The sequence below is a fragment of the Sessilibacter sp. MAH3 genome (assembly GCF_054658275.1).
Genome location: NZ_BAAGIE010000018.1, coordinates 57672 through 106020, shown reverse-complemented (window position 1 = coordinate 106020; position 48349 = coordinate 57672). Strand labels below are relative to the sequence as shown.

39 protein-coding genes (1 of these 39 running past the window's edge) are annotated in these 48349 nt (G+C 45.0%); 32 read left to right on the top strand and 7 right to left on the bottom strand.

Annotated elements, in window-relative coordinates; translation table 11 throughout:
* Window positions 1–931: 931 nt before the first annotated feature.
* From rpmH to mnmE, 5 genes are all read left to right on the top strand, one after another.
* Entirely contained in the window at window positions 932–1066 is a 135-nt protein-coding gene (gene rpmH, locus ACYQ2C_RS12375; RefSeq protein WP_460049260.1) for a 50S ribosomal protein L34, read from the top strand.
* A gap of 30 nt (window positions 1067–1096) precedes the next feature.
* Window positions 1097–1492: a ribonuclease P protein component gene (gene rnpA / locus ACYQ2C_RS12370; protein WP_460049258.1), complete on the top strand. Its 396-nt coding sequence runs from the start codon at window positions 1097–1099 to the stop codon at window positions 1490–1492.
* Entirely contained in the window at window positions 1489–1701 is a 213-nt protein-coding gene (yidD, locus tag ACYQ2C_RS12365; protein WP_460049257.1) for a membrane protein insertion efficiency factor YidD, read from the top strand. The genes rnpA and yidD overlap by 4 nt, the downstream gene beginning before the upstream one ends.
* A 43-nt stretch (window positions 1702–1744) precedes the next feature.
* Window positions 1745–3436, top strand: coding sequence for a membrane protein insertase YidC (gene yidC / locus ACYQ2C_RS12360; RefSeq protein WP_460102968.1), 1692 nt, complete (start codon window positions 1745–1747; stop codon window positions 3434–3436).
* Between the two features lie 80 nt (window positions 3437–3516).
* Entirely contained in the window at window positions 3517–4908 is a 1392-nt protein-coding gene (gene mnmE, locus ACYQ2C_RS12355) for a tRNA uridine-5-carboxymethylaminomethyl(34) synthesis GTPase MnmE (RefSeq protein ID WP_460102966.1), read from the top strand.
* A 62-nt stretch (window positions 4909–4970) separates the two neighbouring features.
* Here mnmE and ACYQ2C_RS12350 read toward each other — a convergent pair whose 3' ends face one another.
* The gene (locus tag ACYQ2C_RS12350) at window positions 4971–5165 is read right to left on the bottom strand and encodes a hypothetical protein (protein WP_460102964.1); all 195 of its coding nucleotides are present in this window, start codon (window positions 5163–5165) and stop codon (window positions 4971–4973) included.
* Window positions 5166–5801: 636 nt separating this feature from the next.
* Here ACYQ2C_RS12350 and mnmG point away from each other — a divergent pair.
* The 15 genes from mnmG to glmS all read left to right on the top strand — a co-directional run bounded on the left by mnmG (window position 5802) and on the right by glmS (window position 21985).
* Window positions 5802–7712, top strand: a complete 1911-nt coding sequence (mnmG, locus tag ACYQ2C_RS12345; RefSeq protein ID WP_460102960.1) for a tRNA uridine-5-carboxymethylaminomethyl(34) synthesis enzyme MnmG — start codon at window positions 5802–5804, stop codon at window positions 7710–7712.
* Window positions 7713–7722: 10 nt separating this feature from the next.
* Complete coding sequence (gene rsmG / locus ACYQ2C_RS12340; protein ID WP_460102958.1) at window positions 7723–8367, top strand: 16S rRNA (guanine(527)-N(7))-methyltransferase RsmG; 645 nt, start codon at window positions 7723–7725, stop codon at window positions 8365–8367.
* 238 nt (window positions 8368–8605) lie between these two features.
* Window positions 8606–9394, top strand: a complete 789-nt coding sequence (locus tag ACYQ2C_RS12335) for a ParA family protein (protein WP_460049249.1) — start codon at window positions 8606–8608, stop codon at window positions 9392–9394.
* Between the two features lie 50 nt (window positions 9395–9444).
* Window positions 9445–10368, top strand: coding sequence for a ParB/RepB/Spo0J family partition protein (locus tag ACYQ2C_RS12330; RefSeq protein ID WP_460049248.1), 924 nt, complete (start codon window positions 9445–9447; stop codon window positions 10366–10368).
* Window positions 10369–11157: 789 nt separating this feature from the next.
* A complete protein-coding gene (locus tag ACYQ2C_RS12325) occupies window positions 11158–11547 on the top strand; it encodes an ATP synthase subunit I (protein ID WP_460049247.1) in 390 nt (129 codons plus the stop codon).
* A 129-nt stretch (window positions 11548–11676) separates the two neighbouring features.
* A complete protein-coding gene (gene atpB, locus ACYQ2C_RS12320; RefSeq protein ID WP_460102955.1) occupies window positions 11677–12603 on the top strand; it encodes a F0F1 ATP synthase subunit A in 927 nt (308 codons plus the stop codon).
* A 121-nt stretch (window positions 12604–12724) separates the two neighbouring features.
* Complete coding sequence (gene atpE, locus ACYQ2C_RS12315) at window positions 12725–12973, top strand: F0F1 ATP synthase subunit C (protein ID WP_345427073.1); 249 nt, start codon at window positions 12725–12727, stop codon at window positions 12971–12973.
* A 50-nt stretch (window positions 12974–13023) separates the two neighbouring features.
* Window positions 13024–13494, top strand: a complete 471-nt coding sequence (locus tag ACYQ2C_RS12310; protein ID WP_460049245.1) for a F0F1 ATP synthase subunit B — start codon at window positions 13024–13026, stop codon at window positions 13492–13494.
* An 11-nt stretch (window positions 13495–13505) separates the two neighbouring features.
* Window positions 13506–14042: a F0F1 ATP synthase subunit delta gene (locus ACYQ2C_RS12305; RefSeq protein ID WP_460049243.1), complete on the top strand. Its 537-nt coding sequence runs from the start codon at window positions 13506–13508 to the stop codon at window positions 14040–14042.
* A gap of 21 nt (window positions 14043–14063) precedes the next feature.
* Window positions 14064–15608 carry a F0F1 ATP synthase subunit alpha gene (gene atpA / locus ACYQ2C_RS12300; RefSeq protein WP_460049241.1) on the top strand — a complete coding sequence of 515 codons (1545 nt, stop codon included), beginning with the start codon at window positions 14064–14066 and terminating at the stop codon, window positions 15606–15608.
* 76 nt (window positions 15609–15684) lie between these two features.
* Window positions 15685–16545 (top strand): F0F1 ATP synthase subunit gamma, encoded by an 861-nt coding sequence (gene atpG / locus ACYQ2C_RS12295; RefSeq protein ID WP_460102950.1) that lies wholly within the window; start codon window positions 15685–15687, stop codon window positions 16543–16545.
* A 56-nt stretch (window positions 16546–16601) separates the two neighbouring features.
* Window positions 16602–17981 carry a F0F1 ATP synthase subunit beta gene (gene atpD, locus ACYQ2C_RS12290; RefSeq protein ID WP_460049238.1) on the top strand — a complete coding sequence of 460 codons (1380 nt, stop codon included), beginning with the start codon at window positions 16602–16604 and terminating at the stop codon, window positions 17979–17981.
* Window positions 17982–18065: 84 nt separating this feature from the next.
* Window positions 18066–18491 carry a F0F1 ATP synthase subunit epsilon gene (locus ACYQ2C_RS12285; protein WP_460049237.1) on the top strand — a complete coding sequence of 142 codons (426 nt, stop codon included), beginning with the start codon at window positions 18066–18068 and terminating at the stop codon, window positions 18489–18491.
* 248 nt (window positions 18492–18739) lie between these two features.
* Window positions 18740–20104, top strand: coding sequence for a bifunctional UDP-N-acetylglucosamine diphosphorylase/glucosamine-1-phosphate N-acetyltransferase GlmU (gene glmU, locus ACYQ2C_RS12280; RefSeq protein WP_460102947.1), 1365 nt, complete (start codon window positions 18740–18742; stop codon window positions 20102–20104).
* Window positions 20105–20152: 48 nt separating this feature from the next.
* On the top strand, window positions 20153–21985 hold the full coding sequence (gene glmS, locus ACYQ2C_RS12275; protein WP_460102945.1) for a glutamine--fructose-6-phosphate transaminase (isomerizing): 1833 nt from the start codon (window positions 20153–20155) through the stop codon (window positions 21983–21985).
* Between the two features lie 120 nt (window positions 21986–22105).
* On the opposite strand, the gene ACYQ2C_RS12270 is transcribed toward glmS, so the two are convergent.
* From ACYQ2C_RS12270 to ACYQ2C_RS12255, 4 genes are all read right to left on the bottom strand, one after another.
* Window positions 22106–23881: an ankyrin repeat domain-containing protein gene (locus tag ACYQ2C_RS12270; protein ID WP_460115689.1), complete on the bottom strand. Its 1776-nt coding sequence runs from the start codon at window positions 23879–23881 to the stop codon at window positions 22106–22108.
* On the bottom strand, window positions 23830–24837 hold the full coding sequence (locus ACYQ2C_RS12265) for an nSTAND1 domain-containing NTPase (protein ID WP_460102977.1): 1008 nt from the start codon (window positions 24835–24837) through the stop codon (window positions 23830–23832). The genes ACYQ2C_RS12270 and ACYQ2C_RS12265 overlap by 52 nt, the downstream gene beginning before the upstream one ends.
* Window positions 24838–24873: 36 nt before the next feature.
* Entirely contained in the window at window positions 24874–25848 is a 975-nt protein-coding gene (locus ACYQ2C_RS12260) for an nSTAND1 domain-containing NTPase (protein ID WP_460102975.1), read from the bottom strand.
* Between the two features lie 61 nt (window positions 25849–25909).
* Complete coding sequence (locus ACYQ2C_RS12255) at window positions 25910–27247, bottom strand: glycosyltransferase family protein (RefSeq protein ID WP_460102940.1); 1338 nt, start codon at window positions 27245–27247, stop codon at window positions 25910–25912.
* Window positions 27248–27764: 517 nt separating this feature from the next.
* Here ACYQ2C_RS12255 and ACYQ2C_RS12250 point away from each other — a divergent pair.
* On the top strand, window positions 27765–28385 hold the full coding sequence (locus ACYQ2C_RS12250; RefSeq protein WP_460102938.1) for a LysE family translocator: 621 nt from the start codon (window positions 27765–27767) through the stop codon (window positions 28383–28385).
* A 274-nt stretch (window positions 28386–28659) separates the two neighbouring features.
* Here ACYQ2C_RS12250 and ACYQ2C_RS12245 read toward each other — a convergent pair whose 3' ends face one another.
* Window positions 28660–28899, bottom strand: a complete 240-nt coding sequence (locus ACYQ2C_RS12245) for a hypothetical protein (protein WP_460102936.1) — start codon at window positions 28897–28899, stop codon at window positions 28660–28662.
* A 372-nt stretch (window positions 28900–29271) separates the two neighbouring features.
* Here ACYQ2C_RS12245 and ACYQ2C_RS12240 point away from each other — a divergent pair, with 372 nt between their 5' ends.
* The 3 genes from ACYQ2C_RS12240 (at window position 29272) to ACYQ2C_RS12230 (ending at window position 31831) form a co-directional block, all read left to right on the top strand.
* Complete coding sequence (locus ACYQ2C_RS12240; protein ID WP_460102934.1) at window positions 29272–30273, top strand: molybdopterin-dependent oxidoreductase; 1002 nt, start codon at window positions 29272–29274, stop codon at window positions 30271–30273.
* A gap of 209 nt (window positions 30274–30482) precedes the next feature.
* The gene (locus ACYQ2C_RS12235) at window positions 30483–31364 is read left to right on the top strand and encodes a lysozyme family protein (protein WP_460102932.1); all 882 of its coding nucleotides are present in this window, start codon (window positions 30483–30485) and stop codon (window positions 31362–31364) included.
* Complete coding sequence (locus tag ACYQ2C_RS12230) at window positions 31361–31831, top strand: hypothetical protein (protein WP_460102930.1); 471 nt, start codon at window positions 31361–31363, stop codon at window positions 31829–31831. Before ACYQ2C_RS12235 ends, ACYQ2C_RS12230 begins: the two co-directional genes overlap by 4 nt.
* Window positions 31832–31951: 120 nt before the next feature.
* Here ACYQ2C_RS12230 and ACYQ2C_RS12225 read toward each other — a convergent pair whose 3' ends face one another.
* The gene (locus ACYQ2C_RS12225; RefSeq protein WP_460102927.1) at window positions 31952–33199 is read right to left on the bottom strand and encodes a sensor domain-containing phosphodiesterase; all 1248 of its coding nucleotides are present in this window, start codon (window positions 33197–33199) and stop codon (window positions 31952–31954) included.
* 719 nt (window positions 33200–33918) lie between these two features.
* On the opposite strand from ACYQ2C_RS12225, the gene ACYQ2C_RS12220 reads away from it, so the two are divergent.
* From ACYQ2C_RS12220 to glnT, 8 genes are all read left to right on the top strand, one after another.
* On the top strand, window positions 33919–35352 hold the full coding sequence (locus tag ACYQ2C_RS12220; protein ID WP_460102925.1) for a M28 family peptidase: 1434 nt from the start codon (window positions 33919–33921) through the stop codon (window positions 35350–35352).
* A 126-nt stretch (window positions 35353–35478) separates the two neighbouring features.
* Window positions 35479–35718: a hypothetical protein gene (locus ACYQ2C_RS12215; protein ID WP_460102923.1), complete on the top strand. Its 240-nt coding sequence runs from the start codon at window positions 35479–35481 to the stop codon at window positions 35716–35718.
* A 31-nt stretch (window positions 35719–35749) separates the two neighbouring features.
* Entirely contained in the window at window positions 35750–36052 is a 303-nt protein-coding gene (locus ACYQ2C_RS12210) for a hypothetical protein (protein ID WP_460102921.1), read from the top strand.
* Window positions 36052–38910, top strand: a complete 2859-nt coding sequence (locus ACYQ2C_RS12205; RefSeq protein WP_460102919.1) for a prolyl oligopeptidase family serine peptidase — start codon at window positions 36052–36054, stop codon at window positions 38908–38910. Before ACYQ2C_RS12210 ends, ACYQ2C_RS12205 begins: the two co-directional genes overlap by 1 nt.
* A 1008-nt stretch (window positions 38911–39918) precedes the next feature.
* On the top strand, window positions 39919–45636 hold the full coding sequence (locus ACYQ2C_RS12200) for a beta strand repeat-containing protein (RefSeq protein ID WP_460102917.1): 5718 nt from the start codon (window positions 39919–39921) through the stop codon (window positions 45634–45636).
* The gene (locus ACYQ2C_RS12195) at window positions 45636–46115 is read left to right on the top strand and encodes a cohesin domain-containing protein (protein WP_460102915.1); all 480 of its coding nucleotides are present in this window, start codon (window positions 45636–45638) and stop codon (window positions 46113–46115) included. The genes ACYQ2C_RS12200 and ACYQ2C_RS12195 overlap by 1 nt, the downstream gene beginning before the upstream one ends.
* A 268-nt stretch (window positions 46116–46383) precedes the next feature.
* Window positions 46384–47418, top strand: a complete 1035-nt coding sequence (gene qhpR, locus ACYQ2C_RS12190) for an AraC-like transcriptional regulator QhpR (protein WP_460102913.1) — start codon at window positions 46384–46386, stop codon at window positions 47416–47418.
* A gap of 120 nt (window positions 47419–47538) precedes the next feature.
* A protein-coding gene (glnT, locus tag ACYQ2C_RS12185; RefSeq protein WP_460102912.1) for a type III glutamate--ammonia ligase crosses the window boundary here: on the top strand, window positions 47539–48349 show its 5' portion. 569 nt of this gene lie beyond the right edge of the window; only the first 811 of its 1380 coding nucleotides appear in the window; the start codon lies at window positions 47539–47541; its stop codon lies beyond the right edge, outside the window.

Below are 48349 nucleotides of genomic sequence, written 5' to 3'. Positions count from 1 at the left end.
GTATCTATTGAAAAACACTGAATAAACCAAGCAGCAACGGTAAGCTTAACGAATTATGGTTATTGAACGCTTCTTAACCAGATCGATAAGAAGCAAGGCAATTAAGCCTAGTAACGATTCACTCACAATCCATTTTATGCATACTTGGTTATTAACAAACCCTCAGCCAGAAAAACATCCGAAAAACCTAACAACCATCGTCGATTTCTTTCTTTTTAAAACGTAAGAAATAAAGACCTGAAAACGCCAAGCCGGACACAACTGCCAAAACGAGCTATATCGACATAAAAACCGCTCGGCAACAAAAGCCAAGACAGTGCCCTTCGGAAGGTATTTATCAACAGATTTAGCGAATTACGGGTAATTTTATCTACAAAACTGAGTAAGTCTGGATAACTTATGAATTATTCACATAATAAGAAAACTTAGGCACAGCCGACGCCTAAAATCTTAATAAAGTGCAAATATTAGATCAAATAAAATACAGTTATAAATCATTTATGGGAGAATTGTACCGTGAAAGAAAACACTTATCCACACTATTTTACGCGTTTTAAAACAACAATAACAACGAAAATCTTTATAAATCAGCGTATTAGCAATTAAAAAATAATATTCACAGATGTGCGGTCGAGAAAAACCAAACTTATACACAGAAGGCTGAATAAAACCTGTTGATAAGTTATGATCAAATTGTACGTAAACCCTAAAATGAAAAAAAAGCTATTTTTTGCGCTTTTATTATTGCCTTAATGCTTCAGTTTCCTTAAAATCCCGCCTCCTCGAAATTGAGCAAAAACAAATCAATGAAAGATCGCGTTGGTAAAAGCCAAAAGTGGTCTTTTTGTCTTTATATGATTTGTAAACGACCTATTCGTAGTGCTCAAAAAACTGCAACTTCTTATTAAGCTTTATTAATAGGTACTAACAAATGAAACGCACTTTTCAACCAAGCATTTTGAAACGCAAAAGAACCCACGGTTTCCGTGCACGTATGGCAACTAAAGGCGGTAGAAAAGTACTAGCGCGTCGCCGTTTGAAAGGCCGTAAGCAACTTGCTGCTTAATAAGTCTTAAGTATTCGCGGGTAAACTTGTTTGCCAGATTTCTCCAAGCAAGATAGGCTCCTAAGCGCCCGCGAATATCAACCGGTTTTTGATAAGCCGGACTTTCGAGTTTCACATCCTAATTTTCTTTTTCTGTGTCGTAGCAACGATGTAGAAAATGCCCGCCTAGGCTTAGTCATCGCGAAAAAAAACCTGCGATTAGCAAGCCAACGAAATCGTATAAAACGTCTTATTCGCGAATCTTTTCGACATCAAAAGCACCAATTAGGCAATTTGGATGTTATAGTGCTCGCCCGACGAAATCTGGAGACTCTCGACAATCCAGAAGTCGCAAAAATTTTGAATAAACTTTGGCGAAAAACCCAAACTAAGGCTTCTCCCAAAGCGCAGCAATCGGAACAATCCCCAGCGAGAGCTTGGTCATGAAACACTGCTTGATTTTCTTGGTAAAAATTTATCGATTTTTATTGAGCCCATGGCTCGGAAATCAGTGCCGTTTTGAACCAACCTGCTCGGTATACTGCATCGAATCTCTCGAAAAGCACGGCAGTTTAAAAGGTAGCTGGTTAACCGCCAAGCGCCTCGTAAAATGCAATCCTTACCACCCAGGCGGTATCGATCGGGTTCCAGATTAAACACACCTTTATTATCAGTAATTTCACTGCACGGCTTATATAGATGGACTGGCAAAGAGCAACGATTTTAGCCGCAATACTGGCGGTCTCTCTCCTACTGATCAGAGAATGGGTTGATTTTAACAACCGTCCACAATTGGTAGAGGCAACTTCTGAACAAAGCTTCGATTCAACCACGACGACGGACTTCAATATCGAATCCGCGTCATCGGAAAGCGGCTTCCCTCAAGTAGAAGACCAAGAAAGCTCTATTCCGCAAATACCGAGCGATAACGAAACCAAGCCTGCGCTTAGTACCGAAAATGAATTGCGTTTTATTACCGTAAAAACCGATACCTTAAACGTCACCATCAATCCACACGGTGGCGATATCATCGCGTTGAGCCTGGCAGATCATTTACGAGATCTGGATTCGGACGAGCCGCTGGTTTTACTGGAACAAAACAAGAAGGCTTTATACATCGCCCAAAGTGGTTTGATCGGCAAAAATGGCACCGATTTTAGCGATACTAACCGCCCCATATTTAGCGTCGCGCAGACCGAATATCAACTGGCCGATGATAACGATACCCTAAACGTTGATCTTAACTATCAACAAGGTGACGTTGCCATCACCAAACGGTTTTCGTTCCAACGCGGCGAACACCTCATTGGTGTTGAATACATCATTAACAACCAATCTTCCGAAAATTGGTCGGGCATATTTTTCGGTCAGATAAAACGTGATGGCCAAAAGCCGGAAGTAAAAGGCGGCGCAGGATTTGGTGTGCAACCTTACTGGGGCGCAGCGATCACCACTCCCGATGACAAATATAAGAAACTCGATTTCGGTGATATCGCTGAAGACGAATTCGAAGTTGAACAAACCGGTGGCTGGGTGGCTATGGTTCAGCACTACTTCATCAGTGCTTGGATTCCACCGCAAGAAAGCAAAAACGTCTTTAATCTTAAAGAAGTTAAAGATGCCTACCTGCTGACGTTCAGAACATCCAAATTTTTCGTACCGGCCGGTGAAAAGCACGCCGTTAAGGCACAGTTTTATGCCGGTCCAAAAGATATTGACCGTCTTGAGAAAATTTCGCCTTATCTCGATCTAACCGTGGATTACGGCTGGTTGTGGTGGATTGCTAAGCCGCTGTTCCACATTCTCCAGTTCATTCATTCTGTGGTAGCAAGCTGGGGCTGGTCGATCATCCTATTGACCGTGTTGATCAAAGCCATTTTCTACGTACCCAGTGCAATTGGTTTTAGATCCATGGCTAAAATGCGCAAGCTCGGTCCGAAAATGGCCGAACTTAAAGAGCGCTATGGTGAAGATCGACAAAAAATGTCTGCGGAGTTGATGAAAATCTACCGCAAAGAAGGCGTAAACCCAATGACCGGGTGCTTACCGATTCTTATCCAGATGCCGGTGTTCTTGTCTCTTTATTGGGTACTGCTCGAAAGCGTGCAGTTACGTCATACTCCGTTTTTAGGTTATATCGATGACCTATCGGTCATGGACCCGTACTTTATCTTGCCGATCATCATGGGCGTTACCATGTTGATCCAACAGAAATTGCAACCGGCACCTGCCGATCCAATGCAAGCGCGAGTCATGCAGTTTTTACCGATCATGTTCACGGTGATGTTTATTTTCTTCCCAGCTGGCTTGGTTCTTTACTGGGTTGTAAACAACAGTTTATCAATTTTGCAGCAATGGATTATCACCCGTAAAATTGATGCAGAAGGCTAAACAGCAATCTAAGATAAGTTTGAAGAAAGGCGCCTTAAGGGCGCCTTTTTATTATATCACTCGAGTCAGTGCGAATACCCATGGCTAAACTACCCCATTCCGATCAAGACACCATTGCCGCCATTGCCACAGCCCCAGGACGAGCTGGCATTAGCGTCATTCGCATCTCTGGAAATCAAGCCCTGACCATCGCCCAAACGCTCACCGCCAAGCCACTAAAACCGCGTTACGCAACCCTAGCAGAGCTTCGCAACCAAAACGGAAAACTACTCGATGAAGCCATAGTTATCTACTACCCCGCACCACATTCATTTACCGGAGAACACGTCGTAGAACTTCAAGGCCACGGTGGACATGTGCTTATCAACCGATTGTTGCAAGAGGTTGTACGACTTGGAGCAAGAATTGCGGCACCGGGTGAGTTTTCTCAACGAGCGTTTTTAAACGATAAAATCGACCTCACCCAAGCCGAAGCCATAGCAGATCTAATCGATGCAGGCTCGGAAGCCGCCGCAGACAATGCCTTGATGTCCCTGCAAGGTGGGTTTAAGAAACACATCGAGCAACTATTACAACAAATTATAGAAATTCGGGTATACGTAGAAGCCGCTATCGACTTTCCAGAAGAAGAAATCGATTTCTTAAGCGACGGCAAGGTAGAACGGGCCCTTGAAGCAATCATTGAGCAGCTGATCAGTACTGAAAACAAAGCTCAGCAAGGAGCTCTTCTGAAAGAAGGAATTCGCGTGGTAATCGCCGGACGTCCAAACGCGGGCAAATCCAGCTTACTGAATGCGTTATCCGAGCGGGAATCAGCAATTGTTACCGACATAGCCGGCACCACCAGAGACGTCTTACACGAAACCATTCAGATCGATGGCCTTCCCATCCAAATAACCGACACCGCAGGCATTCGCGATACGGAAGATCCTGTGGAAAAAATTGGCGTGGCCCGCGCTAAACAAGAGCTAGAAAAAGCCCAAGTAATATTGGTATTGCTGGACTCGAAACTATTATCGATTAGCGAAGGTAATCTAGAGCAAGTCTGCGATCAAGAGCTGCAACATCTGGGTTTGACCGAGTTAGCATCCGATAAACTCTGCTTTATTGTTAACAAAATCGATCTAACCACGCTCCCCGAAGGCAGATTGTCTAAGCAAAGACACGTATTTGCTTTATCGGCGAAAACAGAAACCGGCCTATCGACCCTAAAAACCTTCCTAAAGGAGAAAGCCGGTTATCAACAGGCCCAAGAAGGTTTGTTTACCGCCCGAGCCAGACATTTAAACGCCCTTGCCAGGGCTAAAGAATCTGTGCTGCAAGCACTGCAACAACTGCGACTCTATAACGCCGGAGAACTGGTCGCCGAAGACCTGCGCAGTGCCCAAGAACAATTGGGAGAAATTACCGGTGAATTCAGTAATGACGACCTCCTCGGAGAAATTTTTTCAAGCTTTTGCATCGGCAAATAACATCACTTCCCATTCAAAAAACCCTTCAGCAAGAAATCTTGGTTACTTATTATTACTTACGTCTAAGCAAAAGTAACCGAGCTCACCCTCGCCAAGTCATGCGCCTTGATACCCACTCGCGCTTTCAACCGAATATCCTCTAGATTACTTAGCAACGAGATCACTTCGTAAAATCTAACGCTCAATAAACCGCCAAAGACTCGATCAAATACGGTAAAAACACCTACCGAATATCGAGAAAGCGATACTGTTTTCAAAACAATCCAGAAAACTTTTCAAAACAACCTAAAAAACTCAATCGAAAACCTTACTTTCATCTCCACAATCTATACATATGCACTAAAAAAGCACATTAGATTCACTCAATAAACTCAAGTTATTCACAGATTATAGATAATGTTATGCCTTGCGAAATTGTTATCAACAATTACACACAGACTTATCAACAAAAGTATTCGCAAAAACGGTAAGCGATATCGATACATTAAGTAGAACAGGCTTAACAGGCGTAAAACTTCAGGATAATCCTCAAAAGCATCCCCAATTTAAGGGTATAAATCCCATCGAGACCAGAATCAGGAGAATTCTCTGACAGCTAATTAGCACTTAAAACCGCTGTAAAACAACAACTTCTCTACAACCTTGAAATTTACCTAAGAAATTGATTTTATTAACTTTTATACCAGTTATACCCAGAAAACTGTACAGCTAATTACATAAACAAAAACAATCCTATATATCTCTATATATAAGTATAAATTATTCATAATTCATTTAATTTGAGAGTGAATTTATTTTTGGTGATGAATTGACCAACGCAAACATCTCTATATAATTGCGCCCCCTTTCCTTGAGTCTGCCCCTATCAGCGGGTGAAGATGTAGGTATTCCCAATGTCAGAACACAGTCAACACGCGCACAAGCGCTACCAAGTTATTGTTATCGGTGGTGGTCACGCCGGAACCGAAGCCTGCTTAGCAGCAGCGCGCATGGGTTGCTCAACTTTGTTGTTAACGCACAATATTGAAACCTTAGGGCAAATGTCCTGTAACCCGGCCATCGGCGGCATCGGCAAGAGTCATCTGGTAAAAGAAATTGATGCCCTAGGTGGCGCCATGGCCAAGGCAACCGATCTTGCCGGTATTCAATTTCGGGTACTCAACGCCCGCAAAGGTCCAGCAGTAAGAGCGACCCGTGCCCAAGCAGACCGCATACTGTACAAGGCCGCCATTCGCAATATTCTTGAGAACCAAGCCAATCTCGATATCTTTCAGCAGGCCGCTGAAGACCTGATTCTTGACGGCGACAAGGTTGTTGGTGTTGTTACGCAAATGGGCGTGAAGTTTTACGCCGATGCAGTTGTTCTGACCGCGGGTACCTTCCTCGGCGGTAAAATTCATATCGGTCTAGAAAATTACAGCGGTGGTCGTGCTGGAGATCCGCCATCCATCGGTTTAGCCAATCGTTTACGAGAATTGCCGATCAGCGTTGATCGATTAAAAACCGGTACACCGCCGCGAATTGATGCGAAAAGTGTTAACTTTGAAGGCTTGGAAGAACAGTGGGGCGATAATCCCGCACCGGTGATGTCGTTTATGGGTACTCAATCCCAGCATCCACAACAAATTTGCTGCTGGATCACACACACCAACGAGCGCACCCACGACATTATTCGCTCTGGCTTCGACCGATCGCCCATGTTCACAGGCGTGATCGAAGGTGTCGGACCTCGCTATTGCCCGTCGATTGAAGACAAAATCAATCGCTTCGCCGACAAAAATTCACACCAAATCTTTATCGAGCCCGAAGGCCTAACCACTCACGAGCTCTACCCCAACGGTATTTCCACGAGCCTGCCCTACGACATTCAGGAACGAGCCGTTCGTTCTATCAAAGGTTTTGAAAACGCACATATCATGCGTCCGGGTTATGCCATCGAATACGATTTTTTTGATCCGAGAGAGCTGAAATACAACCTCGAAAACCGCTACATTCACGGGTTGTTTTTCGCCGGACAAATCAACGGTACGACCGGTTACGAAGAAGCCGCCGCCCAAGGCTTGTTAGCCGGTGCAAACGCCGCCTTGGCTGTGACAGGCCGTGAGCCTTGGTGTCCAAGACGCGACGAAGCCTACATGGGCGTGATGATGGACGACCTAATCAGCCTTGGCACCCGTGAGCCTTACCGAATGTTCACCAGTCGCGCCGAATATCGCCTGTTATTGCGCGAAGACAACGCAGATATCCGTCTGACCGAAATTGGTCGTAAATTAGGTCTCGTTGATGATCATCGCTGGCAGGTATTCAGTGACAAACGCGAACAAGTTGAGCGCGAGCAACAGCGTATTAAAACCACATGGATTCAAGCGGGCAGCGACGAAGCGAAAGTGATAGAAACAAAGCTGCCGTCACCGTTAGTCCGAGAATACAGTTTGTTGGATCTGTTAAAGCGTCCCGAGCTGAGCTACGACGATATTGCCGATCTCAAAGGTCAAGGCGCCGTGGACGAGCAAGTACGTGAACAAGTAGAAATTGCGGCAAAGTATTCCGGTTATATCGAACGCCAAAGCCAAGATATCGAGCGTTTACGTCAACATGAAAACACCTTGATTCCGTCTGACTTCGATTATTCCATCGTGCAAGGGCTTTCTAACGAATTAAAACAAAAGCTCAGTGATGCAAAACCCGAAACCTTGGCAAGAGCATCGCGTCTACCGGGCATTACACCGGCGGCCATTTCGCTGATATTGATTTACTTGAAAAAACGTGGCGCCTTACAAAAAGCAAATTTGAGCGAAGCGTAAATTCGAACCTATGTCTGACTTAGCAAAAAAACTGAGTGTCCTGATCGATCGTCTAGCGCTGCCAATTACCGACGAGCAATTGGCAATGCTCGTGCAATACGTGGAGCTGTTTCACAAGTGGAACAAAGCCTATAACCTTTCTGCGATTCGCGATCTAGAAGGCATCGTTCATCGTCACATTATCGACAGCTTATCCATCTGCCCGCTTTTGCCTAAAACTGAGCAATACCACATCATTGATGTGGGTACAGGCGGCGGTTTACCGGGAATTCCTCTGGCGATTATGAACCCCGGCTGGCAAGTGAGTTTGCTCGATAGCAACGGTAAGAAAACCCGCTTTCTAACCCAGGTGAAAATCGAACTTGGACTTACCAATGTGTCGGTCTTTAACGAACGAGTCGAAAAACACCAACCCGCGCAGCCCTTAAATGCTGTCATCAGTCGCGCATTTGCCAGCCTTAAAGATATGATCGAAGGTTGCCGAACGCTTTTAGATGACAAGGGCGTTTTTTGGGCAATGAAAGGCGTTTATCCTGAGCAGGAAATCGCTGAAATGCCCGCGGGTTTTGTAGTTAAAGAAAGCTTCAGTATTCACCTCCCCGACGACGACGCGAGCCGCCATCTGCTGGTGATCACTAAAAACTCAACAGAATAAGTCGAGAGGAACGATCTAACGGCGAGGAATAGTCGCGCGAAATGCTGAGAATTTAGAGTAATTTTCAGCAAATTGGTGTTAATCTACGGCGCTTAAATATCTGTAAGTTGGTTGCTGAATCCATCACGCTAAAGCCTTCTCAGTCATGTACAATTTCCCAGATAACTTCGCCCGGAACTTTTGCGAGTTGTATAGGGCAACATTCTAATTCGAACCGAACCAGTCACAGGTGATCAATTTGAATCGCGTTTTCGCCATTACCAATCAAAAAGGCGGCGTAGGTAAAACCACTACTTGCGTAAATTTGGCGGCGTCGTTGGATGCCACCAAGAAACGAACACTTCTGGTCGATCTAGATCCCCAGGGCAACGCCACCATGGGTTCGGGCGTACAAAAAAATGAGCTGGAAGTATCGATCTACGACGTTATTACCGATCAGGCCAACATTAACGAAGCCATCGTCAAGAGCCAAGCTGGTTACGACGTTTTGCCAGCCAACGGTGATCTAACCGCCGCAGAAGTTGAACTGCTGAGCCTAGATAATCGCGAGCAAAAACTACGTAATGCCCTGAGCGTGGTGAAAAATCAGTACGAATATATTCTTATCGATTGTCCACCGTCACTGAACATGCTTACCGTCAATGCCCTAGCGGCCTGTGACGGTGTCATTATTCCAATGCAATGCGAGTACTACGCACTGGAAGGGCTTTCGGCGCTAATAAGCACAGTTAAGCAAATTCAAGAATTTATTAACCCTAAGCTGTATATCGAGGGGATCTTACGTACCATGTACGATCCGCGTAACAGTTTAACCAACGATGTTTCGTCGCAACTATCCGAGCACTTTGGTGAACGTCTATATCGTACCTGCATACCAAGAAATGTTCGTCTTGCCGAGGCCCCAAGTTATGGTCTGCCGGTATTGGCCTACGATCGACAATCAAAAGGCGCCATTGCATACCTAGCTCTCGCCGGCGAAATGCTCCGTCGGCACGCCTCTAGCGAAGCCTCAGCTCAGGCGTCTTAATAAATCAGTACACTCCGTTAACGCAATCTATTAGGCAACAATCAAGAACTATGGCAGCAAAACGAAAAGGTCTGGGCCGTGGGCTGGACGCATTATTGGGCGGAATGTCCACCAGCGAAAAATCAGCAGAAAGTGTCAGCGCTGCAATCGAGGCGGTAACCTCCTCCGATCCAGGTCCAGAAGGTAGATTCGTTGAGTTACCGGTAGAGTTTATTCAGCGCGGTAAGTATCAACCCCGACGCGATATGAATCCCGAAGCGTTGCAAGAACTAGCGGATTCGATAAAAGCTCAAGGTGTCATGCAACCGATCGTAGTGCGCCCGGTTGGTAACGATAAGTACGAAATCATCGCCGGTGAAAGACGCTGGCGCGCTACTCAGCTCGCACAAATTGCGAAAGTTCCGGCCATTATTCGTGATGTCGCCGATGATGCAGCCATCGCCATGGCATTGATTGAGAATATTCAACGCGAAGATCTCAATCCCATGGAAGAAGCTATGTCGTTAAAACGACTGCAAGATGAATTTGAGTTGACTCACCAAGAAGTTGCTCAGGCCGTGGGTAAATCCAGAACGACTGTCACCAATTTGTTACGACTTCTAGCATTGAGTGACGAAGTAAAGCGCATGCTCGAAAACGGCGACATAGAAATGGGTCATGCACGCTGTTTATTAACATTGAACTACGCTGAGCAAAAAGACGTTGCCAGCCAAGTTATTGGCCGCGGACTGTCGGTACGACAAACCGAAGCTTTGGTTAGAAAGCTTCAAGAAGAAACCGTAAAACCCAAGCCAAAAAACCAAATTACTCCAGATTTACACAAGCTTGAGGAAGGACTTTCCGAAAAAATAGGCGTGCCCGTAAACGTAGTGCATTCGGCAAAAGGCGCAGGAAAGCTTGTGCTCAAGTACAATAACCTCGATGAACTCGATGGAATTCTTGCTCACCTTGGCTTTAATCAAAACGACGACTGACACCATTTTTTTTGATTTTCACCGACCAATCTAACATTCCATTCGCGAATTTAATCGAATAATTCGCAGGTGTAAGAGTAACCGCTTTTACACCTCATGAGGTTTCGATTTATGCCCATTCAATGTTACCGATATTACCTGAGATGGTTAAAAAACTTCCAAATTGATCGAGTTGTGTAACCGATATCAAAGATTTTCGAGCAAAAGCTGTGCAGAGAATTCAGAAAAAATAGCCTTTTGGGTGACTGTTGCACGGCTATAAAGCAGAAAAAATGACATAAAATTGCCAAATTTTCGTCAAATTTGGGCATGTTTTTAATACAGATATGTCGTGTATTTCAACGTATAAAGTAAAACTTAATAATCGTTCAATATTTACTTGATTAATTTCAAAATAATAGATCACGTGTCATAAAAATTTAGAAACCCTTATATAAAAATCATTCTAAAGATAGTAACCACTTGCTATCAAAAAAAATCCGGGCCGAACTTAATCGCTGAGAAGACTTTTTTTATTACAATTATTAATAAAGGTTTGGAAAATTACCCTTTCTAATACTTTAATATATCTACCAACTTTGGTGGGATTATCCGGAAGCTTTGTTGAACCGCGCCCAATTTATCCCTATAATTCGCACCGCTCTTAACCCAGTGGTGAAAAGCACAAATTTAGGGCGTGTTTTAAGGGTTAAGCGGTAAAAAATTAACGTCAGATTTACGAATGCTGACCATCCGGTTCTTAAATAACTTGCGGTTTTATTGACAAAAACCCAACGCATTAGATGTTTTATGAATCGAGGCAGTATCCAAAGACCACCAGTTTTTAAAGCAAGCTTTATTCAGCTTATTTTACTGGTTGCAACCACCGTTTTAGCTTATTTGCTCAGTAGCAAAGTTATCGCATATTCGATATTGCTAGGTGGATTGCTCGTCGTTTTGCCGAATGTTTATTTCGCCTTCTACGCGTTTCGCTTTATGGGCTCGCGTCAGGTTGGTAGTGCCTTACACAGTATTTATAGAGGTGAGATGGGGAAATTTACTCTCACTCTCGTTGGGTTTGCGCTGGTGTTTTTGCTCGTCAAGCCATTACACAGCCAGGCTCTGTTCAGTGCCTTTGTTGTCACAACTGTTATTCATTGGATAACTACCTCCAAGTTGGTAGTCGCGCCACGATCGTGAGTCGCTTGATCATGAATAAAAGTAGCTGAGGCAACCCACTGAACCCCTGAATTTTCCATGGAACTCTTTCAAGGATAGAAAATTCTTCAGGGAAAACAGAATTTTTTACTTTTTAGGTGTGAGATTAACATGGCAAGCGAAGCTCAAGATTCGACTGGATATATCCAGCACCATCTTCAAAACCTTACCTACGGTAAGCTACCTGCCGGCTTTGAACGTCACGACGAACATGGCCAGGTTCACGTTTTAGAACACTCAGAATGGACTTTCGCACACAGTAGCGAAGAAGCCACCGCTATGGGTTTTAACGCAATTCACGTTGATACTCTTGGTTGGTCTATTGTTCTAGGTGCTCTATTTATCTTTATTTTTTCTCGTGTTGCTGCCAAAGCTACCATTGGTAAGCCAACGGGTTTACAGAGCTTTGTTGAGCTTGTTGTAAGCTTTGTAAATAACACCGTAGAAGACATTTTCCATTATAAAAATCGCATGATTGCCCCTATGGCTTTGACCATTTTCTCGTGGGTATTCATGATGAATTTAATGGACCTTATCCCTGTGGATTGGTTGCCTGTTGCCGCTGCAAAAGTCACTGGTAATGAGCATCTTTTCTTTAAAGTCGTTCCAACAACAGATCCAAACGCAACCCTAGGTATGGCGCTGACCGTATTTGCTTTGATGATTTTCTTTAGCATCAAAGAAAAAGGTTTGATGGGTTTTATCAAGGAATTGACGCTACACCCATTCCACTCTGGAAAAATCTATATCGATATTTTCTTAATCCCAATTAACCTGATTTTGGAAACCGTATCTCTAATCGCCAAACCAATTTCTCTGGGTCTGCGATTGTTCGGAAACCTATACGCCGGTGAAATGATTTTCATCCTAATCGCGCTAATGTTTGGTGCCGGTTTGGTATTGGGCATATTTGGTGGCGTGTTGCAGTGGGCATGGGCGGTATTCCATATCTTGGTTATCACTCTTCAAGCGTTCGTGTTCATGGTATTGACCACTGTATATATGGCAATGGCACACGATACCGGCGAAAACCACTAAGTTAAGACCATCAGATTTATATCATCTCGATGCCAAGCAGCGCTTGCAGCATCGAGATAGCAGCAATAACGATTTCAGTTTTACATTTTTCAATTTAAAAACTTAAAAGTAGGAGAAAACAATGGAAGCTTTAGGTTTAGTTTACGTAGCGGCAGCTCTATTGATCGGTTTAGGTGCTTTAGGTACTGCGATCGGTTTCGGTTCTTTAGGCGGTAAATTGCTTGAAGGTTCTGCTCGTCAACCAGAACAAGGCCCAGCACTTCAAGGTAAAATGTTCCTTATGGCAGGTCTATTGGATGCGGTTCCAATGATCGGTGTTGGTATCGGCATGTACCTTATCTTCGTAGTTGCACCTGGTTTGGCTGGTTAATGGCCAATTTTGCTTAAAACCTTTCATCCATTAAGCAAAGAGGTGTTGGTATGAATATCAACTTAACACTCATCGGTCAGTCGATTACTTTCCTCATTTTCATAGCATTTTGTTGGAAGTACGTTTGGCCGGCGTTGATCAAAGTTATGAAAGACCGCGAAGATAAAATCGCCGCCGGTCTTGAAGCTGCTGACCGTGCAGACAAAGATTTGGAGCTTGCTCAGAAAGAAGCTGCGAAGAAATTGCACGAAGCAAAAGAACAAGCTGCTTCGATTCTTGATCAAGCAAACAAGCGCGCTAATCAAATTGTTGATGAAGCTAAGCAACAAGCTACTGCCGAAGCTGGTCGTATTAAGACCGCCGCTGAAGCAGAAGTTGAGCAAATGGTTAACCGTGCGAAAGAAGAATTGCGCGGAAAAGTTGCTGCTCTGGCGATTGCCGGCGCTGAAAAAGTGTTGCAAGCAAACATCAACGAGGCCGCTAACACCGAATTGGTGAACAAGTTGGCCGCTGAACTATAAGCGAGGAGATTATGGCTGAACTTACGACTCTTGCCCGTCCCTACGCGAAAGCTGCTTTTGAATTTGCAAAAGAAGCTAAAGCGTTAGACAAGTGGGCAGAAATGTTGTCGGTTGCAGCTGCAGTATCGCAGTCCGATACCGTAGCCAAATTGCTGGCTTCTCCCACGCAAACAGCAGCGCAAAAAGGCGAAGCTTTTGTCGGTGTTTGTGGCGATGCCATCGACGACAAAGGTCAAAACTTTATCCGCAATCTGGCGGCGAACAAACGTCTTGGATTACTTCCGTTTATTTCGGAGCTGTTCGAAGCATTTAAAGCGCAATTAGAAAAGTCAGTTGATGTTGACGTTTCTAGCGCCTTCGAATTGCCACAAGCAACCCTAGATAAGTTGGCGCAAGCATTAAAAACCAACCTTGGTCGCGAAGTAAAAGTACAAGGTATGGTGGATCCGAGCCTGATTGGCGGTGTGTTAATTCGCGCCGGTGATACAGTTATCGATCAATCCATCAAAGGTCGGCTTGCCAAACTCGCCGAAGCAATGAACGCCTAATTCATTAGGGTAGGAACTAGCATGCAGCAACTGAACCCTTCAGAAATCAGTGAAATCATCAAGAGTCGTATCGAAACTCTTGATGTTAAAACCGAAGCCCAAAACGAAGGCACGGTAGTATCGGTAACCGACGGTATCATTCGTATTCACGGTCTTGCGGAAGCAATGTACGGTGAAATGATTGAGTTTGAAGGTGGTGTTTATGGTTTGGCACTTAACCTTGAGCGAGATTCCGTTGGTGCGGTAATTCTTGGTGACTACCAAGGCGTTGCCGAAGGACAAACGTGTAAATGTACCGGCCGTATTCTAGAAGTACCGGTTGGTAACGAAGTATTAGGTCGCGTTGTTGACGCATTGGGTAACCCAATCGACGGCAAAGGCCCACTAAATACTAAAATGACCGACGCGATTGAGAAAATCGCTCCGGGTGTAATCGCTCGTCAAAGTGTTGACCAACCTGTTCAATTGGGTTTGAAAGCCGTTGATGCGATGGTACCGGTAGGTCGTGGTCAGCGTGAGTTGATCATTGGTGACCGTCAAACAGGTAAAACCGCTATTGCTGTTGACGCCATCATCAACCAAAAAAATACTGGCATTAAATGTATTTACGTTGCTGTTGGTCAAAAAGCATCTTCTGTTGCCGCCGTTGTGCGTAAACTGGAAGAGCACGGCGCAATGGCTCACACCATTGTTGTTGCTGCTACCGCTTCAGATCCAGCATCTATGCAGTTCTTGGCGCCTTTCGCCGGCTGTACTATGGGTGAATACTTCCGCGATCGCGGTGAAGACGCATTGATCATTTATGATGACTTAACCAAGCAAGCTTGGGCTTATCGTCAAATTTCATTGCTACTTCGTCGTCCTCCAGGTCGTGAAGCTTACCCTGGTGACGTTTTCTATTTGCACTCACGCTTACTTGAGCGTGCGTCTCGTGTAAACGCCGACTACGTTGAGAAATTCACCAACGGTGAAGTGAAAGGTAAAACCGGTTCTTTAACCGCGTTACCAATCATCGAAACCCAAGCGGGTGACGTATCTGCGTTCGTACCAACCAACGTGATCTCAATTACCGATGGTCAGATCTTCTTAGAAACTGACTTGTTCAACTCAGGTGTTCGTCCTGCGATGAACGCTGGTATTTCGGTATCTCGTGTGGGTGGTGCTGCACAGACCAAAATTATCAAAAAGCTTTCTGGTGGTATCCGTACTGCTCTTGCGCAATATCGTGAATTGGCGGCGTTCTCTCAGTTCGCTTCTGACCTTGATGAAGCGACAAAAGCCCAGCTTGACCACGGTGAGCGCGTAACCGAGTTAATGAAGCAGAAGCAATTCCAACCTCTTTCTACTGCTGAAATGGGTGTGTTGTTGTACGCAGCTAACGAAGGTTACTTGAAGGATGTAGCTGTTGCGAAGATTGGTTCTTTCGAATCTGCTCTACTTGCTTATATGGCATCTGAGCACGGCGAATTGATGAGCCAAATCGTTGCGTCTGGTAATTACGACGACAATATCGCGGCGACCTTCAAAGCAGCTATCGAAAGCTTTAAAGCAACCCAAACCTGGTAATCATCAGGCCAGGAGCTGCTGCTTGAGTTCGCTTGAGCAGCAGTGGTAATTCATAAATACGATTCGAGGGCCAGTTATGGCAGTCGGAAAAGAGATACGCACACAAATTGCCAGTATTAAAGGCACGCAAAAAATTACTTCTGCAATGGAAATGGTTGCGGCGAGTAAAATGCGTAAAGCTCAAGATCGTATGGAAACTGGTAAACCCTACGCCCAGCGCATGCGAGCTGTAGTTGGTCACTTGGCAAATGCCAATCCCGAATACAAGCACATGTACATGGTAGAGCGTGAGGCGAAGCGAGTTGGTTACATTATTGTTTCCAGTGATCGAGGCCTTTGTGGTGGCTTAAATATTAACGTCTTTAAAAAAGCGATCCTGTCTAGCAAAGAATGGGCAGATAAAGGCGTAGCTGTTGATCTTGCATTGATTGGTGCAAAAGCAAGCGGCTTCTTCAAAAGTGTTGGCGGTAACGTGGTTGCGAGAATTCGCGATCTAGGTGAAGCGCCAAGCATCGCAGATCTAATTGGTAGCGTTAAAGTCATGTTGGATGCTTATTCCGACGGCAAGATTGACCGCCTATATTTGGTTAGCAACGAGTTTGTAAACACAATGGTACAAAAACCATTTGTAAGCCAACTACTACCGTTAGAACCCGAAGAAAACGAAGAGCTAAAACACCACTGGGATTACATCTACGAACCAGATGCTGAGGAGCTACTTGACGGACTTTTGACTCGTTATGTTGAGTCTCAGGTTTATCAGGCCGTTGTCGAAAACGCAGCTTGTGAGCAAGCGGCACGTATGATCGCAATGAAAAATGCGACCGACAACGCGGGTGATCTTATCGAAGGTTTACAGCTTGTGTACAACAAAGCGCGTCAAGCTGCGATCACTCAAGAGCTTTCAGAGATTGTTGGTGGTGCGGCTGCGGTTTAACCCAGCGAGCCCAAATAAACGCTTTTTTAATTTCAAATTTTTAAGAGGAATCGGAAATGAGTAGCGGACGCATTGTGCAGATCATCGGTGCCGTTATCGACGTTGAATTTCCACGCGATTCCGTACCTAAAGTATACGACGCATTAACTGTTGCAAATAAAGGTTTAACCTTAGAAGTACAGCAACAGCTAGGTGACGGTGTGGTACGTACAATCGCCATGGGTTCGTCCGAAGGTGTTAGCCGTGGTCTTGCAGTTGAGAACACGCACGCACCAGTTTCTGTACCAGTTGGTATCGAAACACTTGGTCGAATCATGGATGTTCTAGGCAACCCAATCGACGAAGCCGGTGAAATTGGCGAAAAAGAACGTATGCCAATTCACCGTAAAGCGCCAGCCTATGACGAGCTTGCAGCTTCAACGGAATTGCTAGAAACAGGTATCAAAGTTATCGACCTAGTTTGTCCATTCGCCAAGGGTGGTAAAGTAGGTTTGTTCGGTGGTGCTGGTGTTGGTAAAACCGTAAACATGATGGAATTGATCAACAACATCGCCAAAGAGCACAGCGGTTTGTCTGTATTCGCCGGTGTTGGTGAGCGTACTCGTGAAGGTAACGACTTCTACTACGAGATGAAAGAGTCCAACGTATTGGGCAAGGTTGCGATGGTTTACGGCCAGATGAATGAGCCTCCAGGCAACCGTCTTCGCGTAGCTTTGACCGGTCTTACCATGGCGGAAAAATTCCGTGACGAAGGTAAAGATGTACTGTTGTTCGTTGATAACATCTACCGTTACACCCTAGCGGGAACCGAAGTATCGGCTCTTCTAGGTCGTATGCCTTCTGCGGTAGGTTACCAGCCAACTCTTGCAGAAGAGATGGGTGTACTTCAAGAACGTATTACTTCTACCAAAACTGGATCAATTACCTCGGTTCAAGCCGTATACGTTCCTGCGGATGACTTGACTGACCCAAGCCCTGCAACCACGTTTGCTCACTTGGATTCAACCGTTGTATTGTCTCGTGACATCGCTGCTAAAGGTATCTACCCTGCGGTTGACCCACTAGATTCTACATCTCGTCAGTTAGATCCTTTGATCATCGGTAATGAGCACTATGAAACTGCCCGTGGTGTGCAAACTGTTCTTCAACGCTATAAAGAGTTGAAAGACATTATTGCCATCTTGGGTATGGATGAGCTTTCTGAAGAAGATAAGCAAATCGTTGTTCGTGCACGTAAAATCGAGCGTTTCTTGTCACAACCTTTCCACGTGGCAGAAGTGTTCACCGGTGCACCTGGTAAATACGTAACACTAAAAGAAACTATTCGTGGTTTTAAAGGCATTCTTGCGGGTGAATTCGATAACTTGCCGGAACAAGCTTTCTACATGGTAGGTTCTATCGACGAAGCAATCGAAAAAGCGAACAAAATGAAGTAATCCGCAAGGGTTACTTCTAGCTTTTAAGATAGTTTAACTCGGCGTCGAATTTTCGGCGCCCTGCTACCACCAAGAGGCGATACAATGGCTATGACCGTGCATTGCGACATAGTTAGTGCTGAAGACTCAATCTTTTCAGGTCTTGTAGAGATGATCGTTGCTGCTGGCAGCGAAGGTGATGTGGGAATTGGTTACGGCCACGCCCCATTACTTACTGCTCTCAAACCTGGACCTATTCGCGTCATCAAGCAAGGCGGTGAAGAAGAGATTTATTATATTTCCGGCGGCTACTTAGAAGTACAGCCCTCGGTAATGATTGTCTTAGCTGACACAGCCGTGCGAGCCGAAGATCTTGACGAAGCAAAAGCTTTGCAAGCCAAAAAAGATGCTGAAGCTGCGTTAAGCACTCAGTCTTCTGAGCTGGACTATTCTTTAGCCACCGCACAACTTGCAGAAGCGGCAGCGCAACTTCGCACACTTCAAGCAATTCGTAAAAATCTAGGTCATTAATAAGTACACACTTATTTTTGACTAAAAATACGAATTCTTTAAAAGGCAGTTTTTACTGCCTTTTTGTATTTCGGGTAAACAATACTTATTTAAAACCCAATCACTATAAGCACTTTTTCGATACAATCTCACCTAATCAAACCAATAACGATTCAATTTAGTATCTGCCAAAGCTTGATGATTTTACAGCCAACGTTCAAAACCAGGCATAATCACACCTTCTCACCTTCAAAGAAAAGACCCGCTTTATGATCGACGTTATCGTACTTGCTGCCGGTAAAGGCACCCGCATGAAATCTTCATTACCAAAGGTATTAAATACTATTGGTGGCAAATCCATGGTGGAGCATGTAATCGATAGCGCTTCTTTCATAAATAACGCCAGAGTTCATTTGGTGGTCGGCCATCAAGCTGACAAGCTTAAAGAAGCCTTGTCGCATCGAGAAATCAACTTTGTTGAACAGGCTCAGCAACTGGGTACCGGCCACGCCGTACAAATGGCATTGCCCGATATTCAACCTTGGGGTGTAAGCTTGATTTTATACGGTGACGTTCCGCTAATTTCCGCCTCCACGCTTCAACAACTTATCAAACTTGTCGATGAAACCAGCCTAGCTCTGCTAACTGTTCATATGGAAGACCCAACAGGTTATGGGCGCATTGTGCGTGATCGAGATGACAACGCCATCGCAATTGTTGAACACAAAGATGCCGACGCAGGCCAGCTTGCCATTCACGAAATCAACACCGGTATCATGGCGGTCAATAACGAAGACCTAGTCAAATATTTGCCTAAACTCGAAAACAATAATCGGCAAGGTGAATATTACCTCACCGACCTTATTGCCATGGCGGTTGCAGACGGTAAAAATATCCGCACAGTTGAGCCGGATTCACCAGAAGAAGTGCTCGGAGTGAATACTCGCTTACAACAAGCAGAGCTTGAGCGTTATTATCAATACAACCAAGCGCAAAAACTATTGGAATCAGGCACGCACCTACTCGACCCTAATCGCATTGATGTGCGTGGAGAACTGGTCTGCGACGATGGTGTAAGTATCGACGCGAATTGTATATTTGAAGGCAAGGTTACCTTAGGCGAAAACACGGTTATTGAATCAAACTGTATCATTAAAAATGCGGTTATCGGTAAAGGCGTAGTGATTAAGGCGTTTTCTCATCTCGAAGACGTTGTCATCAGCGATGGCTGTGACGTTGGCCCCTACGCACGTTTGCGCCCCGGCACCGAGTTGGCCAATGGCGCAAAAATTGGCAACTTTGTTGAGGTTAAGAAATCAAAAATCGGCATTGGCAGCAAGGTGAATCATCTAAGCTACATTGGCGATGCCGAAATCGGCGAAGGCACTAACATTGGCGCCGGAACCATCACCTGTAACTACGACGGTGTGAACAAGCATCTCACCAAAATCGGTGATGATGTCTTTGTGGGATCAAATACAGCTTTGGTGGCACCCGTTGAAATTGAAAGTGGCAGCACAATTGGCGCTGGATCAACCATCACCAAAAGCGTACCTAAAGACCAGCTCGCGTTAACACGCCCAGAACAGGTACACAAATCGTCTTGGGTACGACCGACGAAAAAAAAATCGTAACTTAATTCATAAAATGTCGATAAAAAAGACGAACTACTCGGAATAACTATGTGTGGAATTGTCGGCGCCATCGCCAACCGAACGATAAATGCTATTTTGATTGAAGGTCTACGTCGCCTTGAATATCGTGGTTATGATTCAGCCGGTGTTGGCTTAATCAATAAAGAAAGCCAAGCACTGGAATTGTGTAAATCGGTAGGCAAGGTCCAAGAGCTTGCCGACAAATTAGAAAATACTCGCCAGCAAGGTAATGTAGGTATTGCTCATACTCGTTGGGCGACCCACGGCAAACCTACAGAAGTAAACGCGCACCCACATAGAAGTCACGATATTGCCATAGTTCACAACGGCATCATTGAAAACTACCAAGAGCTCAGAAAAACCTTACGCGAAGAAGGTTATGAATTCATAAGTCAAACCGACTCAGAAGTTGTTGCACATCTTATTCACTATCACAAACAAACCAGCGCAAGCCTATTAGAAGCCATTCAAAAAACCATTAAAGAACTCAAAGGCGCCTATGGTCTTGCTTGTATCAGTGAACAAGATGTAGATAACCTGTACGTAGCTCGTAAAGACAGTCCATTAGTCATTGGCGTTGGTATTGATGAAAACTACGTGGCATCTGATCCGTTAGCGCTTCGTCAGGTGACCGATCGCTTTGTATATCTTGAAGATGGCGAAGTTGCGCGAGTATCCACAACCGGTTATGAAATCTTTAATAAAGAAGGTAAAGCCGTAGAACGCGACATTGAAATCAGTCGAGACACGGTTGAGTCTGTGGATAAAGGCACCTACCGTCACTACATGCTCAAAGAAATTTTTGAGCAGCCTAAAGCGTTAAAAAATACGTTGCTTGGCCGCGTTGGTAATCAAACCGTTTTTGAAGAAAGCTTTGGTTCTGAAGCCACCACCATCTTTGATCAAGTAAAACAGGTGCAAATAGTTGCCTGTGGTACCAGCTACCATGCCGGATTTGTCGCTAAATATTGGTTTGAAGACTGGGCGGGAATTCCCTGCAACGTCGAAGTTGCCAGCGAATTTAGATATCGAAACCCCGTCGTGCAAGATAACACCCTATTTGTGACCATCTCACAATCGGGTCAAACCGCAGATACCTTAGCAGCACTGAGTGAAGCTAAAGACGCCAACTACTTGGCGACTCTCGCCATTTGTAATGTCGCCGCTAGCCAACTGGTTCGTCAGTCCGATCTTGCTTTTATCACTCAGGCAGGCGTTGAAATCGGCGTTGCCTCCACAAAAGCTTTCACCACTCAGCTAATCGGTTTGCAGTTGTTGGTTATTGCCCTGGGCAGACGCGCGCGCTTAAGTGCAGAGCGCGAAAAACAATTGGTGTCTAACCTAACGGATATTCCGGTTTTCTGTGCGGCGGTGCTGCAACTCAACAACACCATCGCCACCATCAGTAAACATTTTACCGAAAAACATCACTGCTTATTTTTAGGTCGCGGCGTGCAATATCCCATTGCGCTAGAAGGCGCCCTTAAAATAAAAGAAATTTCTTACATTCACGCCGAGGCCTATCCATCCGGTGAATTAAAACACGGGCCGTTAGCATTGGTTGATAGCGACATGCCGGTGATCGCCGTAGCACCTAGCGGCGATTTGTTAGAAAAAATTAAATCCAATTTAGAAGAAGTTGCCGCTCGCGGCGGCAAGTTGTACGTATTCGCCGATGAAAATGCCGGATTCCGAAACGACGAGCAAACCACAGTAATTAACATTCCTCACTGCCCACAAAGCATTGCACCGATCATCTACACCCTGCCCTTACAGCTACTGGCTTATCATGTCGCCGTAAATAAAGGTACCGATGTAGACCAGCCACGTAATTTGGCTAAGTCTGTTACTGTGGAATAAAAGCTATTTGGATTAATCCGGTATGAGTTAATCCAAAATTAAGCTCGGTAATAGGATGAACGGAAACTTCAAATCTATTACCTATTGCCACACCTTGTGTCGGCCCGCCACACCGGCGGTTCATTGCCGAGTGCGAATTTCCAACGGTGCGTCGATGCGAGCCGGAAGATCATCGAGAAGAAGCGTATCGTCCAGCATATCTACCGTACCATCCTGATGCACTTCAAAATTTGCAGCGAACACGGCATCGCTATAGTAGACGAGAGCTGAAACGCGCCAATTGCCCTGCTTATCTTTACCCCAAATCCGCGGTGGTCGGAAGGCAGCTTCAAAATCGCCCTGCAATTGGCCGAGGTATGGCAGGAATTCATTCTCTTCACAATCCACGATAAAAAACGGCCCATCATCCCCTCGAACGAAGAAACAGAAGAACGCCAGATAATCAAGAACCGTCTTCTCATTAATGTGTGGTTGTTGGTTTCCATTTACTTCATGGATTGGTGGTGAGGTGCCGTTCAGCCGATAGAGCTTGTCGCCCTGAAGAAGAAAGCAGATACGGCCAGTTGCGGAGCTAGAATTGCGCCGTAATTCTAGCAGCGGCACATTGGGGTGGAACGTTAAATCGAAGACAGAAATATCGAGCGCGTCAATATCGCCCCATTCCTTCCGCCACTCTTTTCGCAGTACCGCCATTTCTGCATCTTTTGCGATGCGCGCCTCGTAAGCGCGTTCGAGACAAAGGAAGGGTGGTAGCCCCACAATTGATGATGAAAGCTCAGAAGATGCTGTGTTATTGGTCGGGTCTTTCATACCCTCTTCCAGTGCACGAAATTTCGCGAAATTTTGTTCGACAGCCAGATCAGAAGGTCGGCGCCCCCAATGATCGAGCGGTACGGTGAAAGAGCCGATGGCAAGGACCGACCGAAATCGTTCACTATCGCCAGTAATCGCGGCGCGATGAAGCACAGTGCTTCCCCGGCCATCACGACGAAGTGAAAGCGGCGCGCCCTGTTTAATAAGATCGGCTGCGGTTTGTAAATCTGCCGTATCAATACAAGTGCCCAATAACTCGCCTGCCTCCTGGGTGTTGATCGCGCCTCTGGTAAACCGGCGTTGCAGTGATGCGCGTAACCCTTCGGCGGCAGGAACAGCCGCCAGGGTGAGCAGTTTCTGGAATTCCTTTTTCAGTATTGGCCAGTGGCTCGGATCATCCGTAAGTGTGGCCAGCACTTTGTGGTTTTTTAAGCGAATCAGGATTTCCAGCCCGGTTTCGCCCCCAGAAGCTTGTTCATGGGTATCCGTTAACGCCTGTGGTGCTTCATTTATTAGGCGCAGAACCGTAGCCGGTCGGCGGCTTGAGAGGTCTTCAATCCGCATGGCGGGTGTCATTTTGGCGTAGTCATTGGGTACACGCTCGTCTTGGCGCAGCACACGGCGGGCTTCGGGGAAGTCTCCACCAAGATCAAACGGCGTCTCGCCCTTATTGTTTGGCTGGTTGGGGTGTAAACGGTAGTCTCGCAACAGTATTTCGACCAAGGTGCGGGCGCGAAAGCGATCCTCCTCCGTTGGCGCTTCGTTAGAACTGCCACGGAAGACACAGTGGAACAATGTATCACCGTCCTCGCTCTGGTGCACCGGCGAGGATGGGTCACCCAGTTTATTGAGATCTGGCTGTAGCAGCACCCGTAGCGTTTCCGCCTGGCGATTACGGGCAGCAATCATCAGCGGCGTGTCACCTTGGTTGTTTCGATGGCGCAGTATGGCGGTGAGCCTCTCTTCATTCACCTCTTCGGCTAGGTAGGTGGCAAGAACTTTGGATGAGCCATACGAGGATGCTCTGGATATTACAGTGTGCTCCCAATAGTCCGATTTCTGAATATCGATGTGCGGCAGCAAGTAACGAAAGGCGTTAACTTGATCACCTCTTGCCGCCCAATGCAGCGCTGTTTGTATTTGTCCAGTACGGATAGGTTGGCGTCTTGCTGGGTGAGACGTTCGATTACATACATATTGCCGTAACGCGCGGCCAAATGAATCATTCTTTGCTCGCAAGAGCTCTCAATTATGTTGTTCAGACCAACGTGGTTGATCATTGCATCGAAGTTGTCATTTAGATGCTCGATGATCGGAAACGCAATTGCGTGCCATGGGTACTTTTCAGTCTTCAGCGGTATGCCCTGGGCGATTAGAAAAGGCACTGCTGGCCCATTTGACCAAGCGGCGGAATGGATAAGGTTTTGGCCATCTCGATCTTCGACATTTATGCTTTCAGGTTTGAGTGCGAAGAACCGTTTAAGCAGTTTGACTCGATGGTAGATGGCGGCCAAGTGGGCGTAAGTTTTATCGCTTCTTGAGCCTTCAAGCACGGCCAAGGGATCTTTCGCTGTATCAAAGACGGCCAGGGCCTGGTCGCGAAGCATTACATTGTCTCGTTCTAAGGGCTCGTTCGATTGCGTCCAGTCCACTAGATGTTCTTGGAGTGTCAACGCCGCAGCGCGGAGGGTCGAACCATCGTCTTCCAAAGGTACGAGTTTGTCGCGTTGGTGCCAGTAGACGGCGTCTTCCCGGAAACGCTGCACGATCTGTAGTATCTCCTTGCGATAGGTGAGCCAGCGGTTGGCGGGGGACCAACGATCAAAAAGCGCCTGGTGCACCGGCCTCAATCGCGTTTGTTCTAGGCCCGGCATGGGCACCAACAACCTGCGCTTGCGAAATGCCTTGCGCAGCCTAAGTGTTGCCTCGTTTGCATCGGCTTCTATCACAGTACGCAGCTGTATCTGGCCATCATGATCGACCATTACTAGAGGTTTAAGAAAATTATCGAGGTATGAAAAGTTTTCGTCTGTCTCAATCGGGTCAGCAAAGTCTTTACCGTATCCGGCCTCACGTCAGGCGGCATCAGCCAGGTTTTGAATAATGTCCGCAAAGGCGATGGCGTCTTCGCCGCCAATTTCCTCTAGTGTTAGTGAATGATCTTTGTTGGCGTTCCCTGCTTTTAAAAATGCGTTTTCTAGGCGCTCATATGCTGTCGTCCCGGCTAAATCGGCATATCGTTCATAGAGCTTATGGAAAAAAAGGCAGGCCAGTGGCAGGGGCGAAGCGTGACTGTTGGATGTGTCGTGCTCGAAAGCTCGCCACTTAATTTTGATTGCCTCAACAACGGTCGAATCGAGGCGTAGACCGCCCTGGGAGAAGCCGCTTTGGGCGATTTCACCAACCGTGTCATCGGTGGCATCAACATTGAAGGTCTTCGGCATTAGACCAATCGCCTCGCCAATACACAGATCTATAAAACTCTGCTCGCGCGCGCTTTCGAGGGTGGCAATAAGGCGGATGTTTGGCGAGCGGCACAGTGCTTTCAAAAAGTGTATGACCAGCCACCAACCGTTTGGTGGCGCGCCGGTGCTTCGATCGCGTTCGAGCTTTAATACGTCAATGATCTCCTCAAACTGATCGAGGCCAATGACCAGTGTGACATGGTTATCCTCAATAGACGTGCGCAGGCGTTTGGCGTAATTGCTTGCACGCATAGCTGCGGGGCCACCGGTGGTAAAGGCTACGCTTGCGGCTTCGGCGATCAGGCTTGCCAATTTGTCCAAGGCATCACCCTCACCGGAGCTCGCCATTAATTCGGTTGGGCGAAAGGGCAACAGTACTGAGCCGTCAATCTCGCGCAGTTCACGCATAACGCCGCTTTGCATCAGTGACGACTTGCCGCAGCCACTGCGCCCTCTCAACAGAATAAAATCACCAGAATTGGTCATAGCCGCGACTATGTCTTTGATAACCTGCTCGCGGCCCGGTAACGGTTTGTCGTCGTCGGTTGTCCAGTGGGTGAGATCGCCTTTAAAGGGATTGCGCAGTGAGGTGATGTTTGTTTTCTCGGCTAGATCCTCGTGTTCGGCGGAATCGTCGTTGGAGTTTTCACGAGAGGGCTCGACTTGTGCTGAATCGCCGGTGTGACTTGGGGGCGTTTCTGGAGCAAGAAATGGTTCTACACAAGCAATAAAATCTGTTGCCGCCCGTTGCCACGTCCAGCCTTCTTTGATAATCAGGTTGTACAAGCTGATCGCGGCTTTTTTTTGCATTATCCCCAGACGCAGCGAGTTTCTCAATCGCATCCTTAACAGCTTCAACATCCTCTGGGCGGTGGTTCTCATTATTGTCGTTGTCAGACAAATGCCCGCGGATATCAACCGGAAAGATGCTTTGCCCAATATAGGCAGCGCCGGTTTTGCCTTCAAGAAACTGCCAAAGCCCGGAATTTTTTCCCAATATCAGGGGTACGCGCGCGGCGATGGCTTCCCAACCAACCAGCCCGAATCCCTCGTGCCAGGAGAGCATCATGGCGAAACTGGAGCTTGCCAGTTCGTGAAAATACTTTTGTCTGTCCGCGGTGAAGGGTATTAATTCAACCTGCAATTGCCGCTTGGCCCACTCTTCAAGAGTGGGCCGAAGCTCGCTTTCTTGTTCATTCTCAACGCCCATCAGGCAAATGCGAGGGGTGCCCGATAGCTTGGTCAGAATGTTTGTCGTTTTTTGATCTTCAACCGCTTCGACAAAAGCACGAATGGCGAGGCGCCCCTGTTTAATTCTATCATCTTCGGGCCCCAGTCGCCCGGCTGCAAAGCCGCGAAAACTTGCCGGCTGGGTGGTTCGGTATTCGACTTCATAGTCGCTCGGTTCATCCAACCCCGGCATGAGCATAGTCACTGTTGGCCGGTTCGGCGACGTAGCCAGCAAGTCGGTCAGTTCTTCATGCAGACGAGGGCCCACGCATATTGCATGGTCAGCCTGAAGAAAGAGGTTGCGCTGGCGTTCCTTTTTCTCATCAGCACTCAGGCTGTCGCCCTTCTTGAAACCTTGATAGGCAACATGGGCCATATGATTAAAAAGCACGACCTTACCACCCAGCTTTTCGCGCAGAGCCAGTGCCAGGGGGCCGGTTTTATCGTCATGTCCAAGCCATAACGTTGGTGTTTTAACATCGATCAGGTGTGCGACCGCTTCTATTGTCTCTGCTATTGCCTCTGCGTTGCTTAAGAGCATATCCGCGCTGCCTTCCAACAGACAGACTCCGCTACGCTCGGCGTGTGCTTTATCGTCTTCCGTGGCACTTTCGGCGTCGACGATACAAATCAGTTTGAAATCGTCGCGGTCTTCCCGTTGACCCAAGGCCTTCATGAGCCCCGTGTTAAACGTGTTGATTCCGCCGTAACGCGTGCCCCAGCAGTTTGCCAATGCAATGATTTGACTGGCCAATTTGCCTCTCCCTGAATGTGCGACTACTCCGGCAGCCGACCCTACGGGTGTGATTGGTTAGAAGTGTTGTTAGATGGTGAACCAACATACCAGAACAGAATAAGAAATCCCAAGATAAAAAAGACTAAAAACTCTACGGTTAAACTTCTTGAAACTTCCTGCCAAATCTGGTTTTAGAATGGAGTTAAAGGGCAGACAAATGCGTTTGCATAGTGCGCATTTAAAATATTAATTCGCTTGAAGTATTTATGCTTTTTTTGAAATTTCATTCTGGCGGCTAGATTTGCCGTCGCGAACATTTAGGTAGATTCCCCAAAAATGGGGTTATCAATAATCCGAGTTTGCATCACTTATTTTATTAAAATAACGAGCACACTGATCTACAAAAAAGTCACTATTAAAAAACTCTTAACTCTCTCGCAATAAACTACCGTTTTTTAACCATTAACCTAATCAAAAATTTGGCGATCAGAGCTTTTTATTCGTCTTGGGTATCTCTGATTTCGAGTAGTTGTAAATGAACCTAGCATTACTGAGTGTATTTATTCCCACCATTTTATTTATATCCATCACGCCGGGTATGTGTATGACCTTAGCGTTGAGTTTGGGTATGAGTATTGGTTACCGCAAAACCCTATGGATGATGTTGGGTGAAGTCATTGGTGTGGGTATTGTTGCGATAACTGCGGTGCTGGGTGTGTCGTCGGTAATGTTGAATTATCCGTGGTTATTCACCGGTTTAAAAATTGTTGGTGCCTTGTATCTGTTTTATTTGGGTGTATCCATGTGGCGATCGAAAGGTCGTTTAGCACTCAGTGATTCACCAGAAAATATAAATACAAACGCAAATTGGAATTTAATTACCCAAGGATTCTTAACCGCCATTGCCAACCCAAAAGGCTGGGCGTTTATGGTGTCTTTATTACCGCCGTTTATCGATATCAATAAATCCATGACGCAACAATTAATGGTAATAGTGGGCATTATTATGGTGTCGGAATTTTTATGCATGAGCCTATACGCAACCGGCGGAAAAGCATTAAAAAGAGCTTTAGGTCATTCAGAAAACGTGCGCATAATAAATAGAATATCTGGCAGTTTAATGGTGGGTGTAGGTGTTTGGTTGTTAATGAGTTAGATAACATCGCCTCGTAAAACTATAGGACCCTCTGATTAACTCATCCTTGATTTAATCAGAGGGCAGAAATTGAAAATGTGATTTCCAATTTCCTCACAATTTCAATCACTTACAGTTCTTGAAATTGGCGACACATCCTTGTGTCGCGAGAAACTCTAGGTTAATCAGAGTTTCCTATAATTAATTACAAAATTAGGAGTTTAGAGTTTTCAAGAGACGTATATTGTTTTGAAGTATTCGTTATAGGCCTTTTGTAATTTATTTAGGATATTAATTAAGAGAGATCGTGCTCGTCGATTTCTTTATCTAATTCTTCCTTGGTTACATAGCGCTTTATTATTTGGCCATTTTCATCGAGGCGTTCAAAAACGAATCGGCCTGTAGCTATTTCTTCTGAAAGTATCTCTAAACCGGTTTCTAAACTTTCACGCGCAGCTTCTTGACCGGCCTGAGCGGCTAGTTCGCAAATCTCTTCTAAGCTCACTTCGGTAATGTCGCGTTTTTTGTCCGTCATACTTCTCTCCACATTTTTCAATTTACTTTTAATTTTGGGCTATGAACTCTAACGTTACATGCTGTAGTTTACGTGAGCTAGTTCGTAGTATTGTTATTGTTTAAAGACTGATTGGTTATGAGAGAACTATGTTTAAATCTCTGATATTTATAGAATTTTATGCTTATAAATCTCACATCTCGTCAGATAATAGAATAGGAAACTATGATTAACTTAGAGTTTCTCGCGACACAAGGATGTGTCGCCAATTTCAAGAACAGTAAGTGATTGAAATTGTTCCAATATGTATTACAGGTTACACACGGTAATACGTCATTTAGGCAAATTACTCCGAGCTAACGATAACTTTATACAATCCGGTACTTTTCTTTTATGAGCCAGCTTCCTCCCCGCCAGCAAATCACCGAGAAATTCCCCGTTGTGGGTGAAAGCAGTCCCGGTTTTGAGTTAACGCACGATAACTGGCAGTTGCAGATTACGGGTTTGGTGGATTCCCCGTTAACCTTATCTTGGCAGGATTATTTGAAGTTTGGTCATCAGACTTGGCATTTTGATATTCACTGTGTAACGCGCTGGAGTAAGTTGGGTAACAGTTTCACCGGAGTAGCACTGAAAGATGTGTTGGCCTTGGCAGGTGTGCAATCGGAGGCGAAATTTGTGCAATTTATCGCCTATTCGGATCGTGATCACGACACCAGTTTACCGCTAGATGTTTGCCTTAACGACGATGTTTTGATCATTCACGAGGTCAACAACGAGCCGCTGTCAGCGGAGCACGGTTTTCCGGTACGTACCTTTGCGCCGTCTAAATATTTCTACAAAAGCTTAAAATGGTTGAAAGAAATTCGTTTAATTAAAGAAGATCAACTGGGTTTTTGGGAGCGTGGTGGTTACCACAATAATGCCGATTTTGTGAAAGAAGAGCGTTATGTCTCCGGTAATTTAACCGAAAAAGAATTATCGAGGTTGCGTGAAACCAAGAATTTTTCGCGCTACAAAGATCAGGTGTTAATTTCTTTGGATTTATCGAACTTGGATTTTTCAGGCGCAGATTTAAGCGGCGTACAACTCAAAAACTGCAACTTGGATGGCTGTAATTTTGAAGGTGCTAATTTGATAAAAGCGAATTTATCCAACTCGTCGGTGCTTAACGCTAATCTCAAAAACGCCAATCTTGAAGGTGCAGATTTAGATGGTGTGTTGTTTATGGGTTCGGACTTGACCGGTGCTAATTTAAATTACACTTTTTTGAACGCAACGGAGTTCACAAGGGAAGGTTTTGATCCTGCATCTGTAAAAAATATTCAATTTGATAACGCCGTCATCAATGGGTTGGTTGCAAAACAACTAGAATTCTTGGTCAAGCAAGGGTAGATTGCCGGTTTTCTGAATTTGGGCAGTTTTAATAAGATGCATCTGGTTTGTTGTTTATTGATGAGACATTTAAATAAAAACAATGCAGATGTTGAGTTAGATTTTATAAATGCCAAATGTCATGTTAAAAGAAAATCGCAGTCGCCCTATCGTTTATTCCGTCGCGTTTAAAGGTTGTTTTGACGGACTTACTAAGATGAGGGAAAGCGATGCCAACGATTCGAATTTCAGGTTCGGTAGGTGTTGGTGGCCGTAATAATGCCGCCGATGTGCGCCTAGTTACAGCCTTACTCAACGTCTATCGACGTCAAAACAATCAAGCTGCCATACCGGTGGTTGATCAAGTTAAAGAACAACTCAATGTCGCCATCAGCGACTTTCAGAGAGTGCGATTGAACAGCGCGCGTCCAGATGGACGTGTTGATCCGGGTGGTCGCACCTTTTCTACTTTATCGACAATCTTATCGAACGTATTTACGCCAGAGCCTCTGGTAAATCCTACGATAGGAACGGTTACTTGGGAGGCGGAAGGCCAAGAAGGTGGTCGCTTTCACAGTCGAAAATTACACGTGCCATCGGCAAGTTCCGGTCTAACCTTGGGTCGAGGTTATGACATGAAGACTAAAACCAAAGGTCAAGTTCGCGCCGATTTTATGGTTGCTGGCATCGATAAAACCAAAACCGAAGTATTGGTTAACGCGGTTACTCTGCAAGGCAATCGAGCCGATCAATTTATCGTTGATAACGACTTGCTAGACTTCGAAATTACACCACTTGCACAATTGAGGTTGTTCGAAATCAGTTACGAGCTCGAAGCGTCTGAGGTGCGTCGAATCTCTGGCAAAAGTGACGTGGTCAATCTCTATGGCCAGCTCAATTGGGACACTACCCATCAAGCCATCAAGGATATCTTGGTCGATTTAAAATTCCGTGGCGATTACACCGGCGCGGCACGTCGGTTTATTCAGGCTCCTGCCGTGAACAATAACTTGGTAGAATTTAGAGATCTCATTGGTGATCGCGGTCGTTGGCAAAATGTTCCGCAAGATCGCTTTAATCGTCGTGTTCGTTTTTTGGCTAATGCAAGATGATAAATCGTTTGTTTGGTGTGTTTCCTGTTAAAAAATCAGTGTTACTTGTAACAGTGTTTGCTTTGCAACTACCGATGTTGGCCTGCGCACAGCAACCCGTCGCGTCGGGTTTAAGCTCCGACGTGCCTTTAAGCGTTTGGGGAATTGAGCTAAAACGTGTTAACAATCAGTTAATTCGCGTGCTTCGCCACAATATGGAAATTGAGCCTAAGATCGTGATCGAGCGTATCGCCACACCGGATTTAACGCTGTTAGAAAAGCTCGAAGTAACGGGCTTTGAATACGGGGACGAGAAATACACCTTTGCCGATTCACAAGGTGCTTTTTTGGAGTCGCTAGAAATCGATGATCAAGCGGTGCATTTTGCCATTGAGTTTTATTTTAACCAAGGCGGTTCGGCATTGCTGAATTGCTCGGTGCGAATAGAAGCTGACAAGCTGGTACAGCAAGAATGTTTTAGCCAGTAATTATTGAAAAAGCATCACTGAATTTTGTAATTGGTGATGCTTCTTTAAACGCAACGCTGTGCAGACGAGAATCTTAACGAACGCGTTCGTACTTTGCAGATCAATAATGCCACATGCCTACTAAGCAATTTCTTTTAACGGCATACCCAAGAAAAATCCCTGCCCTCTGTGTACATTCAATGTCTTCAGCATGCTCAGTTCTTCTTGAGTTTCAATACCTTCGGCAATTACCTGATAATCCATTGCGTGTGAAAATTCTACCAACGACTGTGTAAGGAGTTGGGCATCTCTATTTTCGTGAATCGAGCGAATAATTTCACGGTCAATTTTTATAATGTCGGGTTTTAATTTTAAGATATGCTTGAGCGACGCATAACCTGAGCCCACGTCATCAATTGCCAATTTAACACCGCGATCGCGCAACGGTTTTAAAATGGAATTTATTTCTAAATAGTCTTCAATAACATCGTGCTCGGTTAGCTCAATAACAACGTTGTGATTACTGTTAATCAAATAATCAAACTGGTTTTGATTCTCCAATAAAGTACTTGGCGATAAATTTAATGACAGATATTCCGATTTGTCGCGTTTGGCAAAAACTTCACTATCGCCAAAGTTTAATAACGACTTTTCTATCGCAGCGGTTTCTAGTTGCGACAATAATCCCACATTTTTAGCCTGCGAAAACCATAAGTCTGGACTAGAAAACTTAAAATTATTAAATCGAGTTAATGCCTCAAAACCTACCCGTTTGTGATCGGTTAAAGAGTAAATAGGCTGAAAGACTGGATAAAAGTCTAACGTAGCTAAGATGGCATTGATTTGGTTTTTTCGACAGTCAAAATCGTTGGCATGTTTAACATTTTTTTCCAACACTAAAGCAGCGCAATACGATAAAAAGCGAACGGTTTCTAAATCGCGAGCATTTAACTGATAGTTTGGCTTTCGACTAAAACAACAAAAGGTGCCGTAAACGGATTCGTCAGAAAAAACCAGTGGCACACTCACGTGGGCGCCAATGGGTAACTTGTTGGTTGCTGGTAGCTCAAGCGCACTTGTGTGATCAATAGCATTTAAAATTAATTCGGGCAGCCGACCGTCTAAAACTCTTTGGCAATAAGAGTTTTTGAGTTTATCAAAGCCATCAATGGTAATAGGTTGAAAGTTTTTCTCGCAGTCTACGTAGCGAAAAATACGAAAGCCGTCTTTAATTTCAGAAATAAAAGCAACTTCCATATTTAAATGACTGCGTACGCAGGTCAATAATTTATTTAAGATATTGTCGTTTTCTTGATGCGTAGATTGCGAATTTAGCGCCAATATGTCGGCCATAAGCGATAGTCGAAGATGGTTACTTACGTTGTCCATGCCAAAAAGCTTCCCTAAATTATGGTTTAGGTGATAAAAGAAATTCTGATTGCGTGAATAATACGTTTTTCAAAGTTTCTTAGAGTCGTTTTTTAGTAGCTGTGAGCGCTTATGAACAAACAAAGTATTTTTATTGGTGCAGTAGATATAAACACAGAAAAATGAACTTAATTTTAATCAAATTTATTTTCAGAAAATCAGATTAAATCGCGAGGAGTAAATCAAGGATTCCCAAAATAAAAGTCGATTAAACTCAATACTGCTTTTATCAATGCTATCAATCCCAAGATCGATAATTTTCCGAAATTACAGCGAAATTAAAACTTTATTTCTAATTTCTAATCTTTAATTATCTAACAAATAAGGAAATCAAAGATTTTTATATGTTACTAAAGCGTTCGACAACCTATTTCAATAAGTTTGTCGGGTACAAAAAATAAACTCTTATACCGCGAAGCTACTTTAAATTTCACACATATTATTCGCAACGTGATTTTGTAAAATGGACGTAAATCACCTAAATAATGTCAGGTATTTTCTAAAACTTTGAATTAAAAATACCGTTAATATTCAAGAACAGAATATTAATAATCCATAGGCAGGCCAGTACTGAGAGTTTGTTGGTGCGCACGGGTAAAATACGGTGACTCAGCAATCAATGAGGGTTTTTGTAAAGCAATCGTTAATTTCTAAATTTATCCACAAATTTGGAGAGCGGTATGCGCGGCGTTTCAATCTTAGATCATTCGACCGATCCCTTTTTAGCGAAGCAGCTAAAGCGATACTTGGGACGTAGTTTTGCGGCGTTATCGGCTACCGTGGTGTTAAGTGCTCACGGTGAAGCGCTTGTACCACCGCCAAGCGAAGTGCCCAAACTCTATGATATTGCCGAAGCGGTTAGCGCCGATCGTATTTACGGTGACATAGAAAGACTGGTTGGCTTTGGCACGCGCCACACCTTGTCTGATACCACCAGTAAAACTACAGGTATTGGTGCCGCGCGCAGTTGGATTTACCAGGAGTTCGAGACCATATCGAAAGCCTGTGGTGGTTGTTTAGAAATTCATTATGTGTCTGATTTTGTTGAAGGCGAAACCCGAATTCCTAACAAAACTGAAGTGGTTAGTGTGGTTGCTATTCAGCGAGGTGCTGTTGATCCCAATCGCATGATAATGATGAGCGGCGATATCGATAGCCGAGTCTCTGATGTTATGAACGCGACATCCATTAGCCCCGGCGCTAACGATAACGCCTCTGGTGTTGCAGGTGTGCTAGAAGCTGCGCGAGTCCTCAGCCAATATAAGTTTGCCGGTAGTATCGCCTACGCGGCGCTTGCCGGTGAAGAGCAAGGTTTGTTTGGTGGAAAAATCGTGGCGCAATACGCAAAAGATCAACAGTGGCAACTGGTCGGCATACTCAATAACGACATGATTTCGAATATTGAAGGCATAGACGGAGTTATTGATAACTCCACGGTTCGGGTTTTTTCCGAAGGCACCCGCGCCGTAGAGACACCCGAAGAAGCAAATTTACGGCGCTTTACCGGTGGCGAAGTTGATTCTCCGTCTCGAAATCTTGCCCGATACGTAAAAAGCTTAGGCGAAAAGTACATTGCTAATCTAAACGTCATGATGGTGTATCGCCTCGACCGATTCCGCCGTGGAGGCCATCACCGGCCCTTTAACGAAGCAGGCTTTCCGGGCGTGCGTATTATGGAAACCCACGAACACTACGACCGTCAGCATCAAGACTTACGCACCGAAAACGGCGTTGTTTATGGCGACACCATTGACGGTGTAAACGCAGGTTACGCCGCGAAATTAACCGCATTAAATGCCATCACCATGGCTGGGATCGCAGCCGCACCGCCAATTCCACAGGGCGTTGCCATCGAAGGTGCTGTGTCACCGTCAACAAAAATTCAATGGCAAGAAGCCGATAAAAAAACCGCAAAAAATCTCGCCGGGTACAAAGTCTATTGGCGACTGACCACAGAACCCACTTGGACACATTCACGCTACGTAGGAAACGTTAATAGCTTTGAATTAAAAAATATTGTTATCGACAATTACTTCTTTGGCGTAAGCGCCGTGGCCAAAGATGGCTCCGAAACACCGGTGGTATTTCCAGGGCCTGCGGGGGTTTTTTATTAAGAGTTAAAAGTGGGTTTTAATGTTTTTTTAAAAGGTATTAGTATTAGGGCTAGCAGGTAAAGGTCTTTAACACTTTAGTTTATTTCCTTTGCTAAATAGCCCTATTCTACTATTACTGATGCTCGTATGACTTTCCAAAAATTATATCAAGCCAACCCTTCTTTCAAAGCTGCATTAAAAGCACTGTATATAATTGTTTTAATACCATTGCTTTTTTCCTGTGCCGTAACCGAAGTTGAAAATATAAAAGCTGGTCAAGAACAAAAAATATCCGAAGAAGATGGATACGTTTTTCTTTCTATTGATACCAAATACCAAGTGAGAGAATTAAGTATCACAGGTAAAAAAAAATTTCGTTTTAACTGAAAAGGATTTGCGTAAGGGAAGCAATTACGTATTGTTTAAAGCTCCTGCGGGGAGTTATCGATTTAGTCGAATTGAATTTAATGAAATTTCCGCTTACGAACTTTATAAAAAGTATTGGTCCTTTGATGTTGTTCCTCAAAAAATAAATTATGTGGGAGAATTTAAAATTGATTCTTTACATAAAGAATTTTATCTGTCCAACGAGTCCTCAAGCGCCCTCGAATTTATAGAAACTTATTATTCGAAGTTAATTGGAGAGCGCCTGATCACCTATGTAGGCCCGGGGGAGGATGATTTTTTTGAGTTTGTTCGTAATATCAAGGAGGATAAATAATGAAATCTATGCTTTTATTATTCTTAATGCTTTTCGCATCTTCATCAATCTTTGCTAAGGCTATTGATGTCTCTGACTTGTTTCGTCCATCTTCAATCAGTAAAGCTCGTTTGAGTCCAAATGGATTGCTTGTGGCAGCAATAACATCAGATAAAGAAAAATATTTAGAGGTTTTTTACCCTAAAAAACAATATTCGCAAATAATTTCTAAAATTAATGCTGAAACACAAATATACCGACTTGGTTGGATTGATGACAAGACAATATTCTTTTCGTATAGGCTTAATAATAAGGCGCCTATCAATATTGGTGTTGCTAAACTCGCGGAGCAAAATGACTCTTTTTCTGTAGAAGTAAAAACAATTTACTTTAAAGGCGTGGTTTTAGACCTGTTGCCGCGTGAGCCTGATTACGTAGTGGCTGTGAAAATAGGATTCGAGGATAATTTTACGACTATTCATAAGTTGTCGGTTGAAAATTTATTAAACAATAAATTTCCCATAGATCATCAGGTTATGGAACCTTTATCGGGCGCTGATTTTTATCAGTGGCATGGACCAAGTGCGACAATGTTTGGTGCAAAAATTAAAGAGAACGAATATCAAGTTTGGTCTAAAACTCGTGAAGATCATCGTTGGAAAAATATCTACAGTGGCGATAAACAAAAAACATTTACGCCTATAGCTGCTCTTAAAAATGATCGCGTAGCAGTGCTTAGTAATTTAATTACCGATAAAGTTTCTTTGGGAATTTACAATGAAAAAACAAAAAAAATCGAAGAAACATTATATGGTCATGATATTTATGATCTAGAAGATGCGGAAGTTGATAGTGCCGGCGCTGTTCGTTTTATAGCATATGTAGAACTCGGAGAGTTAAAAACTGAGTATTTTAAAAGTAAAAATCAGGTAGAAATTTCTTCTTTAGAAGAGTCTTTTCCTGGTAAACAGGTATATATACATGCTTCATCTGAGAAGAATAATATTAAATTATTATATGTTTCTGCTAGTGATGATCCTGGCGCTTATTATTTATTTGATTCCGAAAAGAAGATTGCTGAATTAATTAAACGTTCTAATGAACTACTAGACTTGGCTGAGTTTGCGCAGTCCGAGGCTAGAGTGAATGTCTCGGCAGACGGACAAAGAGTAGAATCGATATATACTAAACCTAAAAATAATGGTAATGGTGTTTTATTAGTTATGCCGCACGGGGGTCCTGTCGGAGTAAGAGATGTCGCTCATTTTAATATTGAGACTCAGTTTTACGTAAACAGGGGTTTTTCAGTTCTTCAAATTAATTTTAGAGGTTCTTCAGGCTTTGGTTTAGATTTTTTAAATTCTGGTCGTGGGCAGTTCGGTAAAATTATTGAACAAGATATTATGACCGCCGTAAATGATTTGCGGCGTGAATATCAGTTTGAAAAAACTTGCGCTATAGGAAAAAGTTACGGTGGATATTCATCAGTAATGTTGACGATATTACATCCAGAAATATTTGATTGTGCCGTTGCAATGTACGGTGTTTATGATTTACCTCTATTGTTTAGTAGTGGTACATTGAATTTAGTCGATGACTACAACAAAAAGTTGGAATTTACAGTTGGTGAGCTTTCTGAAGAGTTAAAAATAAACTCACCCGTTAGAATGGTAGATAAAATTAAAAAGCCATTACTAGTAGTGGCTGGTGACTCAGATTTTATTGCCGGATTTGAGCAGTCAAATCGTTTAGCTTATCTCTTAAATAAATACGGAAAAAATTACGAATATTATATTTATAAAAATACAGGCCACGGTACAGAAACCTATGGTAAGTCAAGACATGAAGTTTTAATGGTCGATCGATTTTTACGTGAGCAGTTGCACCTAGACTTCATTAGAGATCATGAGATCGAAGAGCTAAAAATTTTGGTCGATGGACAGTCAGGCCGCATGTCTCGAAACCCCAACGATTTACTGAGAAACAGCTATCTAAAACTCTTAGCTGATCTGGGTGATAATGATAGCCGATATAGTTATGGTCAATATTTGCTGGGAGAGAAGGAGTCCAGAGAAGAAGGCTTGTCTTATTTGCAAGCTGCATCTGATGCTGGTTACGCTAAAGCGACATATCTACTTGCGAAGGAGTCCGAAGCATCAGATATAAATTTAGCAATAAATCTCTATCATAAATCTGAGAATCAAGGGGAATATTCGGCTAATTTAAAATTGGCATTAATATATTGTACGAGCGAAACTGATCTTAGAAATTTAGATCAATGTTTTGACTACTTAATTGAGTACATTAACGAGTCAGACGGATCGTCTAGAGAGGTAAAACGAAAAGTCTCATCGACATTTCTTGATATTCTAGATTATGGCAATTTTAGCTCGCAGGAGCAGTTGAAAATTACCTCCGCCTTGAACGAATTATTGCAGATTAATACAACTATTGTGCAGGGTAAAATTACTGAGCAAGGTACTTTTGGTTCCTCAGGTCTTTTCACTATTCTCAACAGAATCACAGAGCGTACAGATAAGGTCACTATGGCAAATGGCGTGAACTATGCGGTTAAGATTCGAGTGAATAAGGTATCTTCCAGCAATTCGGGTGAATCTGCGCTACGGATCAAATGGTCTCAATTAGATTCGACCGGAGCTGGCGAGCTAAATAATGCCGATTTGAAAACGTGGCAAGAGTTTGTCTATTTGGGTAAGGAGAGAACCGGAATATTAAGCCAGGGTTTTGGCTCCGTCGAAGCTTCCTTAGCGGGTAATTGGAAGGTAGAAATATTTAATTTAGATGGATCACTTGTAGCGAGCACTAATTTTCAAGTTTTATTAGATGATGGATTTATCGATCATCAGTCTGCGTTATAACTTTTCAGACGCCTCTGATCTATGTTGATTTTTTTGATCAGGGGCGTTCCTTTCAGTTGTTTATTATCATCTGCCTGAGTATTTCTTCACTGAACCTTTTATCGATAAAATAATTTGCTTTATGGATATCTACCGACTTTGCGGTTTCTTGCGGAATGGGCAACATAATTATCAGAAAGTTTTCTGACATTTTTGAACGTCTTCCCATTGAGTTTGGAGGATTAATAAATCTGTATCGATCGATCAAAAATCCTTTCTGTGTGTAATTTCCGAACCCTTCTGCTGCAATTGGTTGTAATGGATTTCATTCTTTAGACGTTGGCATACTAAAAACTGCTTGTTTATCCTGGGATAATTTAGGGTTTCTCTGTGATGGGAATTACTTAGCGTTACAGAAATGGTCTGAGTCTAGGAGGGCAGAAATTGAAAATGCGATTTCCAATTTCTTCACAATTTCAATCACTTACCGTTCTTGAAATTGGCGACACATCCTTGTGTCGCTGGAAACTCTAGGTTAATCAGAGTTTCCTTTTGTTTTTAATGTTGATTCTAAGTCGCCGCCTAAATACGTTTTTATTTTTGTGTCTTTTTGAATCCTTAATACAGGTGTGTTTACCTGTGTAAGGCGAAATGGATTAATACCTGAAAAATAATCGGTTAAGGTCAGGTTTGTTTGTTGTGACCATTCAACTTTTACATTTTTTTTACGTATAAATATTAGCAAACAATAAAAAAGCGTTATCTTGTAAGAGAATACTTATATCGTTTAGTACAGAAAAACGAATAATTCTAATAATTCAGTTGAGAGTGTTATTAGTTGAAAATATAATCTTTGCGAAATTTTAAATCTAAAGGTTATAAAACCTTAGGCAGCTTCGGTCGCACAATAAATCGCATTCCACGAATTTGCTCCTTGTTTATAAACCCTATTGGTATAGGGAAAGGATTTTTAGGAACAAAACAAAAAGTAGTTTGTGCGTTGCCTTGCAACGAAAATAGGGAAATTCAATGAAAACCAACCACTTTATAATTGCAGCCTTAATTGCTTTATTGGCTGCCTGTTCTGATGGTCCCAATGTTGATCAATCTATTCACGGCGGCGGCTCGGGTGAAACACCCGATAATGGTGGCGGCGGTTCAGGCGATGGTGGCACCGGTGGCGAAGGTGACGGCGACGACGGTGATCCTACCGATCCAACAGAAACGCCCAACGGCGTATCGGCCGAGATAACCAGTAGTGCGCAAACCGGCGAAGTTGGTGATCCCTTCTCTTTTTCAGTTGAAGTTTTTCCGGCAAATGCGAATGTAGATCGCATTGAGTTTGTCACCAGCGATGGTCGCACCATTCAAGGTAGCCCGGCAGAAATTAGTTTTGATCAAGCCGGTACCTTTTCGGTGACGGTGCGCGTTATCTCTGGCGGAGAAGTCGTTGCTTCGGCGCAATCTACGGTTGTTGTAACCCAGCCTATTGCTCTGCAAATTGAATCTGCAAGTCCCGAAATCTTTGCGGGCGAGCCTGTGGTTTTTTCTGCCCTATTTTCTCCTATCGATACTCAAGTTGATCGTGTTGTATTTACAGCAACGACCAGCCAAGGCACTGAAGTTGTTGAAGGAGTCAACGCGCAATTTAGTTTTACCAACGCCGGCCCGGTTAGCGTAAGAGCGGAAGCGTTTGTAAATGGAGTGGTTGTTGCTGCCGACGAGTTTACCTTTGAGGTTCAAACTCCAACGACGGTTGAGATTATTCCAAGCGCTGTTGAGTCTATTGTTGGCAGTCCGCTTATTTTTGAAGCCAATATCCAGCCTGACGGCACAATTGCTGAAAGCGTTATTTATCGCATTACCAATACCGAAACCGGAGAAGAGCGTGAAGTTGAAGCGCCGGTAGATGGCAGTCCATTTGCGGTTGATTTTCTTGATGCCGGTACATTTACGGTTGTTAGCGAAATCTTGGTGGGCAGCGATACCTTTTTAAGTGAATCGGTATCTGTCACTGTTGAGCTTCCTACGTTTACTACAGATTTTACGGCCAGCAATATTTTGGTTAGCCAAACGGTACCGGCTTCTATTCAGATAGAACCCCAAGGTACGGTGCCAGATCGGGTGGTTTACACCATTACCAGCAGCGATCCAACGGTTGCGCCAATAGAAGTTGAAGGTCCCGTTGATGGCAGTGTTGCCGATCTGGAGTTTCAAACCGCAGGCGAGTTTACCGTTAGCGCGCAAATATTTATTGGCAATGAAATTATCGATGCTGGCGAGTTTACTGTCTCATCAACATTACCGACCGTGACCCTTACTGGGCCTACCAATGCCTTGATTGGCCAAACGCTGCTGTACACATCAAGCTTTACTCCCCTTGAATCTGCAGACCTCGTTACCGAAGTTCGATACGTAATTACTGAAAACGGTGTTGAGCGTGTGGTTGCCGGTAATGCCCAAGGCACCGCAACCGAAATTAGCTTCGCCAATCCGGGTCAGTTTTCGATTGTTGCTCAAGTATTCATTGGCGAAGAAGTTCTTACCGAAGAAATTGTGGTTGATGTGGCTGTGCCTGTTAGCACCACGATTACCGGTTCTGCAACCGAGACTGTGGTTGGCGGAGAGCTCAGTTTTACCGCAAATATTCAGCCCCAAGGCACTGTTGCCGACAGTGTTGTTTATCGAGTCACTAATGTGGCTACCGGTGAAGAGCAAATCATTACAGCTCCGGTGGATGGTAGCGCCTTCGAGATTACCTTCCCTAACGCTGGTGAGTTTACCGTGGTTGGTGAAGTAACCGTTAATGGTGAAGTGACAACCAGTTCGCCTGTTACTGTTACGGCAACCTTGCCAACGCTACAGACTAACTTCCCCTCGGGTGGGGTTTTAGTGGGCGGTTCCGTTCCGGTTGCCATTGAGCTAACACCACAGGGTACCCTTGCCGATCGTATTGTTTATACCGTCACAAGCAGCGATCCGGCGATTGCTGATCGTGTGATTGAAGGCCCCGTTGATGGCAGCCCATTCGAATTAGATTTCCCAAGAGCGGGTGGTTTCACCGTAACTGCGCAAGTCTTTATTGGTAACGAAGTGATCGACGCCGGTGAATTTAGTGTTGATGCAGCCTTACCAGAGGTTACGGTTACGGCGCCAGTACAAGTGTTAACCGGCCAACCTGTTGCTTACACCACCACGGTATCGCCAAGCGAAGCGCTGGCGTTGGTTAACCGTGTGCAATATGTCATCACCGAAAACGGTGTTGAGCGCACGGTAGAAGGTACAACTGATGGCACCGCAACCGATATCACCTTCCCTGCTGCGGGTACTTTTACCGTCACTACCCGCGTTTTTGTAGGTGACGAGGTCATTGAAGATGTGTCTTCAATTACTGTTGCAAATCCAGTTAGCGTTGATTTAATCAGCTCAGCGAACGCAACGGTTGTTAACTCACCGCTGTCGTTCTCGGCGGATATTCAACCGGTCGGCACTAACGCATCGGCATTTATTTACCGCGTAACCAACACCGATACCGGCGCAGAACAGGTTGTGAACGCACCGCTTGATGGCTCGCCGATTAATATTAATTTCCCAACCGCGGGCAACTTTAGCGTTGTTGGTGAAGTTACCGTGAATGGCGAAACCACCGTCAGTGATCCAATTGCAGTAGCTGTATCCTTGCCTGCGATTACCACCACATTTGCGCCTGCCACTATTATCGTGGGTGACAGCGTGCCAGTCTCCGTTGGCTTATCGCCACAAGGTACGGTCGCCGATAGCATCGTCTACACCATTACGAGCGATGATCCAGCGATTGCAGATCGTGTGGTAAACGGCCCAGTAGACGGCAGTCCATTTAACCTAGATTTCCCAGTTTCTGGTGCCTTTACAGTGTCTGCTCAGGTGCTTATTGGTAACGAGGTAATCGACGCGGGCAGCTTCAGTGTTAACGCGAATTTACCGGAAGTCACTGTCACGGCACCAACCGAAGCACTAACTGGCGGCGAAGTAGCGTTTACCACGGTGTTAACTCCAGCGGAAGCCCTAGATTTAGTAACACGTATTGAATATGTGGTCTCTGGCCTAGCGACTCCTATTGCGGGTAACACCACTGGCGCTGCCACCAACATCACCTTTAATACTGCGGGCGATTTTGATGTAACCACCCGCGTGTTTATCGGTGACGAAGTTATAGAAACCAACTCAAGTATCACCATTGCAGAGCCTATTTCGGCAACGGTGACCAGCTCTGCCAGCGAAGTGATTTTGGGCGAAGCATTGAGCTTTGATGTGACCATCACGCCACAAACCAGCCCGATTGATCGAGTGGTATTTACCATCGCAGACGGTAACGGTGACGTTGTTGATACTGTTACCGGTGTAGTCGGTGATTCAACCAATATTGTCTTTAATGCGGTTGGCAATTTCACCGTAACCGCAGAAGTATTCTCTGGCTTCCAGTCGTTCATAACAACGCCAATCAGTATCGTAGCTATGGAACAGCTACCTGAGTTTGTGGCTCTGAATGCGCCTATTTCTATTGCTGTTACTGGCCAAACGTTAAACTTTGTTGCCACAGTGGCGCCGATAAATGCCAACTTCGATCGCGTGGTGTTTACAACCAGTGATGGTCAAAGCTTCACCTTTACCGATACCGGCACACCTTCGGCGAGCTTCAGCTTTGCCACCGAAGAAACGGTACAAGTCACCGCGCAGGTTTTTGTTGGTGATGATGTGATTGTTACCGATCAATTATCGGTAGTGATCAGCAATTCAGGTCAGCCTTTCCCAGAGGAGTTTGGCTTCCCAACCATTGGTGATCTGAACGGCGACGGTCAAATCGATTTGGTGGACGTTGTTTTGGCAACCCAGCGCTTTGGTGGTTTGCGAGACGCAGCCGATCGCGATGAGGCAATCGCCGCGAATATCGATCTAGACGCCGATTTCGATCTTGTTGACGTTGAATTACTGTGCAGTATTGTCGCCTCGCAAGACTTTATCGCGCGCTTTATTTCACCACCACAAAATATCCCGGGCGGTAGCGCTCTGGTTATTTCGCCAAACTTGGTAGCGCCGCTCGATTCGTTAGCGATTACCGTCAATGGTTTTGCCGCGCAATCGATCACGCAATTTGCTCAAGGTTACGTGTACTTCACCATTCCGGCTGAGGCCAGCCTGGCGGGCGTAACCGCAAGCGTGCAGGTAGATGTTCAAAGCGGTGGCAATATCCTGTCGGATACCTTTACCGTTGAGCTCGGTGAGCAGCCATTGCCACCTTCAGATGCGACCATCGACGTAATGGATTTCTTGAATGAGTTCGAGCGAGCCTTCGAGTTGCAACAATTATCGCTGGATGCATTGCTATCTGACCTGAGCGTTACTGGTCAAAACTCTGCTGTATTGGGTGCGTCTTTGACGGTCGGTCGTGCAAATCTATCGACAACCTTTGATCAATTCCGATTACTGCTAATCGATAATAACGATTCGCCGCTGGCGGCCGTGCTCCAACAGGCATTGTATGCAAATGGTTTAGACGCATTCCGCAGTCTATTAAGTACCACAGATGAAGCCATTACCAACGGCACGTCGGTAAATCCAAGCGGTTTGTTAGACGTGTGCAGTGAAACAGTTCCATCGTTGTGTCATTTGCAAGACACCTTTGATCTAACTCGCGCTGCGACTACCTTGATTGGTTTGAGCTGCGATGCCCTAGAGGTTTCGGTGCTGTCAGAAAGCCTACCGGCCGATGCCGTTGCCGCTTGGACGGAGCAGTGTCCGGTGGTTACCTCCGAACTTGCTTTCGCATCAACCATTGCCGACTTGTTCAGTGATACCGAATTGCGCCTGCGTTTACTGGCGAACCCAACCGAGCAAATGGTGGGTCAACGCTCGCAAATTACTCCGCAGTTGGATGTCACTGGTGGCGAGACCGTTCGACGCTTTGTGGATGCTCAGATGATTTCTGGCACCGGTGATGTTGAATTGCAGGCAATTCTTGCCGATCAAGTCATCAGTAATTTGCTAGCAGGTCGAGCCTCAAACGGTGCTCTTGTAGATTTGTTGGATTTGCTCGGTAACGATTTACTGGCATTGCTAACCAGCCAGGTCTCGGCTGTTACTGGTCAACCAACCTCTGCGGCAGAAGTCACTGGAATCCTGTCGGATGTGGGCTCTCAGTATCTGGCTCTGTTTATTGATCAAAGTATTACCTTAGATGCCACACGAATTTTTGACGCTAATTCGGCGGTTGGTGGTGATCTATCGGTGACCGCACCTGATCAAGCAGACTTTGGCTGTTTTGCGCCCGGAGATGCTAATTTTGTTCAATTCGCCGATGTGAATGGGCAGGTACAAATTCGCGATCTTGTGCAGCAAAAATCGGTGGAGATTACCTGTGGAGTTATGCCGATTCGAATTCGCTTTGGCGATAACGGGTCGATCAAAGATGATATCTTTGAGCTTCGTATCAATGGCGAGTCTACCGTGATTGCCGAAGATCCAAACGTATTGCTTGAGAACACTTACCAACTGCCGTTTGGCATTAACGAGCTTGAGTTTGTTGGCCGTGCATCAGCAATGTTTGGCGGTACCATTATCGTCGTCATCTTTGACGCAAATGAGGTCATTGTTAACGATCCCGTAGATCGCACAAGAATTCGTTTTGATGGATCAACCGAAATTAGTACCGCAGGTCTAAATCAGGGCGAGACGCTTAGCATAACCATCCGCGTAGGAGAGCCAAACTAATGAAATTTTCAAAAATATTAATGGCAATGGTTCTACTGTGTTGTTGGCAAGGCGCCAACGCACAGTTTATTGGTGATGTGTTTTTTGACGAAAACAATGTCACTGTCTCTGCCGGCCAACAACTTACGCTTCCTGCTGTATTCTTTGCGGGTGCAGATCCTATGGGTGGTGTTGAGTTTGAAGTGAGTTTTGATCCTGCGGTTTTATCGCTGGTGGATATTACCGCCGCGGATGGAGATTTTAGTGGTCTGTTCAGTAGCCACCAAAATAACGACGGTAACTACGCGATTGTGGTGTCGAATCAGACTTCGCTTACAGCGCCGACTGCCTCAGTGCCTTTGGTGAATCTGATTTTTGAAATTGTCGGTTCAGCAGGAGATACTGCGCAGGTGCAAACCACGGTCAGAGATAGTGTAACAACCAGCTTGGTGCGCTACCCCGCCTCGGTTGGTTTTGTAACCACTGTAACCGTTCAGTAAGCTTCAATTTTTTAAAACGCACCCCTAAAAAGCCGCGTGTCATGGAGATTGGCATGCGGCTTTTTTTATGGCAGCAAATCAAAGTTCTGTAGAGGTGTTTATAACTTCTTAATGTATCGTCGTGCGCCAACGACGCATTTTAGTGCACTATAAAACAGCACTAGCACTGAATCTCTACAAAAAATCTTTATGATTCAATAGGTTATCGGTTTTTCCGAGAGTGGTACCCTTATTGCTGATCAGAGATTATCCTAATGGGGGTCTGGTCATGATCAATTCATTGCAAGTTTCATCGCAAAAACAAAACGCATCCAGTGTTATTGCCTCGGTAACCGTTGGCTTGGATAGGTTTATCGATATCCAAGGTGGTAAAAGCGAGCAAGTATTGGCGCGTTCAGGCTTAGCCCCCGACCTATACAAACAACCTAATCGCCATATTTCGCTGAGCCAGTACATTTTGTCCATGCATGAGGCGGCAAAGTCTACGGGCAATGAACACTTTGGTTTATGGTTTGGCGAGCAATTTCAACCCGATGGATTGGGTGCATTTGGGTTTTATGCAACGACCGCGGCGACTTTACGAGACGCCTTAGACGGTATGCAGACCTACTTTCCTGTATTCCAACGCAACAGCGTACTGCAATTGGACGTCCGTAAAGGAATTTGTGAGCTTGAGTACCGATTGCTCGACGGTGATATTTTAGATCGACGACAAGATGCCGAATTGACGTTAGGAATGCTCAATAACGTCGTAAAAAGTGCCATGGGTGAATCCTGGGCGCCACTGGGCGTTGATTTTCAACACCCGGCGCTTGTGGATGCAAGGCCGCATCGAGATGCCTTCGCCTGCGATGTTCGCTTCCAACAGACACGCAATGTCATTCGTTTTCGTGAATCCTGCTTAGATACGCCCATGAGTAAAGCCGACTCAATGCTCAATGGCGTGTTGCTGGGCATGCTTCAAGATATGGCAGGGCGACCTCTGGCACCTATTAGCCTAACCAAACGGGTTAAAAACGAGATAATTGAGTGCTTGCCTTCAGGCGAGGTCAGCATCGAGCAGGTTGCAGAGAGACTTAATCTGCCTATTCGGTCGCTACAACGCCGTCTCAAAGAAGAAAATACCTCCTTTAAAATTTTGACCGAAACCGTTCGCGAAGACCTAGCCACCTATTATCTGACCTACAACACGTTAACCATTTCTGAAATAGCCTACCGGTTGGGTTATTCAGAAGTAAGTGCGTTTACACGTGCCTTTTTACGTTGGAAGGGCGTAAATCCCAGCCAATGGCGAGAGGCATAACGGGTTATCCGTTGATGCCATAACGATGGCGCGAAATGTCAACAAATAGGTTTTAGCCGTCAACGCAAATTACCCTCCTCTTTGACAGACTGGATTCATCCCAATACGGAGATGAAAACCATGTCTCGAAACACTCCAAAATCCACGCAGTGGCAATGCCCCGAAGAAAATGCTCTGGCGGCTGCGCAAGCGTTTCTAGCAGAGCACAACGTTCAATATTTGCTGGCGCAGTTTGTTGATATTCACGGTGGTATCAAAAGCAAATGCGTACCAGCGCATTGTTTAGAGAGCCTGCTAACTACCGGTGCCGGATTTGCCGGTGCGGCGGTGCAAGGCTTTACCATCAGCCCGCAAGATCCCGAATATATGCTGGTCGGTGATTTAAGCACCCTAACTCTGCTCACTTGGCTGCCGGGTTACGCGGTGATTCGTGGTCGCGGCCAAGTTGCCGACAAAGATTATCCGCTTGATTGCAGAAACGTTTTATTGAAACAAACCGACCGTCTTAAAGAGCGCGGCTGGGCGTTTATGACCGGGCTTGAACCTGAGTTTTATCTGGTTAAGCGCGATGACAACGATCAGGTGGTTCCCTTCGACAGTTCGGACACACTGGCAAAGCCCACATACGATTATCAAGGTATCACTCGCAATACCGCCTTTTTAGAGGCGCTCCATCAGTCCTTGGAGGCTACCGGTCTTAAGGTCTACCAAATCGATCACGAAGACGCCAACGGTCAATTTGAGCTGAACTTTGACTACGACGAAGCGCTTAAAACCGCCGATAATATTCAGCTTTTTAAGATGAGCGCCAAAGAAATCGCCCATCGAAATGGTGCGATTTGCAGCTTTTTACCTAAGCTATCCTCGACCACCACCGGCAATGGCATGCATGTGCACTGCTCCATGCAAGATGAGCTTGGCACCAACCTAT

What these genes read in the sequence shown, in the direction of transcription:
- ACYQ2C_RS12205 (WP_460102919.1), top strand. Translation starts at nt 36,052, where the DNA reads ATGAAATCTATGCTTTTATTATTCTTAATGCTTTTCGCATCTTCATCA.
- ACYQ2C_RS12220 (WP_460102925.1), top strand. Translation starts at nt 33,919, where the DNA reads ATGCGCGGCGTTTCAATCTTAGATCATTCGACCGATCCCTTTTTAGCG.
- atpG (WP_460102950.1), top strand. Translation starts at nt 15,685, where the DNA reads ATGGCAGTCGGAAAAGAGATACGCACACAAATTGCCAGTATTAAAGGC.
- ACYQ2C_RS12330 (WP_460049248.1), top strand. Translation starts at nt 9,445, where the DNA reads ATGGCAGCAAAACGAAAAGGTCTGGGCCGTGGGCTGGACGCATTATTG.
- ACYQ2C_RS12215 (WP_460102923.1), top strand. Translation starts at nt 35,479, where the DNA reads ATGACTTTCCAAAAATTATATCAAGCCAACCCTTCTTTCAAAGCTGCA.
- qhpR (WP_460102913.1), top strand. Translation starts at nt 46,384, where the DNA reads ATGATCAATTCATTGCAAGTTTCATCGCAAAAACAAAACGCATCCAGT.
- ACYQ2C_RS12240 (WP_460102934.1), top strand. Translation starts at nt 29,272, where the DNA reads ATGAGCCAGCTTCCTCCCCGCCAGCAAATCACCGAGAAATTCCCCGTT.
- ACYQ2C_RS12230 (WP_460102930.1), top strand. Translation starts at nt 31,361, where the DNA reads ATGATAAATCGTTTGTTTGGTGTGTTTCCTGTTAAAAAATCAGTGTTA.
- rpmH (WP_460049260.1), top strand. Translation starts at nt 932, where the DNA reads ATGAAACGCACTTTTCAACCAAGCATTTTGAAACGCAAAAGAACCCAC.
- ACYQ2C_RS12245 (WP_460102936.1), bottom strand. Translation starts at nt 28,899, where the DNA reads ATGACGGACAAAAAACGCGACATTACCGAAGTGAGCTTAGAAGAGATT.
- ACYQ2C_RS12225 (WP_460102927.1), bottom strand. Translation starts at nt 33,199, where the DNA reads ATGGACAACGTAAGTAACCATCTTCGACTATCGCTTATGGCCGACATA.
- mnmE (WP_460102966.1), top strand. Translation starts at nt 3,517, where the DNA reads ATGGCTAAACTACCCCATTCCGATCAAGACACCATTGCCGCCATTGCC.
- ACYQ2C_RS12310 (WP_460049245.1), top strand. Translation starts at nt 13,024, where the DNA reads ATGAATATCAACTTAACACTCATCGGTCAGTCGATTACTTTCCTCATT.
- ACYQ2C_RS12235 (WP_460102932.1), top strand. Translation starts at nt 30,483, where the DNA reads ATGCCAACGATTCGAATTTCAGGTTCGGTAGGTGTTGGTGGCCGTAAT.
- ACYQ2C_RS12305 (WP_460049243.1), top strand. Translation starts at nt 13,506, where the DNA reads ATGGCTGAACTTACGACTCTTGCCCGTCCCTACGCGAAAGCTGCTTTT.
- ACYQ2C_RS12250 (WP_460102938.1), top strand. Translation starts at nt 27,765, where the DNA reads ATGAACCTAGCATTACTGAGTGTATTTATTCCCACCATTTTATTTATA.
- ACYQ2C_RS12200 (WP_460102917.1), top strand. Translation starts at nt 39,919, where the DNA reads ATGAAAACCAACCACTTTATAATTGCAGCCTTAATTGCTTTATTGGCT.
- yidC (WP_460102968.1), top strand. Translation starts at nt 1,745, where the DNA reads ATGGACTGGCAAAGAGCAACGATTTTAGCCGCAATACTGGCGGTCTCT.
- yidD (WP_460049257.1), top strand. Translation starts at nt 1,489, where the DNA reads ATGAAACACTGCTTGATTTTCTTGGTAAAAATTTATCGATTTTTATTG.
- ACYQ2C_RS12325 (WP_460049247.1), top strand. Translation starts at nt 11,158, where the DNA reads ATGAATCGAGGCAGTATCCAAAGACCACCAGTTTTTAAAGCAAGCTTT.
- ACYQ2C_RS12285 (WP_460049237.1), top strand. Translation starts at nt 18,066, where the DNA reads ATGGCTATGACCGTGCATTGCGACATAGTTAGTGCTGAAGACTCAATC.
- glmU (WP_460102947.1), top strand. Translation starts at nt 18,740, where the DNA reads ATGATCGACGTTATCGTACTTGCTGCCGGTAAAGGCACCCGCATGAAA.
- atpA (WP_460049241.1), top strand. Translation starts at nt 14,064, where the DNA reads ATGCAGCAACTGAACCCTTCAGAAATCAGTGAAATCATCAAGAGTCGT.
- atpD (WP_460049238.1), top strand. Translation starts at nt 16,602, where the DNA reads ATGAGTAGCGGACGCATTGTGCAGATCATCGGTGCCGTTATCGACGTT.
- atpE (WP_345427073.1), top strand. Translation starts at nt 12,725, where the DNA reads ATGGAAGCTTTAGGTTTAGTTTACGTAGCGGCAGCTCTATTGATCGGT.
- ACYQ2C_RS12195 (WP_460102915.1), top strand. Translation starts at nt 45,636, where the DNA reads ATGAAATTTTCAAAAATATTAATGGCAATGGTTCTACTGTGTTGTTGG.
- rsmG (WP_460102958.1), top strand. Translation starts at nt 7,723, where the DNA reads ATGTCTGACTTAGCAAAAAAACTGAGTGTCCTGATCGATCGTCTAGCG.
- atpB (WP_460102955.1), top strand. Translation starts at nt 11,677, where the DNA reads ATGGCAAGCGAAGCTCAAGATTCGACTGGATATATCCAGCACCATCTT.
- mnmG (WP_460102960.1), top strand. Translation starts at nt 5,802, where the DNA reads ATGTCAGAACACAGTCAACACGCGCACAAGCGCTACCAAGTTATTGTT.
- glmS (WP_460102945.1), top strand. Translation starts at nt 20,153, where the DNA reads ATGTGTGGAATTGTCGGCGCCATCGCCAACCGAACGATAAATGCTATT.